A 44979-nucleotide genomic window follows, 5' to 3' on the forward strand; every position below is an offset into this window, starting at 1 on the left:
ACACCATCGACACCCTCAAGGACCTGGCGCAGCTGTACCCGGGGGCGGAGCTGTTCTTCATCACCGGCGCGGACGCGATGCACTCCATCATCACCTGGCGGGACTGGGAGGAGATGTTTGATCTGGCGCACTTTGTGGGGGTGACCCGGCCCGGTTATGACCTGGACCGGGAGACCATCCCGGACCTGCACAGCGAGAGCGTCTCCCTGGTGGAGATCCCGGCGCTGGCGATCTCCTCGACCGCCTGCCGGGAACGCGCGGGCCGCGGGGAACCGGTGTGGTACCTCGTGCCGGACGGGGTGGTGCAGTACATCGCCAAACACGACCTCTACCGCGGATGAGCATGGACCACCCTGATCGTCCGGGAGCAGCGGAACACCCGCACGGTGGCCGTTACTCCTGTGCCGGGCGGGGTGGAATCGGGGCTACTCCGGTGGAATACCATGGTTGACTATGTAAAGCCCGGGGTTTCGTGGGAAACTGGGGGTCAGCTCAACTGGTGCCCCGGCCCTGCCCGGGCACCGCGGTCATCTCAACCTCCGAGTGGCCGGGAGACGCCGAAACGTAAAACAATAAAGGACCCATGTGACTGTTTCTGAAGAATCCCTCCGTCTGGCCACCGTCGCGGCGAAGGCCGCCGATGAGTTCCAGGCAGAGAACATCATCGTTCTCGACGTCTCCGACGTGATGGCGATCAGTGACATTTTCGTGATCGCCTCCGCCGATAACGAGCGGCAGGTCCGGGCGATCGTCGAGGAGGTCGAGGACAAGCTCACGGAGGCCGGCGCGGAACCGCTGCGCCGGGAGGGCAACCGCGAGAACCGCTGGGTGCTGCTGGACTACGGGATGCTCGTCGTCCACATCCAGCGTGACACCGAGCGGGAGTTCTACGGCCTCGACCGGCTCTACCGCGACTGTCCCGCGCTGCCCGTCGAAGGGATTCCCGAGCCGACCCGCCCGGGCGAGTACGCGGAAGAAGTGGACACCCGCAGTGTCTCCTCAATCGATGAGATTCCGCTGGCCGCCGAGGAGCCGGAGGACGAGGAACAGTGACCCGTCGCCTGATCCTGCTCCGACACGGGCAGACCGACTACAACGCGACCCGGCGCATGCAGGGGCAGCTGGATACGGATCTGTCCGAGGTCGGCCGGGCTCAGGCCACGGCTGTCGCCCATCTACTCAAGGATGAGCGGATCGTCCGCATCCTCTCCTCCGACCTCACCCGCGCGCACGACACCGCCCTGGCGGTGGGGGATCAGCTGCGTCTCGACGTCGAGGTGGATCAGCGGCTGCGGGAGACCGACCTGGGGAAGTGGCAGGCGTGCACCCACGCGGAAGTCGATGCCGCCCATCCCGGGGCGCGGGCGCAATGGCGCCACGATGCCACCTGGGCCCCGCCGGGCGGGGAGTCCCGCGTGGCGGTCGCGCGCCGGGCCCGCCCGGTGGTCGAGGAACTGATGACATCCTTCGGGGAATGGGAAGGGGCGACGGTCCTGATCGTCGCCCACGGCGGCACCATCTCCGCGCTGACCTCCAGCCTGTTGGGGCTCGACATCAGTCAGTACCCCATGTTCTCCGGGCTGGGTAACACCCGGTCTTCCCAGTTGACGGCGCGCCCCCGCTTTCTGCCGGGTGGTACCGACGCCGACGGCGAGAGCGAACCGGCCCCTCCGGTCGCGAGGTTCACCCCGGAGACCGTGGGGGACCCCCAGTGGTACCTCGACGCGTGGAATGCGGGGGTGTAGATGGCTGTCCGCATCGTCACCGACTCCTCCGCCGGGCTGCCTGAGAATGTGGCCACGGAGCTGGGGATCACCGTCATCGACCTACATGTCATGCACAGTGGGGAAGAGGAGTCGACCTCCGGGCTGTCCTCCCTGGAATTGGCCGCAGCCTACGCGCGGCAGCTGGAGCGCGGCGGGGATGACGGGGTGCTCGCCCTGCACCTGTCAAAGGATCTGTCCTCGACCTGGTCGGCTGCGGTTACCGCCGCAGCTGTCTTCGACGACACCGTGAAGGTGGTGGACACGGCATCAGTCGGCATGGCCGTGGGGGCGGCCGCCATGGCCGCCGCGAAACTCGCGGGTGAGGGTGCGTCCCTCCAGGAGTGCTATGACATGGCTGTGGATACCCTGCAACGCTCTGAGACCTGGGTGTATCTGCATCACCTGGATGCCCTGCGCCGGTCCGGCCGGATCTCCACCGCCACCGCCGTGTTGTCGACCGCGTTGGCCACGAAGCCGATTATGCGGATCAGTAACGGCAAGTTGGAACTGGCGGGCAAGACCCGCACACAGATCAAGGCCTTCACCAAACTCGTGGAACTGGTCCGGGAGCGGGCCACCGACGGGCCCGTATTCGTGGCCATCCAACACAAGGAAGCCCCGGAGTCCGCCGATAAACTCGAGACGATGCTCCGCGATGCCCTGCCCGAGGGATCCAGTTTCATGACCCTGGAACTCGAGGACACGTTGGCGGTCCACACCGGTGACGGGGCGGTCGGGGTGTCCGTGGTCTTCAGCGAGCATGTCGAAGCCGAACAGTAGCGGCCCAGCGGGAAGCTAGTACCGCGGCTGTGAACGTATGCCCCGTGAACCGTTAGGTTCACGGGGCATACCCATACCTCGATGACCTCTTGACCATCCACCTGGGGCAGGAGCAGTCTGAACACATCTGCTCCGCCGCCAGGAAGAAGACACCGTCATGGCCCCACCCGTACGCGTACGAGAGATCACCAACGACGAAGGCAACCAACTACTACGCACCGTCCGACACACAGCCGGCCCGGTGGTGACCTGGCGCCGCGCCCAGATGATCCTCCTGTCCGCCCAGGGCATGGACCCCACCCAGATCGCCAAGGTCACCTTCACCAGCCCCGACAGAGTCCGCGACGTCATCCACGCCTTCAACACCGACGGCTTTGACTCCCTGACCCCGAAGTACGCCGGCGGCAGACCCAGGAAATTCACCCAGACCCAACGCGCAGCGATCAAGAACATGGCTCTGGCCCGCCCCGAAGACCATGGCCGGCCATTCTCAACCTGGAGTCTGTCGAAACTTGCCCACCACCTGATCACCCAGGGGGTGGTCGACGACATCTCCCACGAAGGACTCCGCACACTACTGCGTGAGGAAGGCGTCTCGTTTCCAGTCCATCAAAACCTGGAAGACCTCGACCGATCCTGACTTTGAGGCCAAGAAGAACCGGGTACTCGACCTGTACTCCATCGCTGACGGCCACCGTTCAGCTGCAGGGGGGTGATCCCCAGGTCATCATCTGCATGGATGAATTCGGCTCCCTGAGCCTGCAGCCGCATCCCGGAAGACACTGGGTGCTCCAGGGATGTGGGAGCGGGGAGCCGGATCATCCCCGCAGGCGACGGCGACGGGCCACCTATCACTGCCCACATGGGGTACGTCATCTGTTGGCGGGGTTGGATCTGTCCACCAACCGGCTCTACGGGCACATTCACCCGCGCAAGACACGTACCCAGTTCCTGGCGTTCTGCCGGTATTTACGTTCCCTGCATCCGCCGGAGGTGCGGATCGGGATTATCCTGGACAATTTCTCCCCGCACCGCTCCACCCACGCGGATGGGCGGGTCGGGGCGTGGGCTGAGGTTAACAACGTCGAGTTCGCCTACGTGCCGTTTTATTCCTCGTGGCTCAACCGGATCGAGGCGCAGTTCACGGGGCTGCGCTACTTCGCGCTCAACGGCACCGACTTCGCCAGCCATCGGGAGCAGGGCCGGATGATCCGCCGGTACATCGCTTGGCGTAACAATCACACCACTGACCCGAAGCTCCGGAAGGTCATTGCCCGGGCCAGCCTCATCAAAAGGGCAAAGGTTGCCTGACACGGTACTAGAAGCCAGGCGGGACGATGCCGCGGGTAGTGAACTCCGTGCGTACGCGCATCGCCTCCCCGGAGGCCTTCATCCACTCGGTGATGGTGGCGGCCACCGAGCGGGCTACCCCGAGCTCACCGCTGACCCGGTGGTGGCGCACCGCATCCACCGCCGCTGCGGTCAGTGACCTCCACTGAGCCGGGGCCATGGGATAACCGCGCTGCGTCAGGAGATTGTAGAAGCCACACATCTGCTGCAGCATCACCCGTTCATCGGCCGGCAGTTGATGCTGGCCGACGTAGATGACGGGAAGTTCCTCCAGCGGGTGCTGCACCTGTTTCTCGATGGCCTTGCGGCTGGCCTCCTGATCCAGTTCCGGGCCGCGGATCAGCCGGTAGATCATGGCTACCCCGTGGTAGATCGCCATCAGGAACAGGGCCAGCGAGATCAGGACAATGGTCACGCCGATAGCGTCGGGGTAGAAGCTGGCGGAGGCACCGTAGAAGGCACCGGTCCAGAAAAGCAGGAAGGCCAGGCCGAGGCTGACACCGGCCTTCTTTCCGCGCGCGGCAGCGTTCTTGATCTTCAACGGCAGCGCCCCGGGTTCGTGTCTGGCTGCCTCCAGCAGCTCTGCCGGAGAGGTGGCGACCCCGGCGCTGCGGCCGGTGAGCAGGGACGCTGGGGACCGGGTGAGGGCATGGGAATGGAAGTCATAGCCGGCGAGCACCGTGGTCACCGCCGGAAAAGAAAGCTCCGCCGCGGCAGCCGGTTGACCATCAGGACGGCGGAACGAGTCCTGCTTACCGGAGGGGGAGGGCATGAAGCTCACCGTAGGGACTCCTTTACGCTGCGGAACGCACCACTGTGGTGGTTTCCGGGGTGTCTTCGTCCCATCAAAGCACAGCGGGTGGACACTGCGGTGAGAAAGCGCGGACAGATGTTCGGATCCGTGTTCGCACGGTGACTGCGGTACCGGGGTATCCACAGGGAAGCGCTCCGACAAGTGGTTGTCCACAGGGTGAAGGTGCAGGTGGTGGCAGGTTGTGTCGCCGCACTCTAGCTTGATCTCCATGAGCGGGATCAGCGACAGAATCCGGGAGTTCACCAGGCCCACCGGCGAGGAGACGGTGATGACGGTCAACTATCCCCGGCCCCGGCTGCGGGTGGGGGTGAAGGAAGCGGCGGTGGCCGCAGTAATTGTGTTGGTGGCGGTGGCCGCGTGGCTCGTATTGCGGGGTGGAGCAACGCCGGAGACGGTCACCGGGGATCCTGCTGCCGGCCCGCCGGCGGAGGTGCTGGCGGCCGTCACCGGCGACCCGTCGGAGCAGCTCCCGGTGTCGGGGTCTGCGGCGGCCCCCACCGCTGCCCCGGGCACCCAGGGTCATGCACAGTCATCCGGAGTACCCGAGGAGGTGGTGGTCAGCGTGGTCGGGGCTGTCACTCATCCAGGGTTGGTCACCCTCGAGCCGGAGGCCCGCGTGGCTGATGCCCTGAGCATTGCGGTGCCGCGGCCCGAAGCCGTGCTCACGCCCCTCAACCTGGCCCAGAAACTCAGCGACGGCGAGCAGATTCTGGTGCCGGTGGAAGGAGAGGAGCCACCAGCTCCAGCCCCCGGTGGGGAGCCGTCTCCCGCACCCGGGGATGCCGGAGATACCGCAGGGCCCGTCTCCTTGAACACCGCGGACGCCACCCAGCTGACAATGCTCAACGGAGTGGGGGAGAAGACCGCGGCAGCGATCATCAGTCACCGGGAGGAGATCGGCAGTTTCACCGATATCGGGCAACTCCAGGATGTCAAGGGCATCGGTCCCGCGAAGTTCGATGACCTCAAGGACCAGGTCACGCTGTGAGAGAACTCCGCCTGGTCCCGGCTACGATCCTGGTCTGGGCGGTCACCCTGATCATCCTGCTCACCCGGGAGGTGGCGGTCACGGTACCGCTGATAGCGGTGGCGGTCATCGGCGCGGTACTCATCGGCCAGCCCGGCCACGCCGTGCTGTCGGGAACGGTTGCGACGGCGGCCGCCACGGTGACCGGCCTGCGGTTGCGGGCGGTGGAGACTCACCACTTCGGGGACTACCTGCGCGGGGTTCTGAGCGCCCCGGCCACGCGGGTGTCCGCGGACACCTGGCTGTTGCGCATCCGGACGCAGGGGTACCCCGTTCCGGTGCCGACCCTGCTGCGTGGGGAATCGCCCCCGGATGCTGCAGTAGCTGGGGCGGAGGTGGCGGTGCCGCTCGACGTCTCGGAGTCAGACCGGCCCGGTCTGGGGGAGGTGCTGGCAAGTACCACGTCGGTCGAAGTCATCGGGGAGGTCACCGGTATGGCGGCGGTGGCGGCCCATGTCAAGGAGAAGTTCGCCGCTGCTGTGCAGCAGCACGTGGGGGAGACCTCGCAGGGACTGTTTCCCGGGATGGTGCTCGGTGACACTTCCCTGCAGGACGAGACCGAGACACAGCTCTACCTGGACACGGGGTTGTCGCACCTGTCCGCCGTCAGTGGGGCGAATGTCGCGATCGTGACCACAGTGGTGGTGCTCGCCTGCCGGCTGCTCACGCTCGGTCCCCGAGTCCAGACCGTGGCCGCGGCTGGGGCGCTGCTGGGGTTCGTCGGGTTGGTGGGGTTGGAACCCAGTGTGCTGCGGGCCGCCGTGACTGGGCTGGTCGGCCTGCTCGCGGTGATCAACTCGGCGCGGATGGAACCGGTCCACGGTCTCTGTCTGGCGATCATCGTCCTGCTGCTCTACGACAGCGACCTGGCAGCGGCCTACGGTTTCGCCCTCTCTGTTGCGGCCACCGCCGGAATAGTGGCGTTGAGTCCCCTGCTGGTCAGGGCATTGGCTCCCACGCGGTGGCCGGAGATTCTGGTGCGGGCACTGGCGGTCGCGATTGCCGCGGACATGGTGACCATGCCGTTAGTCGCCATGATGGCCGGTCGGGTGTCGCTCGTTTCGGTGCTGGCCAATGTGCTGGCCAGCGCGGCGGTTGCGCCGGTGACCGTGCTCGGGCTCCTGGCTGCCGGGCTCTGCCTGTTGCCCGGGGGTCTGGAAGTGATGCCGCTGAAGTTGGCGGAACCGTGCACCTGGTGGATCCACCATGTGGCGCAGTGGTGTGCTGGCCTGCCCGCCGCCACGATCCCGACCCCGACCGGCTGGCAGGGGCCGGTCTGGGTGGTCCTCTGCTGGGGTTGGGTGCTCGCGGCACTGGTGGCCGGGCATCCGGTCAAAGTGACCCTCACGCTGGCCGGGCTAATGCTGGGTTCTCTCGTCGGGGGATGGCTGGGGGAGGCGGATCGTGCTCCGGCGATTCCCCTCGAGCAGTTGACCACGCACGTGGTGGTGTCCGAGGCCATGATCAATCCGGTGCCTGTCGGGACCGAGGTGATCATCGTGACGGACTCGTCGGGCTCGCCGCGGGATACCCCGTCCGTGACCCGGGACGGCATCCCCGTCCTCTATCCGCACCGCGACGGCCCCGTCACCCTCCACTCGGACGGACGGCAGCACGCCGGGGACGGCCGGTTTTGAGCAGGTGTCCTGGAAGGACAACGGGTGCATCGTCCGATTTTCGGAGTGTGGCACGATATAACCATGAGCAACACCGTGGCACCGGTCCATCTGATCGAGGGCGGCGAGGAATTCCTCGCCGAACGGGCCAAGAACGCCATCATCACGCAGGTCCGGGCCGCCAGCCCCGAGGGTGAGGCCCTGCCGGTGACCACCATGCGCGCCGGGGAGATCACCGGCTCCGAGCTGCTGGAACTGCTCAGTCCCTCGCTCTTCGGTGAGGACCGCGTGATCGTGCTCACCAACACCGACGAGGCGGGCAAGGAACCGGCGGAGCTGCTCCTGAAAACCGCCCTGGACCCCGCCCCCGGCATCTTCCTCATCATCATGCACTCCGGCGGGGGCCGAACCAAGCAGTTGGTGCCGAAGTTCCGCAAGGTGGCCGGCCAGGTGCATGAGGCACAGGAGCTCAAAGACCGGGAGCGGCCCCGTTGGGTGACCAGTGAATTCCGGAGTCACGGCGTTCAGGTCACTCCGGACGTGGTGCATGCCCTGCTGGAAGGGGTGGGCTCCGATCTCCGGGAGCTGGCCTCGGCCGTCAGCCAGCTGGTCTCCGACACGGACGGAAACGTCACCGCCGCGACTGTCCGGGAATACTATGCCGGGGTCGCCGAGGTCTCCGGTTTCGATATCGCCGATCTCGCGGTGGCGGGCCAGCTGGACCGGGCGGTGGCCAGCACGCGGCGGGCGTTGCAGTTGGGCACCTCCCCGGTGGCGCTGGCGGCGGCACTGTCCGCCAAGGTCGGCGCCATCGCCCGGCTCTATACGTCCCGGGGGAGCGACTCCCGCCGGTTGGCGGGCACCCTCGGGATGCACCCGTTTGTGGTGGAGAAGACCACCAAGGTGGCCCGCGGCTGGAACGGCGAGGCGGTCAGTGACGCCGTGATCCTCGTCGCCGAGCTCGATGCCGCGGTGAAGGGGCAGGGCGGCGACCAGAACTACGAGATCGAGGCCGCGGTGCGGAAAATCGCTGAGCTGGCACAAAAATAGGTCGGCGTCTGCGTCACCGGGAGAGTATGCCTCATGCCCGTACGGGGCCGCGGGCACACGTAGGATACTGCCATGGACAACACCCAGAATCAGCCCACGGAGATCCCTGACGATGTTCAGGAACTGGCGAACAAGATCTTTGAACTGTCCCGTACCCCTGGCCAGGAGGCCGCCGAGACCCTCGGCGCCTATGTCGACCACGGCGTCAACGTGGATCTGATGAACCATGAGGGCAACAGCCTGCTGATGCTCGCCGCCTACAACGGCGCCACGGAAGTGCTGGCGGCCCTGATCGAGCGCGGCGCGGACGTCGACAAGCTCAATGACCGGCACCAGTCGCCGTTGGCCGGTGCCATCTTCAAGAAGGAAGACGCCGTGATCGACATGCTCCTCGACGCCGGCGCCGATCCGATGGTGGGCCTGCCCACGGCCGTCGACTGCGCGAAGATGTTCGCCCGCACTGACCTGCTCGACCGTTTCGGCGTGGCGGAGTGAGCCTGAGCCAACTCGGCGCGCTCGTCCTCATGAACCTGGTCGGGGTGGTCACCCCCGGCCCGGACATCTTCCTCATCACCCGGTTCGCCACCAGGTCGCGGCGCCATGCACTGGCCGCCACCCTGGGGATCCTCACCGGTCTGCTCTGGTGGGCCACGCTGACTGTCGTCGGCGCGGCTGCACTGCTGACGGCCTACCCGGCTCTGCTGGGGCTGATCCAGATTATCGGTGGTGCGTGGTTGCTGTGGCTGGGGCAGGGCATGCTGCGCAGTGGTATCGCGCAGCTGCGCAGCCACGATACCCGGGTCGACGACGTTGCGGCGGTGTTCGGCACTCCCTGGCAGTCCTACCGGCAGGGGGTGGCCACGAACCTGTCGAATCCGAAGGTGGTGCTCTTCTTCGCTGCGATGATCGCACCCCTGCTGCCGCCCAACCCGGGAGTGGCGGTCTCAGCGGTGGCGGTACTGGCCATCATCCTCAGCGCCGGCGCCCTGTTCAGCGTGATCTCATTGGTGATCAGCACCCGGTTGATGCGGACCCGGTTGTTGCAGGCAGGCCCGGGCATCGACGCGGCCGCGGGGGTGTTCTTCCTGGTGGCGGCCGTGGTTCTCATCTGGAGCGGAATCGCGGAAACGCTGGGGTAGGGCAACGGGCAGCCGTGACTATTCCCGCATCGGCGTGGAGAAATCCTCGATGACCTTCGGTAGTGAGGCGTCGAAGCCCACGATGTCGAGCATGCCGCAGTCCGTGGGGTCGGCGATGCTGAATTCGGTGGCGGCCAGCGCCACGACGATCAACTTGGCCGGGATGCCGGAGGCCTCCCGGTACTCGGCCAGGGCTTGCCACGGGTGAATGTCACCGAACCGAGGCTCATTGCCGGTGTACACGACGAAAGTGTCCACCGGAATCCGGTTCTCCAGGGCGAAGAGCATCGGTCGCGCACAGTCTATGGGGCCAGCCGGCAGGTCGAAGGTCTGCAGCATGTCCCGCAGACTCTGCTGCGGCGTTATCCCGGTGACCGGGACCAGGGTGCGGGAAAAGACCGTGACCAGCGAACTAGGGTGCGCCGCCAGACTCACCTTCACCAGGGCCGCCGCGGCTTCGGAGCAGGTCAGGCCGCCCGCGGTGGGGGAAGACATCGCCTCCGAGACGTCGACAGCGTGCAGGGTGCGTCCCCTGGTCGGGGGAAGTGACCCGACCGTGAGGTGGAAGGCCCGGTCCAGGGCGTCGACAAGCGTGGCATGGGCACCCGGGGTCCGGGCGTAGGCGCGCTGCGCGAGCAATGCCTGCAGGGGATGGATCCGCGCCTGCCGCAGCCGCTCCGGGTCGGTGATCCGGTCAGTGACGAGTGCGGCGTAGTGCTCGTGGTCGAAGTCGTCTGGAAAGGGATCCGTCGATGGTTGCTCCCCCTGGAGGCTGGTGGAGCCGAAGATCCCCGCCGTGGTCAGCTGCGGCAACGCCCGGAGCAGGGCCGCCGGCGGGAGACGGTCGGCGTCCAGCAGCGCAGCCCAGATCCCACGGTCGTGCAGCGATTCCGGCGGCAGCATCCCGGGGGAAAGCTGCGAACCCTCCGCCCGGATCAGCGCCGGGAGGTCGGCGTCCGGCTGCCGGGCAGCCATGAAGTCCGCGATCACCCGCTGCGGCTCATTTTTCGTCCTGCCGGTCACCGCCCAGCGCAGCACCTCAGCCTGGGCGGGATCGTCGGAGCACGTGTGCGCCAGAGCCAGGACGTCCTTGTGGGCCCAGCCCTCGTGCTGCCGGTAGGTGACCACCCGGTGAGCCAGGCCGGCGGTGTCCTGGGTGAGGTACCAGTCCGATACCGCCCGCCTTACCTGTCGGCCCCAGCCGCGTCTCGCCTGAAGATGGGTCAGGAACTGGAACAGGTGGGTCGGTGTCCGGGCGACGTCCGCGAGCTTGGACAGTGCATGGGCACGGACCCGGGGATCCTCGGCTGCCCCCGCCACGGCGAGGGCGAACAGCGCCTGGTCGTTCTTCGGTGCCCGGCCGCTGACAGAGACATCGACGATCTGGTCGACGGCGGCGGTGCCCCGGGCCATAAGCTCCCCGACGATGACCTCTGCATTGTCACCGGTCAACTGTTGCGGGGAGACATGGTAGGTGCCGGTCGCGGTGCCCAGGACCAGGAAGCGGTCAAAGCGCTGCTCCCCGCTGACCGTGAAGGTGAATTCGCCCGTCTGGTTTCCCCGCTGGCGGGGAACCACCCGTTCTGACTGGGGGATGATGCGGTTGACGAAGTTCCGCAGAATCCTGGACACGTGACACTCCTCTGGTTGCGGGGATGGCGTGAGCACAGCCGGACTGTAATGATCAGATGAAACGGCAACCGGGTGGGCCCGGCTTCGGGGAAGCCGGGCCCACCCGGAACCCAGGACGTGTGGTGACGGTCAAGCGCCTGGCGGCAAGTGGAAACTGGGGTGCACCGACAAAAGGTCGGAGAGTCCGTATCCTTCGGCCCGTCTGACGCTGAGAATAGAGGAAGAGAATGTGTCCCGCAACACATTTTCAGAAGTCAGGGGCAGGACGAGGTCCCGGCGCATCCGAATGGAGGGTAGAAAAACCTCACCCCCGGCACCGGCGGAACCGGTGGCGGGGGTGAGGTCGTGGGTCCGAAGAACCAGGCGGCGGTGAAGCTTAGGCCATCTTGTTCAGAGCGGAAGCCATGTTGGACTTCTTGTTGGCGGCGTTGTTCCGGTGGAACACGCCCTTGCTCACGGACTTATCCAGGGCGCGGGAAGCGGTGCGCAGCTGAGTCTCGGCAGCGGTCTTGTCGCCTTCGGCGACAGCGGCACGGAACTTGCGGATCTCGGTGCGCACGGCGGCGCGGACAGCCTGGTTGCGCTGGCGTGCCTTCTCGTTGGTGAGAACGCGCTTCTGCTGGGACTTGATGTTTGCCATCTTGGAATACCTCTTGAAATTGAATGACTGGTGTAGTGAAACCACCGGCCGGACCTGTCCCGGTGCCACGAAAACTCATGCGGCACCTCGACGCGGGTGTTCGATGAGCGGACCCAAGGTCCTGACCGCCCCGACCCGCGCGCCCGGAAAGTGAATATCAGACGGAACTCTAGCAGCTGCTCAGGTCGACACCAAATGCCGGGTGGTTCAGCCCCAGGCGTAGCGGTTGCGCAGCTTATTGGCCACCCGGTCGAAGCGGCGCCGCGGGAAGATCGCACCCTGCCGGCGGATGCCCAGCTCAGAGACCTCGACGATGCGGTCGATGCGCAGCCAGCACTGTCGGCCGGAGGCGTCCCACTCGCCGGCGCCGATATCCATCCAGCCTTCTTCCCCGTCGTGCTCGGGGTTCGGCGAGATCAGCAGCCCGAGAATGGTGTGCCGGGTACGCCCCACCACCAGCAGGGCCCGCTCCCGCAGCGGTCGGTCCGGGCCGTCCGAGGGGGCCCAGATCCACACGACTTCACCGGGGTCGGCCTGGCCGTCCATGTCCGGCGCGTAGAAGATGCTGCGCACCATCTGGTCCGTCGGCTCGACATTGATCGCGGTGGCCGCCCGGACCTCCTGGTCGTCGTGGTCATTGTTCTTCAGGCCCAGGCGATTGTTGAGGCGTTGGAGCCCCACCTCAAGGGGGCTCTCCGAGGGCAGGGGCATCCGTGAGCGCAACCTCCGCTTCGCCTTCATCAGGAGGTTGTTGATTCCGTTCTTGAGCCCCATTGCTCATCTACCTTGTCTTGCTCGGCATGTCACGATTGTCATCAGGACCGTGCTTAACCCAGTCTCGCATACCCGCGAGTACCGTCATCTCATATCATCGTCCCGCCTTCGAAAAATGTGACAAGTGTGTCTTTTGCGGCCCCCGGTGACGAGTACCGCCGTCCTGGGGATTGGTCGGGACGATGATCACGGCCAGGTCGGGGTAGACACCCCGGAAAACCCGTCCGAGCTGCCGGTTAAGCAATGGCCACGCGTCGGGTAGGGTTGTCAGGGATATCTAGAAAGGTGCCGCCACTTACATGACCACCAACTTTGCGGAGAAGACGTTCACCGATCCGGACCGGATCCGTAACTTCTGCATCATCGCGCACATCGACCACGGAAAGTCGACGCTCGCGGACCGCATCCTCCAGCTCTCCAACGTCGTCGCCGCGCGTGACATGCGCGACCAGTACCTGGACAACATGGACATCGAGAGGGAGCGGGGCATCACCATCAAGGCGCAGAATGTGCGCCTGCCCTGGGTGGTGCGCTCTGGCGAGCTCGAGGGTGACGAGATCGTCATGCAGATGATCGACACCCCCGGCCACGTGGACTTCACCTATGAGGTCTCCCGTGCCTTGGAAGCCTGTGAGGGCGCGATCCTGCTGGTCGACGCCGCGCAGGGCATCGAGGCGCAGACGCTGGCGAACCTCTATCTGGCCATGGAGAATGACCTGGAGATCATCCCGGTCCTGAACAAGATCGACCTGCCGGCCGCCGACCCGGAGAAGTACGCCCTGGAGATCGCCAACATCATCGGCTGTGAGCCGGAGGAGGTGCTGCGTGTCTCCGGCAAGACGGGAGAGGGCGTGCCGGAGCTGCTGGACAAGGTCTGCGAGCTGATCCCGGCCCCGAGCACCGACGCCCCGGCCGACGCCCCGGCCCGCGCCATGATCTTCGACTCCGTCTACGACACCTACCGCGGCGTGGTCACCTACATCCGGGTGATGGACGGCAGGCTCACCCCGCGCCAGAAGGTGCGGATGATGAACACCGGCGTGGACCACGAGATCCTCGAGATCGGTATCGTCTCGCCGACCCCGAAGAAGTGCGAGGGGCTCGGCCCCGGCGAGGTCGGCTACCTCATCACCGGTGTGAAGGACGTGCGCGAGACCAAGGTCGGCGACACCGTCACCTGGGCGAACAAGGGAGCAGAGGAGCCGCTGCGCGGCTACGCCGAACCCAAGCCCATGGTCTACTCCGGGCTGTTCCCGATCTCCCAGGAGGATTTCCCGGCGCTGCGCGACGCCCTGGACAAGCTGCAGCTCAACGATGCTTCGCTCTCCTTCGAGCCTGAGACGTCGGTGGCGCTCGGCTTCGGCTTCCGCTGTGGCTTCCTGGGCCTGCTGCACATGGAGATCACCCGTGACCGGCTGGAACGCGAGTTCGACCTGGACCTGATCTCCACCGCGCCGTCGGTGACCTACCGTGTGGTCGCGGAGGACGGTACCGAGATGCACGTCCACAACCCGGCGGACTGGCCGGGCGGCAAGTTGCGCGAGATCTACGAGCCGATCGTGAAGATGACGCTGATCGTCCCCTCAGAATTCGTCGGCCCCACCATGGAGCTGTGCCAGTCCAAGCGCGGTCAGATGGGTGGCATGGACTACCTGTCCGAGGACCGTGTGGAACTGCGCTACACCATGCCGCTCGGTGAGATCATCTTCGACTTCTTCGACATGCTCAAGTCCCGGACCAAGGGCTACGCCTCCCTCAACTACGAGGAGGCCGGCGAGCAGGAGTCCGATCTGGTCAAGGTGGATATTCTGCTGCAGGGGGAACCGGTGGACGCGTTCTCCGCGATCGTCCACCGCGACCATGCCCAGGGCTACGGCAACAAGATGACCGTCAAGCTCAAGGAGCTGATCCCGCGTCAGCAGTTCGAGGTGCCTGTCCAGGCGGCCATCGGTTCCAAGATCATCGCGCGCGAGAACATCCGCGCCCTGCGCAAGGACGTGCTGTCCAAGTGCTACGGCGGTGACATCTCCCGTAAGCGCAAGCTCCTGGAGAAGCAGAAGGCCGGTAAGAAGCGGATGAAGTCCATCGGCTCGGTCAATGTGCCGCAGGAGGCCTTCGTGGCCGCGCTGTCCACGGATGACGGTGGCAAGTAGCCGGCTATCCGACACCGTATCGTCCGAACCCCTGCAACCCGTCGGGTTGCAGGGGTTTATTTGTTCCGTTGGTCCCGTTTCGCTGTTGTCTTCCTGCCGGATAAAGGTCTGTGCAGCAGGGAGGTGCGCTAGTATCCCATTCCGAGAAGAAACTGAAAGTGGAGTGGGAGAAAACTGTGAAGAAATTTTTGACGGGCATAGGGGCAGGGATCATGGGCATCGGGGCGCTGGCCAGTCCGGTCTCCGCGCAGGAGGTGCCTGGATTGAGTTCGGTGGAGACCACCATCGATAGCGTTCAGTTCCCGGCATTGCCTGGTTCTTCCGCGGAGGGTGTCACCGACCAGGCAGCAGCAGTCGTCCGGAACTCTATTCCGCAGGAATTGATCCCGGACGCCGCCTACGCTCTGTTCCCCTGGCTCGCGCAGTCGAGAGCCCCGGCTCCTGCCCCGACTCCGGCACCGACCCCGGTGCTGCGAAACTGCAGTCCGACCTCAACGCCAGAGGTACGACCCGGATTCATCATCCTCTACTGCGGGGACGCGCATTCCACGCTGGGAAAGATCACCTGGCACAGCTGGGGGATTGACGGGGCTTCGGGCACTGCCCGGCTCGGGGAGAAAACCTGCGTCCCGAGCTGTGCTGAGGGTGGGTTCACTTACCGCACGGTAAATTTCACCCTCGGTCGCGTGGAGTGGCACGGCGGTGAACCCCGCTTCACCCGCGCTTATCTCGAAGGCCGCGAATACCGGATCGACTAGCAGCCACCGCCTCACGACTGCGCCTCCACCGTTATCTTCCTGCTGCCGGACGGCCCGGCTGTCTTTGTGAGCTGGCTGCGGGGATTATCTCCAGTCCACTGCTGACACGCACGCCGTTGTACTCGAGTCGGGTATCCGCCGTCAGCGGGGGAGTGGGCCCCGCGGCCGGAAAGGTTTCCCGCCGCAGCCGGTCGGGAACAGGTTTCTCGTGCTGCCAGTCGATGTGCATTGAGTTCAGCGGCCCGGTCCGGAGGCCCCTGTGCCACAGCGAGCCTTCCACGCCGTCTGAAGGAGATTCGTTCACCAGAATTCTTATGGCTTTTAATTGATACCTACAGTTCACGGGCCACGACACCGGTGGGAATTCATCGCTATGCTCGGGTGCCACACATCGAGAATCCCGATGAAAGGTGTTGAAATGTCCACTGACCCTCGCACCATCTACCCCAAGGTCGACCCGCCCAAGCAGATCCAGCAGGAACCCGGCCTTGACGTGAAGCTCGACCCCCTGGCCGATATCGGCGAGGAATCCTATCAGGGCAACGGCCGCCTCAAGGGCCGCAAGGCTCTGGTCAGCGGTGCTGACTCCGGCATCGGTGCCGCCGTGGCCATCGCGTTCGCCAGGGAAGGCGCGGATGTGGCGATCGCCTATCTGCCGGAGGAGCAGCCCGACGCCGACCGCGTCGTCAAGGCCATCGAGGAGGCCGGTCAGAAGGCTTTCGCCTTCCCCGGTGATTTCAAGGACGCCGATTACTGCCGCGAGCTGGTGGAGAAGTCCGTCGAGGCGCTGGGTGGCCTGGACATCCTGGTCAACAACGCCTCCCGCCAGATCTGGGCGGATGGACTGACCGAGGTCAAGGACGAGGAATTCGACAAGACCATGCAGGTCAACCTCGGCGGCAACTTCCGGGTGACCAAGGCGGCTCTGCCGCACCTCAAGCCCGGTGCCTCGATCATCTTCACCACGTCCATCCAGGCCTACCAGCCCTCCCCGACGCTGCTGGATTACGCCATGACCAAGGCCGCGTTAAACAACCTGTCCAAGGGCCTGGCCACGGCACTGACCGGAGACGGTATCCGCGTCAACGCCGTCGCACCGGGACCGATCTGGACCCCGCTGCAGCCCAGTCACGGCCAGCCCCAGGAGAAGGTCCAGGGCTTCGGCCAGCAGGCCCCGCTGGGGCGCGCCGGTCATCCCGTGGAGCTCGCCGGTGCCTACGTCTTCCTGGCGTCCGATGAAGCCAGCTATGTCTCCGGTGAGACGCTGGGTGTCACCGGAGGTACGGCGACCCCCTAACCACCTTAAACACGCACCACCGCCGGGCTCACCGGCGCGACAAGCGGCACCCACCCGGCCGGTGGGTGCCGCTTCCGCATGCTCCGGCCCCTGGCTGAAGGCCGCGGTAAGACCGGGGTGGGGTGGCGGGGTCCATTGAGGTTAGGATGACCTTCATGAGCCGTGCGCTAGTGCGGCGCCGGGGCCCCACCCGGCATCAGTGCGGAAGGACCAGATGAACGAACACCCCGGTACGTCGGCGAGCACCGGCGGGGCCATCCTCACCCGAAGTCTGCGGCGGCAGTGGCGGCTCTCGTTGTTCGGTGCCGTTTTCCTGGCGCTCTGGCAACTGAGCGAGGCGCTGGTGCCCGTGGTGATCGGTCTGGTCGTGGACCACGCCGTACTCCCGCTGGACCTGCGCGCCCTGGTGGTCGGTCTGGCCGGGATGATTCTGTTGTTCGTGGTCCTGAGCTTCTCCTACCGGTTCGGGGCACGGGCGCTGAACAAGGCGGTGGCGCGGGAAGGGCACGCCCTCCGGGTGGAGGTGGCCACGCATGCGCTGCACCACACCGACGCCGATGATCTCATCCCCGGGGAGGTGATGTCGCGGTCCACCGCGGACGCCGACGCCACCACCCGTGTGTTCGACCAACTCGGTACCGGCGCCGCAGCCCTGGCGGGTTTCGCCGGCGCCGCCGGGTATCTGCTGCTCACCGACTGGGTGATCGGGCTGCTGGTGCTGGTGATCGCGCCGGTGATTTCTGCGGTGGTCACCTACTCGGGCACGGGGATCTCCGCCCGCAGCGCCGCCCAGCAGCAGGCGGCCGCCGAGGCCGGGGCCCGGGCCGGTGACATCGTCGCCGGGTTGCGCGTGCTCAAGGCGCTGGGCGGGGAGCGGTGGGCCAACCGTACCTATCACGCCGCCTCGCAGACCACGGCCACTGCCGCGATCCGCACGGCCTCCGCCACCGGCAAGGTGGCGGGCATCGGGGAATTCGCCGTGGCCGTCACGCTCGCGGCGGTGCTGCTGCTGGCCGGTTGGCGCGTCGTCGAGGGTGATCTGGGGGCCGGTCAGCTCGTCGCGATCGTCGGCGTCGCGGTATACCTCTCCGAGCCGATCCGCCTGCTGGGCAACGCCATCGCCGAGGCCGCCACCGCCCACGGCGCGGCCGAACGGATCGCGGAATTCCTGGGCCGGAAGACACCGCCGCGCACCGGCGGAGTCACGGTGACCGGTGGAACCGTGGTGCTCCCCGAGCTCGGCCTGGATATACCGGCGGGAAGCCTGTGCGTGATCGACCCGGGTGACGCCGCCGGCCGGGACCGGATCCGGAACGCCCTGTCCGGGGACGTGCCGGGCGCGTTCATCGACACCCGCCCCGCAGCGGCGTACGCCACCGGCCCGGCCGGGGGACTGCTGCTGGCACCGCATGCCGCCGACATCTTCGAGGGCACGCTGCGCTCCAACATCACGATGGGCCACGACCCCGCCGCCGAGGTCTCCGGGGCGGCGCTGCGGGCCTCGGCGGCCCTCGACGTCGTGAATGCCACGCCCGAGGGGCTGGACCACCGGGTCCGCGAGGCCGGCTCGAACCTGTCCGGCGGGCAGCGCCAACGTCTCGCGCTGGCCCGTGCCCTGCACACCGACCCGCAGGTGCTGGTGCTGGATGACCCGACCAGTGCGGTGGACTCGGTGACTGACCACGACATCGCCCGGGGCGTGCACAAGGAGCGCCGTGGCCGCACCACCATCGTGCTGAGCAGCTCCCCGGCCTTCCACCGGGTGGCCGATCTGTCGGTCCGGCTAGCCGGGAAAGCGGGGGACACCGATGAGTGACCTGCTCCCGCGCGCCGGGCGGAAGCGCGCCTTCCGCCACGCCTTCGGCGCCCTGCGCCCGTACCGCCTACGCCTGACCGGCGTGGTGGTGCTGGGGCTGGTGGCCGCCGTGGCCGGCCTGGTCGGCCCCTGGGCCGTCGGAAGGCTGGTGGACATCCTGCTGCGCACCCCGGATTTCGACGCCGTGCTCCGGCATGCCGCAGTGATCGTGGGGTCCGGGGCGGTCGCCGGGCTGGGCACCTGGGCGGGCGCCGTCCTGCTGGCGAAAGCCCTGGAACCGGCGATCGCCGGGCTCCGGGAGGAGGTGCTCGGTGCCGGACTGCAGCTGGACACGCAGACGGTGGAGGAAACCGGCCGCGGTGACCTGGTCTCCCGCATCGCGGATGATTCCCGCGAGGTCTCGCAGGCCGCCACGACGGTACTGCCGCTGGTGGTCAGTTCGTTGTTCACCGTCGTCGTCTCCGCTGTGGGCATGACCTCGGTGGACTGGCGGCTCGGTCTGGTCGGGCTCGTGGCCGTCCCGCTGTACTGGAGCACCCTGCGCGTCTACCTGCCGCGCTCCGGCCCGCTGTACCAGCGTCAACGCGAGGTCTTCGGGGTACGCACCCAACGACTGCTCGGCGGCGTCGAAGGGGCGGCGACGCTGCGCGCCTACGGAGCCGAGCAGACCGAACTGCGGCGCATCGACGCCGCCTCCGCCACCGCCCGTGACCTCATCATCCGGGTGTTCCGCTTCCTGACCTGGGCGTTCAGCCGCAATAACCGGGCAGAGGCCGTGGTGCTGGTCCTCCTGCTAGGCACCGGTTTCCTCCTGGTGCGCGCCGACGCCGTGAGCGTGGGCGCCGTGGCCACCGCAGCGCTGATCTTCCACCGACTCTTCGGACCGCTGGGCACCCTGGTCGGCATGTTCGACCGGGTGCAGTCCGCCGGCGCCTCCCTGGTGCGCATGGTCGGCGTCATCGACACCGCTGCGGCGCGGCCAGAGGGGCAGCACCATGACACGGATGCCTCCCGGGGACTGGACCTGAGGGGCATCACTCACCGCTACGACGCGGAACGCGCCGTCGTGGCCGATGTCGACCTCATGATCGCCCCCGGCGAGCACGTGGCCGTCGTCGGTTCCACCGGGGCCGGAAAATCCACCGTGGCGCTGATCGCGGCGGGGCTGCTCACCCCGTCGGAGGGCACGGTGAGGATCGGCGGAGTGGACATGGGGGAGCTGGCCACCACTGCCCTGCGGGAAAAGGTCTGCATGGTCAGCCAGGAGGTGCACTCCTTCCGCGACAGCGTGCTGGACAATGTCCGCATCGCCGTCCCGGACGCCCCCGATGAGCGGGTCTGGGCGGCGCTGACGGCGGTGGGGGCCGATACCTGGGTCAGAGCGCTGCCCCGGGGCGCGGACACCCTGATCGGCGACGGGGGCCACCGCCTGACCGGCGTGCAGGAACAGCTGCTGGCCCTGGCACGGGTGGCGCTGGCCGAGCCGGAGGTGGTGATCCTGGATGAGGCCACCGCCGAGGCCGGATCCGGTGGGGCAGCGCAACTGGATCGCGCGGCCGCCGCCGTGACCAGGGACCGTTCCGCTCTGTTGGTGGCGCACCGGCTCAGCCAGGCGGCCCACGCCGACCGGATCGTGGTGATGGAGTCCGGCCGCATCATCGAATCCGGTACCCACGGCGAGCTGCTCGTGGCGCAGGGGCGCTACGCGCGGTTGTGGCAGGCGTGGCAGCGGAGCTGACGCGGGAGCTAGACCGAGATCTCGAATAACCGGCCACCGCGTTTGCGGGCCTTGACCACCAGGGCGGTGCTCACCCGGGTGGCGGTGCCGTGCCACAGCGAGTCCGAGAGGAAGCGGTACAGCGACTTCTGGTCGGGCAGGGTCACATCGACCAGGAGCTGGTACTCCCCGGCGATGGCGGCGGCATAGCGGACCTCGGTGAGCGTGGCCAGATGGGTGCCAATCTGATCGACCAGCTGCGGGGCCGCCTGCACCCAGAGCTGTGCCTCAACCGGCAACCCCATCAGGCCGGGCTCCACCAGGGTGCGGATGGTCATCCGGGTGTTGCGTTGCAACCAGTCCAACCGCCGGGAAACGGAGTTTTCGCTCAGGCCCACCAGGCGCGCCAGGGACTCGAAGCTTGCACGGCCGTCCTTCTTGAGGGCCTGGATCAGGACCCGGTCGGTGTCGGTGAGATCGTCCCGGTATTCCCACTGTGCCCGGTCCGGGCCGTAAGGGCCGGTCAGCGTCTGCTCCTCGGCGGCGGTGAGCACACCCGCGCGCCAGCCACGGATTGTCTTGAAGTACTTGAGCACCGGGTGGGTGGACAGCCGTGCCACCCCGGGGGCGGCCGGGAGCTGCGTGGTCAAAATGTCAGTGGGATCGCCGTTATAGTGCACCTCCGACACCACGTCGGCGGGTCCGGTGGTCAGGTAGCTGTAGGCGGTGTCCGGCCGTTGCGCCAGGGATTCACAGGTCAGGCGGGAGGCCCCGGGCGTGCAGGAGAAGGCGGCCACCAGGGCACTGGCCCGGTTCTCGATGCCCGCCACCGTCACGTGTCCCTGCGCCAGCAGTGACGCCCCGTGTCGGGCGACGGTGCGCTCCGGTTCGTCGAGCGCACGGGCGATCCTGCGCCAGGGCGCACGACCATCCACCTGCAGAGCGCCGATGATGCGGCGTTCCAGTGGATCCAGGGGGCTGTTCGTGGGCACGGGGGTTCTCCTCATCGCAGACTGCTGTGCCGATTCCGCTGTCTCAGCAGTTGGAATTGGCTGAATACCACGATTATGCCCCTGCTCCCAGCCTGTTTCGGTGAAATACGTCAAATTTCTGGCTGTTCCTCCGACACCTTGCTGAAAGAGATGGACATCACACAGAGTTGGTTGTCGAGCGTCATTGCACATCTGCTGGTTCCAGCCAACCCCTCCAAGGAGGCATCATGCCTGATCCGATCCTGCTCGCCGCAGGAGATCCGGCCTCGACCGACATTCTGTCGTTAGCCAACTCCCCGGTTCTGTGGCTCTGTGCGCTGGGGGTCTTCGGGGTCATATTCATCCAGACCATCCTTTACGTCCGGGCCGCCCGCACGGCCGCGGACGGCGTGGAGATGCCGGCGCGGGAACTCAAGGAGGCCTTCCGCGCCGGGGCCGTTGCTTCGGTCGGCCCCTCGCTGGCCGTCGTGCTGGTCGCGGTAGCGCTGCTCGCGCTCTTCGGCACGCCGGCGGTGCTGGTGCGCATCGGGCTGATCGGTTCGGTCCAGGCGGAGACCGGCTCAGCCAGCCTGTCGGCGGCCACGATGGGGGCGGAACTGGGTGGGGACTCCTACACCCAGCAGGTCTTCGCCGTCGCGTTCATGGCGATGACCCTGTCCGGCGGAATGTGGATGCTGTGCACCCTGATCCTCACCCCGATCCTCAAGCGTGGCGGGAAGACCCTGGCCAGCCGCAACCCCGTGGCTATGGCCCTGATCCCCACCGCCGCCCTCCTCGGCGCCTTCTCCGCGCTCACCATCGCCGAACTACCCAAGTCGGGTGTCCACGCCAGCCTGATCTTCGTCTCCGCGGGCGTGATGGCGCTGTGCCTGTTCCTGTCGAAGATCCTGCACGTCACCTGGCTGCGGGAATGGGCGCTCGGCATCGCCATCCTCGTCTCACTTGCCGTCGCCTACTTCCTGCACACCGCAGTCTGATCCCCGGAGAGGACCTCCCATGGCCATCATGTCCCAGACCCCGACCACCATCACCGACTCCACGCGTGCCGACGCCGCGATGGCACGCTTTGAATCCCAGACCAGCCGCTACGGCTCCCTGACCATGCTCGCCGGTCTGCTCTTCTCACTCGCCGGGCCCATCTACCTCGTCTTTTTCAGCGGCCTGGAGATCACCGCGGGCATGGTGTGGCTCGCCTTCCTGGCCGTGGCCGCCACCTTCGGCGTGCTCTGGCTCGTAGAACCGCTGACCTACTTTCCGATCCTGGGATCCGCGGCGATGTACCAGGCCTTCATGATCGGCAACATCTCCAACAAGCTCCTGCCCGCCGCCATCGTCGCCCAGTCCGCCATCGGGGCGAAGCCAGGAACGAAGCGCGGTGATCTCGCCGCCGTCATGGCGATCGGGGGCGCGGCCACCGTCCACCTGACCAGCCTGCTCATCTTCGTCGGCGGCCTGGGGACCTGGCTGGTCAGCGTCATTCCGCAGGACGTCGTCGAAATCGCCCGCCTGTACATCATGCCTGCGCTGATGGGGGCGGTTCTCGTGCAGGCCGTGGTGTCCATGCGCAACGTGCGCGCCACCGCCGTCGCCCTCGCTCTGGCGGTCGGCGTGCAGTTCCTCGTGGTGCCGCTGTTCCCTGCGCTCGGCATGTTCGCCACCGCGGTCGTGGTCATCGCCTCGATCCTCGTCAACTGGCTGGTGCGTGCCCGCGGGAACCGACCCGCAGTTCCCGACGAGGCGGAGCCCGCCCCGGACCGCGAACCCGCCCACTCCTGACACCCACCCCACCAGAAAGGACCCACCATGATCACCACCACCGTCTCGCCCGCACTCTCCGAGAACCTGCTCGCGACATACCTGCACCTGCACGCCCACCCGGAGCTGTCGATGCAGGAGCATGAGACCGCCACCTTCATCGAGGCCGAGCTCACCGAGATCGGGCTCGAACACTTCCGGTGCGGCGGAACCGGGGTCGTCGGCATCGACCGCAACGGCGACGGCCCCGTCGTCGCTTTCCGTGCCGACACCGACGGCTTGCCCATCCAGGAGGATACGGGAGCGGAGTACGCCTCTCAGGCGACCGGCACGCTGCCCGACGGCCGGGAGGTGCCCGTCATGCACGGCTGCGGGCACGACACCCATGTGGCCGCGGCACTGGGCGCGGCGCGGCTGATGCGGGAACGCGAGGCGGAGTGGTCGGGCACCATCGTCTGGATCTTCCAGCCCGGGGAGGAGACCGCTGCCGGGGCGCGCGCCATGGTCGACGACGGACTGTGGGACCGGGCACCGCAGCCCGAGGTGATCTTCGGCCAGCACGTCTTTCCGTTCCCGGCGGGAACCGTGCGACTGACCCCGGAAAACGCGATGGCCCTGGCGGATTCGCTGCGGGTGACCATCTACGGTCGCCAGGCCCATGGCTCGCAGCCCCAGGACTCCGTCGACCCGATCGTGCTCGGCGCGCACATGCTGACCCGACTCCAGACGATCGCGTCGCGGGAATTGTCCCCATTGGACCCGGCGGTGGTGACCTGCGGAACCTTCAACGCGGGCCTGAAGGAGAACATCATCCCGGACCGGGCGGAGTTCACCCTCAACATCCGCACCCTGACCGGAGAGGTGCGGCATCAGGTGCTGGCGGCAGTGGAGCGGATCGTCAAGGGCGAGGCCGTGGTGGCGGGGGCACCGGAACCACTGATCGAGGAGCTGTACACCTTCCCCCGCATGTACAACGACCCCTCCCACACCGAGCGGGTCCGACAGGCCCTGATCGGGGAGCTGGGGGCGGAGAACGTCGCGGTGACCCCACCGAAGATGGGCTCGGAGGACTTCGGGTGGCTGGGTGACAGCATCGGCGTGCCCTACGTGTTCTGGATGTTCGGCGGAGCCGACCCGAAAGATCCGGCACCGGCCGGCAACCATTCCCCGCACTTCCTGCCCGTTCCTGAACCGACGCTCAGCACCGGCGTGCGGGCGATCCTGGCCGGCCTCGGGGAGTACCTGGGGGTGTAACGCACCAGGGAGACGTCGGCAAGCCCCACAGGAGAGCGGTACCGTGAGGACGTGACTGATTCGGTGATCGATCTCTCCGCCCGTCGGCACCTCCGGGACCGGGTACTGCTGACGCTGGAGTGCCGGGCCGCCGCGGAACCGATCGTCCGGGAATTCCTGGTGGACACCACCCTGCCGGCGGTCCAGGTGATTGACCTGATGGCCGTCGGCCTCGGTCTTGCTCCCTCTCCCACGACCCTGCTCGAACTGCGCCGACGGGGCGGCGCGCCACGCTACGCCGGACGTGCCATCCACCACTTTGACCACGACGGACTGTGGGATGTGACGGACCGGCACTTTTCGGAGGTGGTGGAGGCGGCGACGAACCTGGCCGCCGACCTCTGGATCGACTTCCGCCCCGGCAGCGGCTGGGCCTTCCGGATCGCCGTCGCTCCGCCGCGCCCCATAGCTGCAGGCCCCACCCACAGCCCGTTCATGCCGGTCGACCCGGCGGCTCCGCTGCTCACCCTGGACGTCTCTCCGCCGGTGTTCCAGGCGTTCCAGCAGGCCCGGGCGGGGCAGCCGATCCCACCGCCGTTGCGTTCTGCTCTCCTACGCGACGGAGCAGGGGAGCACCTGGCGGAGACCCGTCCCCTGGACGCGCCGGGCCTGGTGCACGTGTACTTCCGGATGTCCGCCAACAAGGTGGCTTTTCCCTGGTTCGGGCTACTGGAGACCTATGTCACCACTTCTGAGCTGCCGGGGCCACGGTTGGGTCTGATCGATTACCTGGTGCGGCACGGTTCCATGAAGCTGCTGAAGAACGGCCGGATAGCAGTGGCGGACACCCGCCGACTGGTCCGGGAGAGTGAAATCTACACGTCCTTGTTCGAGTCAGCTTACGGTCCGGGGGAGGACCCGGACATGCTGAGCAACTCTGATGAGGTTCCGCTGCTCGCCGATGCGCTGGCGACCCTGCTGAACACACCGTTGACACGCCCGGATGGACAGCGGCTCGTCCTCGACCCGGACTTCCATGTGGAGCGCAGACTCGGACCGGACAGCAGCTACCTGATCGACGCGGGTGAATTCCTGATCATCGACATCCTGACGGGGAAGATCACCGGGGACGGTGGGCGGGTCAACTATCCGTGGCCGGAGCATATTCTCCGCCCCGCCGAGAACGCCCGGTTCTCGCCCACCCTCGCCCCCGATGATGTGAGACACGACAATTACGTGGACGAGCCAAAGGTGGCGGCCTTCGTCCGGGCCAAGGCGGAACGACTCCCGGGCATACCGGAGTCAGCCCGCGGACGGGCGAAGACGGAGCAGGGGCTGGTTCTGAGCATGCAGCAACTCCTGGCGGCAGCCGATGCCCGCGACCGGGAGGAATGGTCCTTCCCCGGGCTCAACGGCGACGGGGACGCCTTTCCGGAGGAACCACCGGCATCGGTCTTCGGTTTCGGGTCACCGGAGGAACTGGATCCCGCGCTTCTGCCTGGTCGGCGGGCTACCCAGGCAGAACGGGACTTCAGCGGTGAGGTCCACCACATGGAATTCGCGATCACTCTCAGCGGTGTGGACGTCCCCGTCGCCCGCGTGATGCAGCTGCCGGTGGCCTTGGATGCGCAGACCGGTATGCAGCTGATGCTGCTGTTGTTCGGGTGGAAGCTCAACCACCTCCATCACCTCTCACTGAACCAGCCGGGCACCATCGACGCCGGACATCGGATCGGGATCTACCCACACTTGTCCCATGTGGAGCCATTCACCAACTTTTTCTGGGGCGACAGCGTGGAACTGGGGCAGGTACTTGTTCCCGGCGGAGCGCGGGTGACCCTGGAATACGATTACGGCGACGGCTGGGAGATGGTGGTCGATGCGCGGAAGGTCGTGCGGCGAACCGCCGGGGCTCATGTCGTGGAGGCCACGGGGGCCTGCCCGCCGGAAGGCGTCGGTGGCCCGGATGGGTACGCGCAGCTCCGCGAGATCCTGACCCGGGGACCGGAGCGGGCGGCGCGAAAGGACCCCTCCCTCGGACTGGAATGGGCGCGGGAGCTGGCTGAGAGGTGGCAGGGTCTGAACCTGGACACCCCGCAGTTCGGACCGGGTTCCTACCCGCTGCAGCTGCGGTAGTCGGGGAGGGGGAGTCGGACGCTGTCCTAGGGCGTGCCGGCCGGAAGCTGCGAGCGCTTCGCAGCTCCTTTCGCTCCGCCGGTCAGCCACCAGCCGATCCCCAGGACCACGAACCAGACCGGAGTGGCGATCAACGCCGAGCGGGTGTCATTCTCCATCGTCAACACCACGATCATGAAAGCGAAGAAGGCGAGCACCACCCAGCACATGACGCGGCCGCCGGGAACCTTGAACCTGGAGATGGCGTGCAGCTCCGGCGAGTTACGGCGGAACACGAGGTAACTGACCAGGATGAAGCTCCACACGACCATGAACAGCACCGAGGACACCGTGGTGATGAGCGTGAAGGCCTCCATGACGCTGGAACCCGCGTAGAGCACGACGAGACTGGGAATCAGGCAGATCACGGAGAAGCCCAGCCCACGCGCCGGAACCTGGGTCCGGGACAGCCTGGCCCAGCGCGTCGGTGCCGCCCCTTCCAGTGCCAGCCCGTAGATCATCCGGGAGGTGGAGAAGATCCCGCTGTTGGCCGATGACGCTGCCGCAGTGAGGACCACGAAGTTGATGACGCCCGCAGCGGCCGGCAGGCCGGCCAGGGCGAACATCTGCACGAAGGGGGAGTTGTCCGCCGGCACCCGATCCCACGGGGTGACCATCATGATCACGGCCAGGGCCAGGACATAAAAGAGCACGACGCGCAGGGGGATGGCGTTGATGGCGCGGGGCAGGTTCTTCTCCGGGTCAGCTGTTTCCGCGGCAGCGGTACCGGCAAGTTCCACCCCGACGAAGGCGAAGATCGCGATCTGGAAGCCGGCGAGGAAACCGGTGATCCCGTTGGGGAAGAAACCGCCGTGTTCGATCAGATTCGAGAACTGGGCGACGGAACCGTCAGGAGATTCGAAATGGGCGAAGACCATGGCCAGCCCGGTGAAGATGAGAGCGACGATGGCCACGATCTTGATGATCGAGAACCAGAACTCCAGCTCACCGAAGAGACGGACCGCCACGAGGTTCAACCCGAGCATCACCAGGATGGTGACGGCCCCTGGGAGGAAGAGCGGGATGCCCGGCCACCAATACTGGACATAACCGGTGATCGCGACGATATCGGCCATGCCGGTGACGATCCAGCAGAACCAGTACGTCCAGCCGCAGACGAACCCGGCGGTGGGGCCGAGAATGTCGGAGACGGCGTCGCGAAGTGACTTGTAGTTCAGATTCGCCAGCAGCAGCTCGCCCATCGCCCGCATGACGAAGAAGAGCATGAAGCCGATAACGGCGTAGACCAACAGTACCGAGGGACCGGCCACGGAGATGGTCTTGCCGGAACCCATGAACAATCCGGTGCCGATCGCCCCGCCGATGGCGATGAGCTGGATGTGCCGGTTGCTCAACCCCCGTTTGAGGTTCTCGCCTCCCGCCTCATCCTGCTCCGGTGACGTCGAATCCGGCACGCGTGCGGACACGGTGTCGGCTGAACGTGGTGCACGGTCTGCCATTTCCCTGCCTGTCTGATTCTCACGGTTTTCCTGGGGCGAACCCATGAAGGAGAAATTTAGCCTATCGGTCAGTAGGTAGGGGAGGCGGGGTGGCGCAACCGGCCCGGGGGGACCGCTCCTCAGCGGTTACGGATCTTGTCCACCTGGAGCCGGGCGAGGTCATCGATCACTTGTTCCTCAGCGGGGCCAGAGGCGTGGATCCGGAACCGGATGCCATCGGTGGTCCCGGACAGGGAGAGCTCTGATTCCTCGACATCGGGGGTAACCGTCGCTTCGCCATCCAGGCTGACTCCCACCGTGGTCAGCCGCGTCGCGGTGACGTCATCCGCACCTTCGATCATGGCCTCGCGCGGAACACTCTCGTAGATCACGGACCGGCTGGAATCGCCTACCTGCGAGGTACGGGTGAACTGCCCGCATTCGGCCGGATCCACCACGTCGTCCAGCCCCGACCCGGCGGTGGTGGCCATGACGGTGATGATGGTGGCGTTGTCTTCGGAGACGTAGTCCACCGCCGCGGCATCGGTGGGATGTTCGTGCAGGGTGAGTAGGGTGTCCACGGCTGTGGGGAGAAGAACGCCACAGTGTTCCGGGGTGGTGCTGGTGCCTTCTGCCACGCGGTAGAGCTCGTCGAAGGTTCCCCCGGCGTTCTCATCGGCCACGGCCTGGTTCTCCAGGAAAGCGCCGATGTCACTGAAGGTGTACCCGGCAGGGGCGTCCTCGCCGCCGAGCGCCACCGCCGCCGGCTCCGCAGGCGTCGCCGGTGTGGTACTGGTTTCCGGGGTGGCGTTCGGCGTGGCGTCCTGTCCCTGGTTGCCGCAGGCGGCGAGGCCCAGCAGGGCGGTGGTGGTCAGGGTAACGGCGGACAGCAGCTTGAGCTTCACGGTGGTCGGCGTCCTTCTCGGCTGGAGTGTGGGGGAGCGGTGTTCCGCCCCGGAATTTAAGCAACGAGGGTAGCTGATCTACGGAACGGGACGACCAGCCGCGCTCGCGCGTGGCCTGAGGGGACGATCATCTGTGATTTCGGTCATAGAAGTGTCTATGATGGGGCGACATAGCCCTGTCACGGCGCCCCGCCCGCGCCTGACGTGCGGGACGTCACGAAGTGATCGCCCGTGTTAGGGTGGCCTAAAAAATGTGGATGAAGGTAGGACCGTCACTGACACACACCGGCCGAGCCGCTACCCGGCCAGTGAGGAGAAGCCATGTTGTTCGCCGAGATCGACCGCCGCCTGGATCTGGAGGAGCACCCCCTGCGGCGCACCCGCCTGGAACAGTTCCTCATTGAGGCGGTGCGCGGCATGCCCACCCTGAACGTGGGACAGGCGGTGCGCGTGGCCCTCCAGGTCTTTGACCTGATCGACATGGACCGCTGCGACAACCTCACCCAGGTCATCCAGCACGCGTGGCGACTGCCGGTGCATCCGGCCAGCGAATGGCAGATGATGGGTTACCGGCCGATGACCACCGCCACCCCCATCATCTTGGACACCCCCCGGGAGGGGCCCGTACTCCGGGAGAATGAGCCGGAACCCTATTACATCCTCCGCGAGATGATCGACGCCAAGGGGCACACTCCGGTCACCCGGCGGGAGCCGCTGCACACCGCCCGGGGCACCACCGCCGTCGACTCCGCCCATTCCTGGGAACGCCGCCGGGTCATGGACCCGGACAGTGCGAACGTGTACGCGTCCTTCCACGGGGAATTCCCCCGGCACATTCTGGCGATGCTGGGCAACCTGTGGAAGATCGGGGCGGTGGCGACCTGGAGTTCGGAGCTGGGGAACGCAACCAGCCGGCAGCGCGTCAACCCGGCCGGAGTGACCTCCCACCCCAAGGGCCCGCACCTGGACCGCCGGGACGCCTGGTATCACCTGGACATCAGTTCCCGGCTGGGCCGCGACGGTTTCGCCGAGATCTGTCTGTGCGTGGCCTCGATCCTGTCCGGGTATTCCCCCCAGGTCTGGCACAACCCCTACGTGATCCCGCAGCAAGGGCCGTTGCGCATGGTCGAGATCGAGGCAGCCAGCTATATCGTCTGCGGCCGGCTCGGAGCCCCGCGCCGGCGCTCGAGCACCGAGTGGTACCAGGCCCACGCGAAATCGGAGGAACCGCTGCCGGAAGGATTCCGGTGGGATCTGGTGCTCGGCGCGGCCACACAGCTGGAGGATCTGCTGCGCGGTGACTCGGCACCCGTCTGGACGAACACCGGAGCACCCCTGCACGGAGAGTAGGTACTGCACCGGTACCGGTGCAGCGGTGAACTTCCGGAGGGAATAGGCTGAGCTGCTGTGCTAACAATCGCAGCAGTACTGCTCGTCGCCGTTCTGGTCGGCTCGGTCTTCCAACGGATTTCCGGCCTGGGTCTCGGGCTGGTGGGCGGCCCCGTCCTGACCTTCATGGTCGGCCCCGTCGCCGGCATCACGATGGTCAACGGTCTGTCCATCATCAATGCCGCCAACAACGCCTGGGCGGTGCGCAGGAAGACCGACTGGGGGCGGTTCCGGCTGCTCGCCGGTGGCCTGCTCATCGGCTCGCTGCCGGCGCTGCTGGTGGTGCACTTCTTCTCGGGGCCGTGGCTGCTGATCATGATCGGCGTCCTGGTGCTGCTGGCACTGGCGGTCGCGTCCTTCCAGCCCGATCAGGCCCGACTGAGCTCGGAAGCGAAGCTGCCGATGGTGCTCGCGGGACTGGTCGGCGGCTTCATGAGCACCATCGCGGGCATCGCCGGCCCGGCGCTGACGGTCTACGCCCGACTGACCGGATGGAACCACCGGGACTTCATCGCCACCCTGCATCCGGTGCTCCTGGTGGCCAACACCTTGTCCTTCCTGCTGAAGGTGGTGTTCATCGGCGGGCTGGATTTCGGGGCGGTGCCCGGGTGGCTGTGGCTCATCGCGATCATCGCGATCTTCGCGGGTGCCTGGATCGGCGACGCGGTCAACCGGCACGTGTCGAACATCTGGGCGCGCCGGCTGGCCAATCTCCTCGCCGCAGCGGGCGCACTGAGCGTTCTGGTCCGGGGGATCATGGAACTGGTCTGACCCGGCGGGATCAGTACAGCGCCTCGCGGATGGTCTCCCAGGCGGCGGGCAGTTGCGGGGCGAAATTGGCCCAGTTGTGGACCCCGGCACCGGTGTATTCAACCACCTGATGGCTCATGCCGGCCTCCTCCATCGCCGCCTGCAGGTTCTGGGTGCACACCTGCGCGCCCTGCTCCAGCACGATGGAGGTCAGCATCGTCTGCGGGTTGGCGTCGGAGTAGTCGGCGTCCGGGTTGAGCTGGTATTCGCCGTTGGCACTGGAGAGGTAGACGGCCATCTCCTCGAGTCCGGAGGGGTCGGCGACGACGTCGTGCTCGTGCCAGGCCTCGGAACCGAAGGGGCCCCAGAGGTTGTCCACCTCACCACCGCGGGACTCGACGGTCAGCTGGGCCGTGTAACGGCCCACCGGGTCCATCGTGGAGTAGCAGCCGGACAGACCGAACACGGCGTCGAAAAGCTCCGGATTGCTGTTGGCCAGGTGCACCGCTCCGCTGGCGCCCATCGATAGCCCACCGATGCCGGACTTGCCGTTGTGGTTGAGCGCCGGATCACTCTGCAGGAGGGGCGGCAGTTCCTCGGCGAGGAAGGTCTCCCACCGGTGACGGCCCAGGGCGGGATCGTCGGACTCCCAATCGGAGTACATGGAGGCGCGCGCCTGGGTCGGCATGACCAGGGTGACGTTTTCATCCGCGAAGAAAGTTCCGGCCCGGCCGCCACTGAGCCATTCGGAGTCGCGGTGGGCGTCCACCCCGTCCAGCAGGTAGAGCAGGGGAGCAGGTGTCGCCGGATCCGCGGGCAGCATGATCTGGACCTCGACATTGCGGGCCATGGCGGGCGAAGCGATCGTCCAGCGCTCCAGGCGACCGCCCTCCGACTCCTTGGACACGATGGCCGGGGTACTGATCGACTCGTCGAGCTGTAGCGGGTAGGCGTCATCCGTGACCACCATGTTGCCGGACAGGGGAAGCTCGGAAGACCCCAGAATCGACAGCGAGCTCATCAACCCGCGGAGGGAGGAGCCGTTGGTGGAGGACGTGTTGTCCGAGGAGCCCGACAACAGCTCCGCAGACAGCTGGGCATCCGAGGATCCGGAGGACAACGCCGAACCAGCTGTTTCGCCTCCGCTCTCCTGCGCCGCCAGCTGTGGCGTGGCCATAAGCCCCAGCACTGCCACCGTGGTGACGGCGATGCGGGGAAAGCGGGTGGCTGGAGAAGCAGAGATGGTGCGGGGCATGCGGGGCCGGAAACCTTCCATAGGGGGAGAAACTCATCCAGTGTGCACGACTGGTCAACTATTAATAGGCTTCGGGCCGGGGAGTATTACAGGCCCGCAGGGCCCCTCAGTACAGTGCGTCCCTGATGGCGTTCCAGCCGGGCTGCAGCTGAGCGTTGTAGTTGGACCAGTTGTGGCCACCGGTATCCGCGTAGTTCACGGTCAGATCCTCGGCTCCGGCAGTCTCCAGTGAGTTCTCGAGGTTCTGCGTGCACTCCATCGAGCCGCGTTCCAGCACCACGCCGGCGACCATGTTGTAGAAGGGCTCGTCGGCGTAAATGCCCTCATCGGCCTCGCCGATCGCGCCAGTGGCGGCAGAGAGGTAGACGGGCATGTTCAGCAGTCCCGACGGGTCCCGGGTGACGTCGTGCTCCTGCCAGGTGCCGGAACCGAAATCTCCCCACATGTTGGTCACGTCGCCGCCGCGGGAGCCCACGATCAGCTGGACGGTGGTCCGCCCCAACTGGTCCAGGGTGGAGTAGCAGCCGGAGATTCCGATCACGCCGTCAAAGAAGTCCGGGTTCGAGTTGGCCAGGTGCACGGCACCGGCTGCGCCCATCGAGAGCCCGCCGATCGCCCGCTTGCCGTTGAAGTTCAAGCTCTCCTCCTGCTCGAGCAGAGGGGCCAGCTCCTCGGTGATGAAGGTCTCCCACTTGATCGTGCCGAGCGCCGGGTCCTCTTCCTGCCAGTCTGAGTACATTGAGGCGGCGGCTCCCAGCGGCATGACCACGGTGACGTCCTCGTCCTCGAAGACGCGGGGCGCCTCCTTGTCGTTGATCCAACCGGAGGAGTTCTTGTTGCCGCCGATGCCGTCCAACAGATAGAGCATGGGGGCGGCCGCGGTCGGATCTGCGGGGCGCATGACCTGGACCTCGACAACCCGCTTCATCGACGGCGAGGCGACATACCAGCGCTCGAGACGGTCAGCGCGGGTGTCCTCGACGATCTTGATGACCTCGGGCTCGGTGATGGTGGGGTCGGTTTCTAGGGGATAGCCGTCCTCACTGGACAGCAGGGGGCCCTCGAAACTCATCTCGGAGGAGCCGAGCAGGCTCATCGAGCTCAGTGCCGCATCGATGGAGGAACCGGTGGAACCCTGGAACTGGGAGGAACCGGTGACCAGGTCCTGGAGCACCGAGTTGCTGGAACCCAGCAGGCTGGAGTCCTCTTCGGCGTCAGCCGGTGCGGCGGCCGCTGCGGGGCTGGCGAGGAACAGAGAAGAGACGACAACACCAGAAAGAGCGATCCGCCACGGGGTCCGGGACATGGGCACACGACCTTAATACTCAGAGAACAACCAAGGAAAACTAATTGGCAGCTTAGCCAGTGTTGCTGACACGTCAAAGATGTTCCCGGTGGAAGAGGCTGATCCGGGCCTAAAAGTGCTGTTCACGGGGTGCCGGGGCGGGCGATGTCATGTCCCTGTCATCGGTGTGACGCAGATTAAGCGAATATCAGGGAAGGAAGATGAATTAGCCGGTGGGCCGGGGCAGTTCCTCCGCATGGCGGTCCAACCACGTGGTGACCTCCTCCTGCAGCCACACCAGCTCCAGGGGCCAGGGCTCACTGACGGGGTTGCTCACCCGACGGACGTGGGTCGAATTGAGGAGCCAGGCCCGGCCGGACAACAGCTTGTCAGGTGCCACCGGTTCCGTCTCCAGAACCGTCACCCCCAGCCACAGCAGGGCACGGCGCACCAGGCGTGAGGTTACGCTGTCCAGTTGGTCGGGATGCTGGGGAAATTCCGCACGCCAGGGGATGTCATCCATGATCGAACCGGGCGTGAAGAGTATCGGGGTGGCAAAGCAGCACTCCACCACATCGCCTGCCTCATCGAGCAGCAACCGTTCGTCCTCGTCCACCTCGGCCAGCAGCTGCTGCAGCACTGGGATATCGGGCCCCTTGATGGCTGGTGTCCGCCGGGGGTCAGTCACGGGTGCCGCCGAAAGAGTGGCAGTCTCCGACTCCGGGCGAGGAGGCCGGTTGCGGAGCGTGACGCCGCCGGCACTCAACTCGAGCCGCGGCCTACCCGCAGCGGTAGCCAGGAGCCGGTAGACCTCTCCTGCCTCCACCGGGTACCCCTGGGCCCGGCAGGCAGCGAGGAAACGCTGCACATGCAGGCTCAGTCCCCGCACGCGACCATCACGGACAGTAAAGGAATCCGCGGCCAATAGTGGTGTCATGTCCATCCTTCCAGCCAATCATCGTCATTGTCTTCGTAGCCCAGCAGACGGCGCAGAGGCAGCAATTTGACCTGAACCTCATCCGCCTCCGCATCCGGATCGCTCAGGGCGGTCACCGCGCCGCCGGCCCCGTAGGTCAGTGTGTCACCGGACAGCTCAACCGTGCGGATCAGTACCGAGAAATCCGCGGTGCCGTCCGCGGTGATGTGTCCCCCGATCCCGGAATACCAGCCCCGGGGGTTGGGTTCGAGTGTCTGCAGCAGTTGCACCGTCCGCTTCTTCGGCGCCCCGGTCATGGATCCCGGTGGGTGGGCCGCCACGATAACCTCGTGGGCCGCGGCCTCCCGCCGCAGTCGACCGCTGACGGTGCTGATCATCTGATGACCGGTGGCGAAGGTGTGCACCCGGCAGAGTTCCGGGACCGTCACCGAGCCCGGCTCGCACCAGGCGGCGATATCGTGCCGCATCAGATCCACGATCATCTGGTTTTCCGCCCGGTCCTTCGCGGAATTGCGCAGGGCCAGGGCATTGGCACGGTCAGTGGCTGGAGTGGTGCCCCGGCTGCTGGTGCCCTTGATCGGACTCGCGTGCACCAGCCTGTGCTCGTCCACCCGCATGAACCGTTCCGGGGAGGCGGATAGCAGCGCGGTATCGCCAATCCGCCAGAACGCCGCCATCGGAGCCGGGGCCTGGTCCCGTAACCGTAGATAGAGCTGCAGCGGATCCGGGACATCGGCCAGTCTGGTGCGGACGGTGGTGGTCAGGCAGAGCTCATAGGATTCACCCGCCCCGATGTACTCCTGGCAGGCGCGCACCGCCGCCAGATACTGTTCCCGTGAATGATCGGCGGCCGGGGTGGTCACCACTTTCGGCTGCGGAACAGCCGCGGGCAGCCGGTCAGCGAATTCGGGGAGCTCCACTCCATCCCGGTGGTAGAGCCAGGTACCGGTTGCATCCGCGACGATGACCACGTCCGGAACCACCAGTAGAGCGCGGTCGGCCTCGTAGTTCAGGACGTAGAACAGGCCCGGTCGGTAGTCCCCGGTGCCGGAGACCGTTACTCCGGGAAGATGGCGGGCATGCTCGTAAACGGCGGCGGGCGGGACCATGCCGGACTGGCCCAGCCCCATGTCGAGGGCCAGAAGGGAGCGTTGCCCCGTGGGGTGCTCCGCATCGGAACTGTCCAGCCAGGCGACCGCTTTCGCCTGCCCGTCCAACGCGGCAGCCAGGGCCGCGAGGGGTGGGGCGTCGACAAGCTCTTCCGAGTGCCAGTGGGTCCGGACAGGCAGCGGAACCCCGAGTTCGGCGAACAGGGCCCGCAGGATCTCCGCCCCACCGCGTGTGCCCGCTGACTCCGGATGGAACTGGATGCCGTAGTGCGGGGCGTCATTCCGCCGGAGCGCCATGATCGTTCCGTCCTCGGCGAGGGAGGTGACGGTCACGTTTTCCGGGAGACTGGCCGGGTCGACGGCGAGGGAGTGGTAGCGGGTGACCTGGAAGGGACCTTCCAGACCGGCAAAGCCCTCGATGGTGCTGGTGCGGCCGTGGACCGGAAACGGTGCGCGTTCCACCCTGCCCCCTGCGGATACGGCGATGGCCTGCATACCCAGACAGATACCGAGCACCGGGACGTCGCGCTGTGAAAGCGCCAGCGCCGACGCTCCCAGATCCTCCGGGTCATGGGGGCTGCCGGGGCCGGGGGAGATGATCACCGCGTCCTGGGTACTGAGCAACGAGAGACTCAGCTCCGGATCATCGTTCGGGAGGATCCGCGGGAGAGTTCCCGTGGCCGCATGTATCAGGTGGGCGAGAATCCCGGTGAAACTGTCGTGATTGTCAATCAGGACAAGGTTCAGTTCGGTCTGGGGCGCGTCTCGCATGCCTGCTGAGGATACCCGACCCGCTGGCCCGGCCCGGCTCAGGCGGCGGTGACGGGCTCCGTGTCCCCGCGCAGCAGATCCTCGATCTGCTCGGCGGCGGCAATCACGGCGTCCCACCGGAATTCCGCCGGTGCGGGCTCTCCGGCCGTGTAATCCCGGTACCAGGAGGTGCGGCGGCCGCGCATGGGTACCCACAACCGTTCCAGGGCGATATACCCCGCTGCCTCCGACTCCGGACCACGCAACTCACCGGCCTTACGTTCCGGCTCGTCCTCCCATAGCCGCTGCACGTAACCGGTGAAGATCTCACCCAGGCACCGGGCGATCTCCGCGAAACCGTCACGCCCGATCTCATGGTGGATGCGCAGGTGATACCAGCAGTCCAGCTCACTCATCATGGGGAAGGGGACGTCCCCGGTTTCCGGCGGATGCTCGATGAGGCACCAGGAGGTCTCGCCCTCCCAGTCCCGCTCCCAGGTCGCTACCGCGCCGATCTTCCAGAGGTTTCCCAGCATTTCGATGCGGCGGATGGGACGTCCGGCCCCGAACTCCATGTAGGACAGGTTCGGCTGGGTGGCGTATCCCAGGCGCTTCCGCCACGCGGTGGTGGTGTCGCGGTAACTCGGCAGGTGGATCGGCGGGTTGGGTCTGTCGGTTCCGCGGTTGGTTCGCACGGTGTCCTCAACCAGGTAGTAGACCTCGTGCTTCGGGGGAACCGGTGGGGTGCCGGGGTTCTCCGTGGGCACGTCGAGCACGATCTCCGTGGCTTCAGGTTTCGCCCCGTAGCCGAAGGCGTGCCACTCCATCGCCGGACGGAGCTGGATGTTCTGCACCATCTGGGTGATGGCCCCGAAGCCCTCATAGCGGTGGAGGTTGACGACGTCGATGATCTGCAGCGCTGTGCTGGCCGCCTGGGAGACGGTCAATTGCGGCATGTGCCGGATGACCTCCAGGATGAACTGCCCGATACGGGCCCGACGCACCGGATCAGGCTCCTCTTCGATTCTGGCCTGAACACTGTTGAAGATGGCGGTGGTCATCGCGATCATCCCCCTCGCGGGATCTAGGTGGCGGAGCTCCTTGCCAGTTGAGCTGAAACAGTAACCTAAGTCACATTCTAATGATTTTCAGCTCCCTGTAAAGGATCGAGGCGGTTTTGGCAGTGTGATGACGTACGAAAAGCTCCCCCGTCCGAGTTTCGGAAGGGGGAGCTGGGGATGGCGGGACGCCGCCTCACTCAGGAGCCGGGTTTCCCCGCACCGTCGGTACCGTCGGTATCGGGGGCATCGGGGGCATCGTCCGGCCCCGGAGTCCAGCCGTCGGCCCACTCGCCGGACTCGTAGTCATAGTCGACCTTGTTGCCGTCCTCGTCCGTGCGCTGGTACCACTCGGTGACCTTCACGGACGTCGAATCGAAGTCATGGCCCGCACCGCGGCCCTCCTCAGCCAGGGAGACGGCCAGCTCGAAGTCGTCGCCGTGTTCCTCCAGGCCACGGATGACCGCATTGGCGACGGCGGTCTTGGCGTACTGCCGGCGGATCGCCGCGGGGTCCGTACTCAGATCGCGCAGGAAGGCGACGATCATCAGCAGCAGCACCACGGAGAAGGGAAGCGCGATCAAGATGGTCAGGTTCTGCAGTGCGGACAGGGTGTCCTCACCACCGGCCAGCAGCATGACCACGGCGATGCCCATCATGCACAGTGCCCAGAACACCACCAGGTACTTCTTCGGGGCCGGATCGCCCTTGGAGGACATGGTGCCCATGACCACGGAAGCGGAGTCCGCGGAGGTGATGAAGAAGATCGCGAGCACCAGGATCAGGATGAATGGCGTGATCTGGTTGAGTGGCAGGTTGTCGAAGAGGGAGAACAGGACGTTCTCGGAGGTGGCGGTACCGTCGAAGCCCGCAGTACCCTGCATGTTCAGCCAGATGGCCGCGCCGCCGAAGACGGTGAAAGCCAGGATGATGATCATGGTGGGCACGGCGAGGGTGGCCAGGGCGAACTCCCGCAGGGTGCGGCCGCGGGAGATGCGCGCGATGAACATGCCCACGAACGGGGTCCAGGCGATCCACCAGGCCCAGTAGAAGGCCGTCCAGCCTGCCTGGAAGTCCACGGTGTCCTGGCCCCAGGACAGCGACTTGCTCATCATCGGCAGCAGTTCATCGATGTAGACGAGGATGCCCGAGGGGATGAGGTTGAGCAGGAAGAGCGTGGGGCCGGTCAGGAACACGAAGGCCACCAGGGCCAGTGTCAGGCTGACATTGATATTGGACAGGTACCGGATGCCCCGCGCCACGCCGGAGACGGCACTGACGATGACGGCGATGGTCAGCACCGCGATGATGATCAGCAGGATGTTGTTGCCCATGGGGCCGATCCCGGAGACGATCTCTATGCCGGTGCCGATCTGGGTGGCGGACAGCCCGAGGGTGGCCGCCGTGCCGAAGAGGGTGGCGATGATCGCGAGGATGTCGATGACCCGGCCCAGGGGGCCGTCGATCTGCTTGGTGCCGAACAGGGGCTGGAAGACAGAACTGATCAGGGTGACGCGTCCCCGTCGGTAGGTGGAGTACGCGATGGCTCCGCCGACCAGCGCATACAGAGCCCATGCCGCAAGACCCCAGTGGAAGTTGGCCTGGGCCACCGCCTGGTGCAGGGCTGCCGGGGTGCCGGCCGCCACGGTGTTCGGCGGTGGTGACAGGAAATATGCCAACGGCTCAGAGGGTCCGAAGAAGAAGATGCCCACGCCGATGCCGGCGCCGAACATCATGGCGATCCAGGAGAACCGGGAGAATTGCGGGGACTCGTCGTCCTTGCCCAGCCTGATCCGGCCGAATCGGCTGAATCCGATGATCACCATGACCAACAGGCCGAGAATCATGACGATGTTCAGCAGCCAGCTGGCGTTCGTCATTGCCCAGTCGAAGGCCGTCGCAGACACCGCACCCACGCTGGCCGGGTTGCTCACGCCCCAGGTGATGAACGCGATAATCAGGACCGCTGCAACGGCGAAGACGACCCAGTCCACCCCAAAGCGGTTGCGCTGCTCGTCCACCCCGATCCCCGGAACCAGGCCGGGGTGCAGGTCGTGGGGGTACTGCGAGCTGGTCGAGGGCGTGGGGTCTTTGACGGTGGGGGTGCGCCGGGGACTGGTTGCCCCGGGGTTGGGGGACAGGGACGCCCGCGAATTTTCAGGTTCCTCAGAACTCTCGGGGGAGTCGGTCTTGCTGGAGGACTGACCAGATGTATCTGGCATGATTCTTCCTTCAGGGTTGTCGGATAAAGGGTCAATTATTCTGGGAGACCAAGGACTTTGCAATTCCTACCTCGGTCGGATGTTGGCCGCGGAGGTACCGCTGCCTGAGGCGGGACCTGCGCGTGAGGTCCACCGGTGGGAAGCTGGAGGAACAACCTCCGCTTGTTGGCGTTGAAAGGATAGCTATGAGAATTGATATCTGGTCTGATTATGTCTGCCCGTTCTGCACGATCGGGGAGCGGCATCTCGCACTTGCCCTGGAGCAGTTTGAGGGGCGGGACGATGTGGAGATCGTCTGGCGCAGCTTTGAGCTGGACCCGGATGCGCCCACCGAACCCCGGGGCACCATGGTGGAACAGCTGGCGGAAAAGAAGCGGGTCAGCCAAGAAGCCGCCGCCGAAAACATCGAAGGGTTGGAGGGACGGGCCAAGAATGCCGGACTGAACTTCAACTGGCGCGACGCGGTGCTCGCCAACACCCGGGATGCTCACCGGGTGGGCAAACTGGCTCATGAGAAGGGCGTCGGTCCAGCCTGGGACAACACCCTCAAACGAGGCTTCTTCACCGAGGGCAAGAACATCGCCGATCATACTCTGCTGCGTGACATCGCGGCTGAGGTCGGCCTTGACCGGGTCGAGGTGGATCGCGTGCTCGCCTCGAAAGAATACGACGACGCCGTGCAGGAGGACATCGACCTCGCTCACCGCATCGGTGTACAGGGCGTGCCCTTCTTCGTTTTCGACCGTCGATTGGCGGTCTCCGGCGCCCAGCCGATCCCCATGTTTCTGCAGGCGCTGAAACAGGCGGCCGCGGGTCAGTGAGTGTCTGGTTCACGTCTGACCTGCATCTCGGCCATCGGCTGGTCGCTGGGCTCCGCGGATTTTCCGGGACCGCCCGACACGATGAAACCGTGCTGGAGAACCTGGCAGCGGCACTGCGCCCCGGGGACCGGCTGTGGGTGCTCGGGGATCTGAGCGTCGGTGACAAGACGGTGGAACAACGCGCCCTGGACCTGCTCGCCGAGTACCTGCCCGGGATCGAGAAGCACCTGATCGCCGGCAACCATGATTCCTGTCACCCTCTCCATAAGTCGGCGTTCCGACGGCAGGGGGTGTTTCTGGAGGTCTTTGAATCGGTGCAGGCCTATCAGAAGCTGCGGTGGCAGGGCCGAGAGGTCTGGCTCAGCCATTTCCCGCGGCAGGGCCAGGATCATGAGGGCATGGCCTCGCGCTTCGACGAGTTGCGGCTGGAGGTTCCGCTGCTCGTGCACGGTCACCTGCATTCTGCGGTGCCGCAGGTGGCAGAGGGACAGGTGGACGTGGGGCTGGACGCCTGGGGATTGCGTCCGGTCCGCCAGGAGGAGGTCCAGGACCTCCTGTTTTAGGCGTATTCCTGGGCGGTCCGTACCCGCCGGGCCAGCTCCGCGATTTCTTCCACGGTGAAGCCACGGTGGGAATTTGCGGTGGCGTAGTCCACGATGCTGTATCCCGCCAGTTGGACGGCCAAGTGCGTCTCGCACCGCTGTTCGGCGACCTCGGGCTTGTTGTTTGCGAGGGTCTGGGCTGCACGCCGTTCGCCCAGTAGTTCGTACTGCAGGTCCCGTAGCTCAGTGAGCACCGTGGTAGACGTCGGTTTCGTGGTCAGTAAGGCACCGATGGCCTCACCCATGGCGGTGAAGGCGCGGCGTACCTGACGCTCGTGGCGCACCGGTTCGGCATTACGCTGCCACAGCCACAGGACGAGCATGCCGCCGACGATGGAGACGAGCACTTCCACGGTGCGGCCGACGATGACCTCATTGAGTGGGTTGGTCAGGGAATCCCCCATCAACAGCGCCAATGGCGTGGTGAAGATGACCGTGAAGGCGTAGTTCCGGGTGACAAAGAATTCGGCGCCGAACTGGCAGATGGCCAAGGCGATCAACAGGGTCAGCCCGTTGATCCCGAGGATGTGGAACAGGGCGAACAACCAGATACCGATCAGGGACCCGATGACACGGTGGATGCCGCGGATCGTGCCCGGCGTGCGGTCCGGTCCCCACTGCAGCATCAGCAGCGCGGAGACGACCGCCCAGTCCGGGCGGTCGTACCCGAGCGCGATGCCCACCACGCCGGCAAATATGGTGGCCAGTCCCACCTTGCTCGCAGTCAGGGTGGCGTGACTGTAGAGATGTAGCGAACGGTACAGCCGGAACATCACGGTCGGCCGGGACAGCGGAATCACGGTGCGGGAGAGGTCGACGTAGTTCGGGGTGTCCGTCAGCGCCTCGGCAGCTGCGTCCCCCGGGATAGTGCTGGAGGCGTGGACCAGACGGCTCTGTGCGGTCTTGGCGCGATCAACCAGATCCTTCTGTTTCTCGTCGACCAGGTGGCCCCCGCGGATCGCCCGGGCGTCAGAGAGGGCGGACCAGGCACCGGACAGGGCGGTTTCCGCCTGATGGTTCTTCGCTATCGCCGGTTTCGGGGCAGCGACGAATTCCTCCACGGCCCTCTCCAGCGTGGCCACCGCCTGCTCCTGCGGGTGGCGGGGACGGAACAGGGCGGGGAACACCCCGACGATGAGCGCGGAGGCCACACCGACCAGGGCCCAGAGGCCGACGTCGATCGGGGAGAGCCCCAGCTGGGAGACCATGGTGGAGCCGCCGGCGACCATGACGATGAAGAAACCACCGGGAGGGGAGAGTCGGAGGGCATTCTGCACGTAGGCACCCGCCGTTGCGAGAACGGCGGTGTAGCCGGCGGACAGCAGCAGCCACCAGTGGGTGCCGCCCCCGTCCAGGGCCTGCCACATGTAGTCGCCCACGAAGGCGCCACCGGTGGCGGCGAGGGCAATCATGATGCCGGCGGTCAACATCACCTTCCAGCGGGCGCGGTAGGGGTGGCCTTCGCCGTAGATGACGGTGAAACCGCCGGCGGCGATCAACATCATCTCGTTCTCGAAGCCCAGCAACAGGGCGACCAGTCCCGGGAGCGTGAGGGAGAGAGCGGCACGCAGCGCACCCGGCCACCGGGGCGCAGAACTGTGGAACGCAGTCAGCAGCTGCCAGGCGTTCGGCCTGGCGGGGACCGGTTCAGCAGGGGTGTTGTCCAGCTCGATGGCGGGTGACGGTACTCGGGTGACGTCGTCGGATGGTTCCTCCGGCCGTGGTTCGTTCAAGAAGGCTCTCCCTTGTCTGGATGATGATCCGGTGATCGCATGGTCCTGACGTCGGGCTCGACCGGTCGGTTCGGGCTCAGTGAACGCAGGTGCCGCCGCCCTGCTGGGGCAGCGATGGTGGTCCCCATCTTAAGTCACCCCCAGTTTCCCGCCGGTGGGTCGGGCCGTGAGATTCAGGTCAGGAGACAGGACAGGGTAAGGCGTATCACGGACCTGAGTTCCGTTCCGGGTGGAAGTGAAGCGCAGCGCCCGGCAGAGTCTGGACCCCGCCGACCGTCCCGGATAAAACGCTCGGTTCATTCACTCTAGACAACGTGGTCTGTAACGGCTACAGTTTGAAGCCGTTGACAGATTGACCCCTGAATCTCCACGTCTTTAAGGCAGGTCCTCTTATGATTCTCACCGGACTAGCGGTCGGCGCCGTTCTCGGCATCGTGATGCAGCGCGGCCGGTTCTGCGTGACCGGTATGTTGCGTGACATCTTCATGCAACGCTCCTGGCGGACCTTCGTCGCGCTGCTGATCGTGATCTCCGTCCATGCGGTCGGTCTCGCCGCACTGACCTCCACCGGTGTCATCGCACCTGACTACAGCACTTTCGCACCCGCCGCCGTCATCGTGGGCGGCTTCCTGTTCGGATTGGGCATCATCCTGGCCGGTGGCTGCGCCTCCGGCACCTGGTACCGCTCAGCTGAAGGTCTGGTCGGTTCCTGGGTCGCCCTGGCCATGTACGCGGTTTCCGCTGCGGCAATGAAGACGGGCATGCTCAGTGGGTTCAACGGTTGGATGAAGAGCTGGGACACCGGCCTGACCACGGTGCCGGAGGCCCTGGGGATCTCGCCGTGGTGGTTTGCCATTGCACTGTCCGCGCTGACGATTGTCCTGGCGCGGCACTTCCTGGCCCGTGATGCCAAGAAGCCGAAGATCGCCCGGCTGGGGAACCAGCCGACCTGGAAGAAGCCCCTCCACATCTATACCGCCGGTGCCCTGATCGGGCTGATCGGTGTCATCGCCTGGCCGTTGTCGGCTGCCGCCGGCCGTAACTCCGGCCTGGGCATCACCACCCCGACCTCGAATGTCCTGAACTACAGCGTCAGTGGCGATACCGGTTATATCGACTGGGGTGTCATGCTGGTCCTCGGACTGTTGGTGGGGGCGTTCATCGCGGCCAAGGCCACGGGGGAGTTCCGGATCCGCGTGCCGGAGGGCAAGACTGCAGTCCGTGCCGTCTGGGGCGGAATCATGATGGGCGTGGGTGCCGCGCTGGCCGGCGGCTGCACCGTCGGCAACGGCATGGTCGAGACCAGTCTGTTCAGCTTCCAGGGCTGGGTGGCCCTGCTGTTCATCGCGCTGGGTGTCGGTGTGGGGGCGAAGTTCTGGCTCAAGCCCGCCGGCACGAAGCAGACCACTGCTCCGGACACCTACACCACCGGTGACAGTGTGGATCACGACGTGGTCTCCGCCGAGGACTCCGTTCTCCCCACGGGAGATTCCCGCTCCCAGGACGCCGCTGCCCCGGCCGCCTTCGGTATGGCGGTGGCGCCGGTCGGGGTGGGCATCAAGCTCAAGCAGAATAACGTGGCCCAGGACAAGGCACGGGATCTGGGTGACGGCTACTATGCGCTCGACTCGATGGGTGCGGTCTGCCCTTTCCCGTTGATCGAGGCCAAGGACGTCATGAAGAACCTCGAGGCTGGCGAACACCTGGTCATCGACTTTGACTGCACCCAGGGCACCGAAACCATTCCGCAGTGGGCCGTCGATGACGGCCACGAGGTGACCGACTTCCGTGAGCTGGGCGAGGCCTCCTGGCAGATCACCATCAAGAAGGGCTGACCTCTGGCCCCGGGGCCGCCTGTCGAGGGCTAGATGATTGATTCCAGGGAGAGTCGCTGCTCATAAGACAAAGCGAGAGTGTTGAAGAATCGAAGTTGTGGACAACGATCTCAACACTCTCGCAACAGCACTGTACGTCGCCACCGACGACTACCTCAACACCCACCCCGATCTCCTGCCCGTCCGGCCGCCCTCCGGATTCCCACCCCAGATCAGCGACGCGGAACTGATCGTCCTGGCGATCATGGAAGCCCTGCTCGGCTTCACCTCGGAACGAGGCTTCGTCAGATACGCCCACAAGCATCTGACCAGCATCTTCCCGTATCTGCCCCAGCAGTCCGGCTACCACAAGCGCCAACGCACCCTCACTGCGGTGATGCAGCACGTCATGGTGCACCTGGCCAC

The 44979-nt window shown here is 66.1% G+C and carries 39 protein-coding genes and 1 pseudogene (1 of these 40 cut by a window edge); 26 read left to right on the forward strand and 14 right to left on the reverse strand.

Features of this window, described 5'->3' with window-relative positions; genetic code table 11:
- The 6 genes from nadD to ACQCVD_RS06070 form a co-directional block, all read left to right on the forward strand.
- Nucleotides 1–341, forward strand: partial view of a nicotinate-nucleotide adenylyltransferase gene (gene nadD, locus ACQCVD_RS06045; RefSeq protein WP_426822814.1) — the 3' portion only. The gene continues 304 nt to the left of window position 1, outside the view; only the last 341 of its 645 coding nucleotides appear in the window; its start codon lies beyond the left edge, outside the window; the stop codon is at nt 339–341.
- A gap of 244 nt (nt 342–585) precedes the next feature.
- Nucleotides 586–1053 (forward strand): ribosome silencing factor, encoded by a 468-nt coding sequence (gene rsfS, locus ACQCVD_RS06050; protein WP_426822815.1) that lies wholly within the window; start codon nt 586–588, stop codon nt 1051–1053.
- On the forward strand, nt 1050–1745 hold the full coding sequence (locus ACQCVD_RS06055) for a histidine phosphatase family protein (protein ID WP_426822816.1): 696 nt from the start codon (nt 1050–1052) through the stop codon (nt 1743–1745). Before rsfS ends, ACQCVD_RS06055 begins: the two co-directional genes overlap by 4 nt.
- The gene (locus ACQCVD_RS06060) at nt 1746–2546 is read left to right on the forward strand and encodes a DegV family protein (RefSeq protein WP_426822817.1); all 801 of its coding nucleotides are present in this window, start codon (nt 1746–1748) and stop codon (nt 2544–2546) included. It abuts the gene before it with no gap.
- Between the two features lie 157 nt (nt 2547–2703).
- Nucleotides 2704–3186, forward strand: coding sequence for a helix-turn-helix domain-containing protein (locus ACQCVD_RS06065; RefSeq protein WP_426822818.1), 483 nt, complete (start codon nt 2704–2706; stop codon nt 3184–3186).
- 95 nt (nt 3187–3281) lie between these two features.
- Nucleotides 3282–3857 carry a transposase gene (locus ACQCVD_RS06070; protein WP_426822819.1) on the forward strand — a complete coding sequence of 192 codons (576 nt, stop codon included), beginning with the start codon at nt 3282–3284 and terminating at the stop codon, nt 3855–3857.
- Nucleotides 3858–3864: 7 nt separating this feature from the next.
- On the opposite strand, the gene ACQCVD_RS06075 is transcribed toward ACQCVD_RS06070, so the two are convergent.
- The gene (locus tag ACQCVD_RS06075; protein WP_426822820.1) at nt 3865–4668 is read right to left on the reverse strand and encodes a hypothetical protein; all 804 of its coding nucleotides are present in this window, start codon (nt 4666–4668) and stop codon (nt 3865–3867) included.
- Nucleotides 4669–4918: 250 nt separating this feature from the next.
- On the opposite strand from ACQCVD_RS06075, the gene ACQCVD_RS06080 reads away from it, so the two are divergent.
- The 5 genes from ACQCVD_RS06080 (at nt 4919) to ACQCVD_RS06100 (ending at nt 9542) form a co-directional block, all read left to right on the forward strand.
- Nucleotides 4919–5698, forward strand: coding sequence for a ComEA family DNA-binding protein (locus ACQCVD_RS06080; RefSeq protein WP_426822821.1), 780 nt, complete (start codon nt 4919–4921; stop codon nt 5696–5698).
- Entirely contained in the window at nt 5695–7374 is a 1680-nt protein-coding gene (locus ACQCVD_RS06085; protein WP_426822822.1) for a ComEC/Rec2 family competence protein, read from the forward strand. Before ACQCVD_RS06080 ends, ACQCVD_RS06085 begins: the two co-directional genes overlap by 4 nt.
- A 63-nt stretch (nt 7375–7437) precedes the next feature.
- Nucleotides 7438–8403 carry a DNA polymerase III subunit delta gene (holA, locus tag ACQCVD_RS06090; RefSeq protein ID WP_426822823.1) on the forward strand — a complete coding sequence of 322 codons (966 nt, stop codon included), beginning with the start codon at nt 7438–7440 and terminating at the stop codon, nt 8401–8403.
- Nucleotides 8404–8475: 72 nt separating this feature from the next.
- A complete protein-coding gene (locus ACQCVD_RS06095; protein ID WP_426822824.1) occupies nt 8476–8898 on the forward strand; it encodes an ankyrin repeat domain-containing protein in 423 nt (140 codons plus the stop codon).
- Nucleotides 8895–9542, forward strand: a complete 648-nt coding sequence (locus ACQCVD_RS06100) for a LysE family translocator (RefSeq protein WP_426822825.1) — start codon at nt 8895–8897, stop codon at nt 9540–9542. Before ACQCVD_RS06095 ends, ACQCVD_RS06100 begins: the two co-directional genes overlap by 4 nt.
- Before the next feature lie 18 nt (nt 9543–9560).
- Here ACQCVD_RS06100 and ACQCVD_RS06105 read toward each other — a convergent pair whose 3' ends face one another.
- From ACQCVD_RS06105 to ACQCVD_RS06115, 3 genes are all read right to left on the reverse strand, one after another.
- Complete coding sequence (locus ACQCVD_RS06105; RefSeq protein WP_426822826.1) at nt 9561–11174, reverse strand: TROVE domain-containing protein; 1614 nt, start codon at nt 11172–11174, stop codon at nt 9561–9563.
- 376 nt (nt 11175–11550) lie between these two features.
- Nucleotides 11551–11814 (reverse strand): 30S ribosomal protein S20, encoded by a 264-nt coding sequence (gene rpsT / locus ACQCVD_RS06110; protein ID WP_426822827.1) that lies wholly within the window; start codon nt 11812–11814, stop codon nt 11551–11553.
- Nucleotides 11815–12021: 207 nt separating this feature from the next.
- Nucleotides 12022–12588 carry a type II toxin-antitoxin system PemK/MazF family toxin gene (locus ACQCVD_RS06115; RefSeq protein WP_426822828.1) on the reverse strand — a complete coding sequence of 189 codons (567 nt, stop codon included), beginning with the start codon at nt 12586–12588 and terminating at the stop codon, nt 12022–12024.
- A gap of 299 nt (nt 12589–12887) precedes the next feature.
- On the opposite strand from ACQCVD_RS06115, the gene lepA reads away from it, so the two are divergent.
- The 5 genes from lepA to ACQCVD_RS06140 all read left to right on the forward strand — a co-directional run bounded on the left by lepA (nt 12888) and on the right by ACQCVD_RS06140 (nt 20350).
- Nucleotides 12888–14741 (forward strand): translation elongation factor 4, encoded by a 1854-nt coding sequence (gene lepA, locus ACQCVD_RS06120; protein ID WP_426822829.1) that lies wholly within the window; start codon nt 12888–12890, stop codon nt 14739–14741.
- 176 nt (nt 14742–14917) lie between these two features.
- Entirely contained in the window at nt 14918–15499 is a 582-nt protein-coding gene (locus ACQCVD_RS06125; RefSeq protein ID WP_426822830.1) for a hypothetical protein, read from the forward strand.
- Nucleotides 15500–15917: 418 nt separating this feature from the next.
- Nucleotides 15918–16796, forward strand: a complete 879-nt coding sequence (locus ACQCVD_RS06130; RefSeq protein ID WP_426822831.1) for an SDR family oxidoreductase — start codon at nt 15918–15920, stop codon at nt 16794–16796.
- Between the two features lie 214 nt (nt 16797–17010).
- A complete protein-coding gene (locus ACQCVD_RS06135) occupies nt 17011–18612 on the forward strand; it encodes an ABC transporter transmembrane domain-containing protein (RefSeq protein WP_426822832.1) in 1602 nt (533 codons plus the stop codon).
- Nucleotides 18605–20350, forward strand: coding sequence for an ABC transporter ATP-binding protein (locus ACQCVD_RS06140; RefSeq protein WP_426822833.1), 1746 nt, complete (start codon nt 18605–18607; stop codon nt 20348–20350). The genes ACQCVD_RS06135 and ACQCVD_RS06140 overlap by 8 nt, the downstream gene beginning before the upstream one ends.
- An 8-nt stretch (nt 20351–20358) precedes the next feature.
- On the opposite strand, the gene ACQCVD_RS06145 is transcribed toward ACQCVD_RS06140, so the two are convergent.
- Nucleotides 20359–21321: an Lrp/AsnC family transcriptional regulator gene (locus tag ACQCVD_RS06145; protein ID WP_426822834.1), complete on the reverse strand. Its 963-nt coding sequence runs from the start codon at nt 21319–21321 to the stop codon at nt 20359–20361.
- Nucleotides 21322–21548: 227 nt separating this feature from the next.
- On the opposite strand from ACQCVD_RS06145, the gene ACQCVD_RS06150 reads away from it, so the two are divergent.
- From ACQCVD_RS06150 to ACQCVD_RS06165, 4 genes are read left to right on the forward strand one after another with little or no spacing between them, the layout of a single operon-like run.
- Nucleotides 21549–22298, forward strand: coding sequence for a DUF5058 family protein (locus ACQCVD_RS06150; RefSeq protein ID WP_426822835.1), 750 nt, complete (start codon nt 21549–21551; stop codon nt 22296–22298).
- Nucleotides 22299–22317: 19 nt separating this feature from the next.
- On the forward strand, nt 22318–23097 hold the full coding sequence (locus tag ACQCVD_RS06155; RefSeq protein WP_426822836.1) for a hypothetical protein: 780 nt from the start codon (nt 22318–22320) through the stop codon (nt 23095–23097).
- 27 nt (nt 23098–23124) lie between these two features.
- Nucleotides 23125–24330: an amidohydrolase gene (locus tag ACQCVD_RS06160; RefSeq protein WP_426822837.1), complete on the forward strand. Its 1206-nt coding sequence runs from the start codon at nt 23125–23127 to the stop codon at nt 24328–24330.
- A gap of 51 nt (nt 24331–24381) precedes the next feature.
- Nucleotides 24382–26445 (forward strand): IS1096 element passenger TnpR family protein, encoded by a 2064-nt coding sequence (locus ACQCVD_RS06165; protein ID WP_426822838.1) that lies wholly within the window; start codon nt 24382–24384, stop codon nt 26443–26445.
- 26 nt (nt 26446–26471) lie between these two features.
- On the opposite strand, the gene cycA is transcribed toward ACQCVD_RS06165, so the two are convergent.
- Nucleotides 26472–27944, reverse strand: coding sequence for a D-serine/D-alanine/glycine transporter (cycA, locus tag ACQCVD_RS06170; protein ID WP_426822839.1), 1473 nt, complete (start codon nt 27942–27944; stop codon nt 26472–26474).
- Between the two features lie 119 nt (nt 27945–28063).
- Nucleotides 28064–28828 carry a hypothetical protein gene (locus ACQCVD_RS06175; protein ID WP_426822840.1) on the reverse strand — a complete coding sequence of 255 codons (765 nt, stop codon included), beginning with the start codon at nt 28826–28828 and terminating at the stop codon, nt 28064–28066.
- A gap of 321 nt (nt 28829–29149) precedes the next feature.
- Here ACQCVD_RS06175 and ACQCVD_RS06180 point away from each other — a divergent pair, with 321 nt between their 5' ends.
- Entirely contained in the window at nt 29150–30178 is a 1029-nt protein-coding gene (locus ACQCVD_RS06180) for a hypothetical protein (protein ID WP_426822841.1), read from the forward strand.
- Nucleotides 30179–30235: 57 nt separating this feature from the next.
- Complete coding sequence (locus tag ACQCVD_RS06185) at nt 30236–30988, forward strand: TSUP family transporter (protein WP_426822842.1); 753 nt, start codon at nt 30236–30238, stop codon at nt 30986–30988.
- A gap of 10 nt (nt 30989–30998) precedes the next feature.
- Here ACQCVD_RS06185 and ACQCVD_RS06190 read toward each other — a convergent pair whose 3' ends face one another.
- From ACQCVD_RS06190 to ACQCVD_RS06215, 6 genes are all read right to left on the reverse strand, one after another.
- Nucleotides 30999–32222, reverse strand: a complete 1224-nt coding sequence (locus ACQCVD_RS06190) for an alpha/beta hydrolase (protein WP_426822843.1) — start codon at nt 32220–32222, stop codon at nt 30999–31001.
- Between the two features lie 106 nt (nt 32223–32328).
- Entirely contained in the window at nt 32329–33528 is a 1200-nt protein-coding gene (locus ACQCVD_RS06195; RefSeq protein ID WP_426822844.1) for an alpha/beta hydrolase, read from the reverse strand.
- Between the two features lie 205 nt (nt 33529–33733).
- Nucleotides 33734–34444, reverse strand: coding sequence for an aminotransferase class IV (locus ACQCVD_RS06200; protein WP_426822845.1), 711 nt, complete (start codon nt 34442–34444; stop codon nt 33734–33736).
- On the reverse strand, nt 34441–36324 hold the full coding sequence (locus ACQCVD_RS06205; RefSeq protein ID WP_426822846.1) for a chorismate-binding protein: 1884 nt from the start codon (nt 36322–36324) through the stop codon (nt 34441–34443). Before ACQCVD_RS06205 ends, ACQCVD_RS06200 begins: the two co-directional genes overlap by 4 nt.
- Before the next feature lie 38 nt (nt 36325–36362).
- Entirely contained in the window at nt 36363–37364 is a 1002-nt protein-coding gene (locus ACQCVD_RS06210; RefSeq protein WP_426822847.1) for a hypothetical protein, read from the reverse strand.
- Nucleotides 37365–37561: 197 nt separating this feature from the next.
- Nucleotides 37562–39583 carry a BCCT family transporter gene (locus ACQCVD_RS06215; protein ID WP_426822848.1) on the reverse strand — a complete coding sequence of 674 codons (2022 nt, stop codon included), beginning with the start codon at nt 39581–39583 and terminating at the stop codon, nt 37562–37564.
- 122 nt (nt 39584–39705) lie between these two features.
- Between ACQCVD_RS06215 and ACQCVD_RS06220 the strand changes: the two genes are divergently transcribed.
- A complete protein-coding gene (locus ACQCVD_RS06220; protein WP_426822849.1) occupies nt 39706–40404 on the forward strand; it encodes a DsbA family oxidoreductase in 699 nt (232 codons plus the stop codon).
- Nucleotides 40401–40967, forward strand: a complete 567-nt coding sequence (locus tag ACQCVD_RS06225; RefSeq protein ID WP_426822850.1) for a metallophosphoesterase — start codon at nt 40401–40403, stop codon at nt 40965–40967. Before ACQCVD_RS06220 ends, ACQCVD_RS06225 begins: the two co-directional genes overlap by 4 nt.
- Here the strand turns inward: ACQCVD_RS06225 and ACQCVD_RS06230 are convergent.
- Nucleotides 40964–42739, reverse strand: a complete 1776-nt coding sequence (locus ACQCVD_RS06230) for an FUSC family protein (protein WP_426822851.1) — start codon at nt 42737–42739, stop codon at nt 40964–40966. The genes ACQCVD_RS06225 and ACQCVD_RS06230 overlap by 4 nt on opposite strands.
- Nucleotides 42740–43131: 392 nt before the next feature.
- Between ACQCVD_RS06230 and ACQCVD_RS06235 the strand changes: the two genes are divergently transcribed.
- Nucleotides 43132–44574 carry a YeeE/YedE thiosulfate transporter family protein gene (locus tag ACQCVD_RS06235; protein WP_426822852.1) on the forward strand — a complete coding sequence of 481 codons (1443 nt, stop codon included), beginning with the start codon at nt 43132–43134 and terminating at the stop codon, nt 44572–44574.
- Between the two features lie 97 nt (nt 44575–44671).
- A pseudogene (locus tag ACQCVD_RS06240) lies at nt 44672–44979 on the forward strand (IS982 family transposase); the annotation flags it as partial.

This window comes from Corynebacterium halotolerans (assembly GCF_050107895.1).
GTDB lineage: Bacteria > Actinomycetota > Actinomycetes > Mycobacteriales > Mycobacteriaceae > Corynebacterium > Corynebacterium halotolerans_B.

What these genes read in the sequence shown, in the direction of transcription:
- ACQCVD_RS06140 (WP_426822833.1), top strand. Translation starts at nt 18,605, where the DNA reads ATGAGTGACCTGCTCCCGCGCGCCGGGCGGAAGCGCGCCTTCCGCCAC.
- ACQCVD_RS06160 (WP_426822837.1), top strand. Translation starts at nt 23,125, where the DNA reads ATGATCACCACCACCGTCTCGCCCGCACTCTCCGAGAACCTGCTCGCG.
- holA (WP_426822823.1), top strand. Translation starts at nt 7,438, where the DNA reads ATGAGCAACACCGTGGCACCGGTCCATCTGATCGAGGGCGGCGAGGAA.
- ACQCVD_RS06065 (WP_426822818.1), top strand. Translation starts at nt 2,704, where the DNA reads ATGGCCCCACCCGTACGCGTACGAGAGATCACCAACGACGAAGGCAAC.
- ACQCVD_RS06075 (WP_426822820.1), bottom strand. Translation starts at nt 4,668, where the DNA reads ATGCCCTCCCCCTCCGGTAAGCAGGACTCGTTCCGCCGTCCTGATGGT.
- ACQCVD_RS06210 (WP_426822847.1), bottom strand. Translation starts at nt 37,364, where the DNA reads ATGACCACCGCCATCTTCAACAGTGTTCAGGCCAGAATCGAAGAGGAG.
- rpsT (WP_426822827.1), bottom strand. Translation starts at nt 11,814, where the DNA reads ATGGCAAACATCAAGTCCCAGCAGAAGCGCGTTCTCACCAACGAGAAG.
- ACQCVD_RS06215 (WP_426822848.1), bottom strand. Translation starts at nt 39,583, where the DNA reads ATGCCAGATACATCTGGTCAGTCCTCCAGCAAGACCGACTCCCCCGAG.
- ACQCVD_RS06200 (WP_426822845.1), bottom strand. Translation starts at nt 34,444, where the DNA reads ATGACACCACTATTGGCCGCGGATTCCTTTACTGTCCGTGATGGTCGC.
- ACQCVD_RS06190 (WP_426822843.1), bottom strand. Translation starts at nt 32,222, where the DNA reads ATGCCCCGCACCATCTCTGCTTCTCCAGCCACCCGCTTTCCCCGCATC.
- ACQCVD_RS06115 (WP_426822828.1), bottom strand. Translation starts at nt 12,588, where the DNA reads ATGGGGCTCAAGAACGGAATCAACAACCTCCTGATGAAGGCGAAGCGG.
- ACQCVD_RS06205 (WP_426822846.1), bottom strand. Translation starts at nt 36,324, where the DNA reads ATGCGAGACGCGCCCCAGACCGAACTGAACCTTGTCCTGATTGACAAT.
- ACQCVD_RS06070 (WP_426822819.1), top strand. Translation starts at nt 3,282, where the DNA reads ATGGATGAATTCGGCTCCCTGAGCCTGCAGCCGCATCCCGGAAGACAC.
- ACQCVD_RS06060 (WP_426822817.1), top strand. Translation starts at nt 1,746, where the DNA reads ATGGCTGTCCGCATCGTCACCGACTCCTCCGCCGGGCTGCCTGAGAAT.
- ACQCVD_RS06150 (WP_426822835.1), top strand. Translation starts at nt 21,549, where the DNA reads ATGCCTGATCCGATCCTGCTCGCCGCAGGAGATCCGGCCTCGACCGAC.
- lepA (WP_426822829.1), top strand. Translation starts at nt 12,888, where the DNA reads ATGACCACCAACTTTGCGGAGAAGACGTTCACCGATCCGGACCGGATC.
- ACQCVD_RS06155 (WP_426822836.1), top strand. Translation starts at nt 22,318, where the DNA reads ATGGCCATCATGTCCCAGACCCCGACCACCATCACCGACTCCACGCGT.
- ACQCVD_RS06080 (WP_426822821.1), top strand. Translation starts at nt 4,919, where the DNA reads ATGAGCGGGATCAGCGACAGAATCCGGGAGTTCACCAGGCCCACCGGC.
- ACQCVD_RS06180 (WP_426822841.1), top strand. Translation starts at nt 29,150, where the DNA reads ATGTTGTTCGCCGAGATCGACCGCCGCCTGGATCTGGAGGAGCACCCC.
- cycA (WP_426822839.1), bottom strand. Translation starts at nt 27,944, where the DNA reads ATGGCAGACCGTGCACCACGTTCAGCCGACACCGTGTCCGCACGCGTG.
- ACQCVD_RS06235 (WP_426822852.1), top strand. Translation starts at nt 43,132, where the DNA reads ATGATTCTCACCGGACTAGCGGTCGGCGCCGTTCTCGGCATCGTGATG.
- ACQCVD_RS06095 (WP_426822824.1), top strand. Translation starts at nt 8,476, where the DNA reads ATGGACAACACCCAGAATCAGCCCACGGAGATCCCTGACGATGTTCAG.
- ACQCVD_RS06130 (WP_426822831.1), top strand. Translation starts at nt 15,918, where the DNA reads ATGTCCACTGACCCTCGCACCATCTACCCCAAGGTCGACCCGCCCAAG.
- ACQCVD_RS06195 (WP_426822844.1), bottom strand. Translation starts at nt 33,528, where the DNA reads ATGTCCCGGACCCCGTGGCGGATCGCTCTTTCTGGTGTTGTCGTCTCT.
- ACQCVD_RS06135 (WP_426822832.1), top strand. Translation starts at nt 17,011, where the DNA reads ATGAACGAACACCCCGGTACGTCGGCGAGCACCGGCGGGGCCATCCTC.